41 protein-coding genes are annotated in these 43,249 nt (G+C 65.9%); 15 read left to right on the top strand and 26 right to left on the bottom strand.

Features of this window, described 5'->3' with window-relative positions; all coding sequences use genetic code 11:
* Nucleotides 1-136: 136 nt before the first annotated feature.
* The 3 genes from ABD301_RS29985 to ABD301_RS29975 form a co-directional block, all read right to left on the bottom strand.
* Entirely contained in the window at nucleotides 137-559 is a 423-nt protein-coding gene (locus ABD301_RS29985; RefSeq protein WP_163571826.1) for a hypothetical protein, read from the bottom strand.
* Nucleotides 560-620: 61 nt separating this feature from the next.
* Nucleotides 621-2,081, bottom strand: coding sequence for an MFS transporter (locus tag ABD301_RS29980; protein WP_344313655.1), 1,461 nt, complete (start codon nucleotides 2,079-2,081; stop codon nucleotides 621-623).
* Nucleotides 2,082-2,247: 166 nt separating this feature from the next.
* Nucleotides 2,248-3,735: an NCS2 family permease gene (locus ABD301_RS29975; RefSeq protein ID WP_344313654.1), complete on the bottom strand. Its 1,488-nt coding sequence runs from the start codon at nucleotides 3,733-3,735 to the stop codon at nucleotides 2,248-2,250.
* A gap of 169 nt (nucleotides 3,736-3,904) precedes the next feature.
* Between ABD301_RS29975 and ABD301_RS29970 the strand changes: the two genes are divergently transcribed.
* The 3 genes from ABD301_RS29970 to ABD301_RS29960 all read left to right on the top strand — a co-directional run bounded on the left by ABD301_RS29970 (nucleotide 3,905) and on the right by ABD301_RS29960 (nucleotide 5,487).
* On the top strand, nucleotides 3,905-4,504 hold the full coding sequence (locus ABD301_RS29970) for a hypothetical protein (protein WP_163571823.1): 600 nt from the start codon (nucleotides 3,905-3,907) through the stop codon (nucleotides 4,502-4,504).
* A gap of 124 nt (nucleotides 4,505-4,628) precedes the next feature.
* Nucleotides 4,629-4,973, top strand: a complete 345-nt coding sequence (locus ABD301_RS29965; protein WP_163571822.1) for a DUF2530 domain-containing protein — start codon at nucleotides 4,629-4,631, stop codon at nucleotides 4,971-4,973.
* A gap of 124 nt (nucleotides 4,974-5,097) precedes the next feature.
* A complete protein-coding gene (locus ABD301_RS29960; protein WP_163571821.1) occupies nucleotides 5,098-5,487 on the top strand; it encodes a phage holin family protein in 390 nt (129 codons plus the stop codon).
* Between the two features lie 292 nt (nucleotides 5,488-5,779).
* Here the strand turns inward: ABD301_RS29960 and ABD301_RS29955 are convergent, their stop codons facing one another.
* Both ABD301_RS29955 and ABD301_RS29950 read right to left on the bottom strand, forming a co-directional pair.
* Nucleotides 5,780-8,506 (bottom strand): sacsin N-terminal ATP-binding-like domain-containing protein, encoded by a 2,727-nt coding sequence (locus ABD301_RS29955; RefSeq protein WP_344313653.1) that lies wholly within the window; start codon nucleotides 8,504-8,506, stop codon nucleotides 5,780-5,782.
* Nucleotides 8,503-9,354, bottom strand: a complete 852-nt coding sequence (locus ABD301_RS29950) for a DUF3027 domain-containing protein (RefSeq protein ID WP_344313652.1) — start codon at nucleotides 9,352-9,354, stop codon at nucleotides 8,503-8,505. Before ABD301_RS29950 ends, ABD301_RS29955 begins: the two co-directional genes overlap by 4 nt.
* A gap of 86 nt (nucleotides 9,355-9,440) precedes the next feature.
* Between ABD301_RS29950 and ABD301_RS29945 the strand changes: the two genes are divergently transcribed.
* On the top strand, nucleotides 9,441-9,911 hold the full coding sequence (locus ABD301_RS29945) for a hypothetical protein (RefSeq protein ID WP_163571818.1): 471 nt from the start codon (nucleotides 9,441-9,443) through the stop codon (nucleotides 9,909-9,911).
* Between the two features lie 249 nt (nucleotides 9,912-10,160).
* Here ABD301_RS29945 and ABD301_RS29940 read toward each other — a convergent pair whose 3' ends face one another.
* Nucleotides 10,161-10,547, bottom strand: a complete 387-nt coding sequence (locus tag ABD301_RS29940; protein ID WP_163571817.1) for a cold-shock protein — start codon at nucleotides 10,545-10,547, stop codon at nucleotides 10,161-10,163.
* A 308-nt stretch (nucleotides 10,548-10,855) separates the two neighbouring features.
* Between ABD301_RS29940 and ABD301_RS29935 the strand changes: the two genes are divergently transcribed.
* Nucleotides 10,856-11,140 carry a hypothetical protein gene (locus ABD301_RS29935; RefSeq protein WP_425551996.1) on the top strand — a complete coding sequence of 95 codons (285 nt, stop codon included), beginning with the start codon at nucleotides 10,856-10,858 and terminating at the stop codon, nucleotides 11,138-11,140.
* Here the strand turns inward: ABD301_RS29935 and ABD301_RS29930 are convergent.
* Nucleotides 11,137-12,786, bottom strand: a complete 1,650-nt coding sequence (locus tag ABD301_RS29930) for an AMP-binding protein (protein ID WP_344313650.1) — start codon at nucleotides 12,784-12,786, stop codon at nucleotides 11,137-11,139. The two genes, ABD301_RS29935 and ABD301_RS29930, sit on opposite strands and share 4 nt — an antisense overlap.
* Before the next feature lie 104 nt (nucleotides 12,787-12,890).
* Entirely contained in the window at nucleotides 12,891-13,124 is a 234-nt protein-coding gene (locus ABD301_RS29925) for a hypothetical protein (protein ID WP_163571815.1), read from the bottom strand.
* A gap of 77 nt (nucleotides 13,125-13,201) precedes the next feature.
* On the opposite strand from ABD301_RS29925, the gene ABD301_RS29920 reads away from it, so the two are divergent.
* Entirely contained in the window at nucleotides 13,202-15,514 is a 2,313-nt protein-coding gene (locus ABD301_RS29920) for a helicase-associated domain-containing protein (protein WP_344313649.1), read from the top strand.
* 781 nt (nucleotides 15,515-16,295) lie between these two features.
* On the opposite strand, the gene ABD301_RS29915 is transcribed toward ABD301_RS29920, so the two are convergent.
* The gene (locus ABD301_RS29915) at nucleotides 16,296-17,141 is read right to left on the bottom strand and encodes a L,D-transpeptidase family protein (protein WP_344313648.1); all 846 of its coding nucleotides are present in this window, start codon (nucleotides 17,139-17,141) and stop codon (nucleotides 16,296-16,298) included.
* Between the two features lie 255 nt (nucleotides 17,142-17,396).
* On the opposite strand from ABD301_RS29915, the gene ABD301_RS29910 reads away from it, so the two are divergent.
* Nucleotides 17,397-19,058, top strand: coding sequence for a DNA repair helicase XPB (locus tag ABD301_RS29910; protein ID WP_344313647.1), 1,662 nt, complete (start codon nucleotides 17,397-17,399; stop codon nucleotides 19,056-19,058).
* Nucleotides 19,059-19,539: 481 nt separating this feature from the next.
* Here ABD301_RS29910 and ABD301_RS29905 read toward each other — a convergent pair whose 3' ends face one another.
* The 13 genes from ABD301_RS29905 to ABD301_RS29845 form a co-directional block, all read right to left on the bottom strand.
* Nucleotides 19,540-19,749 carry a ribbon-helix-helix domain-containing protein gene (locus ABD301_RS29905; protein WP_344313646.1) on the bottom strand — a complete coding sequence of 70 codons (210 nt, stop codon included), beginning with the start codon at nucleotides 19,747-19,749 and terminating at the stop codon, nucleotides 19,540-19,542.
* Nucleotides 19,736-21,076, bottom strand: a complete 1,341-nt coding sequence (locus tag ABD301_RS29900) for a hypothetical protein (RefSeq protein ID WP_344313645.1) — start codon at nucleotides 21,074-21,076, stop codon at nucleotides 19,736-19,738. Before ABD301_RS29900 ends, ABD301_RS29905 begins: the two co-directional genes overlap by 14 nt.
* The gene (locus ABD301_RS29895) at nucleotides 21,045-21,290 is read right to left on the bottom strand and encodes a hypothetical protein (RefSeq protein ID WP_344313644.1); all 246 of its coding nucleotides are present in this window, start codon (nucleotides 21,288-21,290) and stop codon (nucleotides 21,045-21,047) included. Before ABD301_RS29895 ends, ABD301_RS29900 begins: the two co-directional genes overlap by 32 nt.
* A 148-nt stretch (nucleotides 21,291-21,438) precedes the next feature.
* The gene (locus ABD301_RS29890) at nucleotides 21,439-21,606 is read right to left on the bottom strand and encodes a hypothetical protein (protein WP_344313643.1); all 168 of its coding nucleotides are present in this window, start codon (nucleotides 21,604-21,606) and stop codon (nucleotides 21,439-21,441) included.
* Between the two features lie 102 nt (nucleotides 21,607-21,708).
* Entirely contained in the window at nucleotides 21,709-22,977 is a 1,269-nt protein-coding gene (locus tag ABD301_RS29885; RefSeq protein WP_344313642.1) for a hypothetical protein, read from the bottom strand.
* Nucleotides 22,978-23,077: 100 nt separating this feature from the next.
* Nucleotides 23,078-23,923 (bottom strand): NYN domain-containing protein, encoded by an 846-nt coding sequence (locus ABD301_RS29880; protein WP_344313641.1) that lies wholly within the window; start codon nucleotides 23,921-23,923, stop codon nucleotides 23,078-23,080.
* Between the two features lie 176 nt (nucleotides 23,924-24,099).
* A complete protein-coding gene (locus ABD301_RS29875; protein ID WP_344313640.1) occupies nucleotides 24,100-25,395 on the bottom strand; it encodes a methyltransferase domain-containing protein in 1,296 nt (431 codons plus the stop codon).
* Nucleotides 25,392-26,456 (bottom strand): MvdC/MvdD family ATP grasp protein, encoded by a 1,065-nt coding sequence (locus ABD301_RS29870; protein ID WP_344313639.1) that lies wholly within the window; start codon nucleotides 26,454-26,456, stop codon nucleotides 25,392-25,394. Before ABD301_RS29870 ends, ABD301_RS29875 begins: the two co-directional genes overlap by 4 nt.
* Nucleotide 26,457: 1 nt before the next feature.
* Nucleotides 26,458-27,000 (bottom strand): hypothetical protein, encoded by a 543-nt coding sequence (locus tag ABD301_RS29865; protein ID WP_344313638.1) that lies wholly within the window; start codon nucleotides 26,998-27,000, stop codon nucleotides 26,458-26,460.
* Nucleotides 27,001-27,075: 75 nt separating this feature from the next.
* A complete protein-coding gene (locus ABD301_RS29860; RefSeq protein ID WP_344313637.1) occupies nucleotides 27,076-28,152 on the bottom strand; it encodes a hypothetical protein in 1,077 nt (358 codons plus the stop codon).
* Between the two features lie 71 nt (nucleotides 28,153-28,223).
* Nucleotides 28,224-28,592, bottom strand: a complete 369-nt coding sequence (locus ABD301_RS29855) for a hypothetical protein (RefSeq protein ID WP_163572519.1) — start codon at nucleotides 28,590-28,592, stop codon at nucleotides 28,224-28,226.
* Nucleotides 28,593-28,812: 220 nt separating this feature from the next.
* Entirely contained in the window at nucleotides 28,813-29,280 is a 468-nt protein-coding gene (locus tag ABD301_RS29850) for a hypothetical protein (RefSeq protein WP_163572518.1), read from the bottom strand.
* A gap of 362 nt (nucleotides 29,281-29,642) precedes the next feature.
* Nucleotides 29,643-29,990: a hypothetical protein gene (locus ABD301_RS29845; RefSeq protein WP_163572517.1), complete on the bottom strand. Its 348-nt coding sequence runs from the start codon at nucleotides 29,988-29,990 to the stop codon at nucleotides 29,643-29,645.
* 444 nt (nucleotides 29,991-30,434) lie between these two features.
* Here ABD301_RS29845 and ABD301_RS29840 point away from each other — a divergent pair, with 444 nt between their 5' ends.
* Both ABD301_RS29840 and ABD301_RS29835 read left to right on the top strand, forming a co-directional pair.
* On the top strand, nucleotides 30,435-31,850 hold the full coding sequence (locus tag ABD301_RS29840) for an NsdA family TPR-like regulatory protein (protein WP_344313636.1): 1,416 nt from the start codon (nucleotides 30,435-30,437) through the stop codon (nucleotides 31,848-31,850).
* Between the two features lie 23 nt (nucleotides 31,851-31,873).
* Complete coding sequence (locus tag ABD301_RS29835; protein WP_344313635.1) at nucleotides 31,874-32,755, top strand: phosphotransferase family protein; 882 nt, start codon at nucleotides 31,874-31,876, stop codon at nucleotides 32,753-32,755.
* Between the two features lie 175 nt (nucleotides 32,756-32,930).
* Here the strand turns inward: ABD301_RS29835 and ABD301_RS29830 are convergent, their stop codons facing one another.
* From ABD301_RS29830 to ABD301_RS29815, 4 genes are all read right to left on the bottom strand, one after another.
* The gene (locus ABD301_RS29830; RefSeq protein ID WP_163572514.1) at nucleotides 32,931-34,811 is read right to left on the bottom strand and encodes a hypothetical protein; all 1,881 of its coding nucleotides are present in this window, start codon (nucleotides 34,809-34,811) and stop codon (nucleotides 32,931-32,933) included.
* Nucleotides 34,812-34,943: 132 nt separating this feature from the next.
* Nucleotides 34,944-35,159 (bottom strand): hypothetical protein, encoded by a 216-nt coding sequence (locus ABD301_RS29825; RefSeq protein ID WP_163572513.1) that lies wholly within the window; start codon nucleotides 35,157-35,159, stop codon nucleotides 34,944-34,946.
* A 127-nt stretch (nucleotides 35,160-35,286) separates the two neighbouring features.
* Nucleotides 35,287-35,934: a hypothetical protein gene (locus tag ABD301_RS29820; protein WP_163572512.1), complete on the bottom strand. Its 648-nt coding sequence runs from the start codon at nucleotides 35,932-35,934 to the stop codon at nucleotides 35,287-35,289.
* 79 nt (nucleotides 35,935-36,013) lie between these two features.
* A complete protein-coding gene (locus ABD301_RS29815; protein ID WP_344313634.1) occupies nucleotides 36,014-36,850 on the bottom strand; it encodes a GntR family transcriptional regulator in 837 nt (278 codons plus the stop codon).
* Between the two features lie 540 nt (nucleotides 36,851-37,390).
* Here ABD301_RS29815 and ABD301_RS29810 point away from each other — a divergent pair.
* From ABD301_RS29810 to ABD301_RS29785, 6 genes are all read left to right on the top strand, one after another.
* Entirely contained in the window at nucleotides 37,391-37,873 is a 483-nt protein-coding gene (locus ABD301_RS29810) for a hypothetical protein (RefSeq protein ID WP_344313633.1), read from the top strand.
* Nucleotides 37,870-38,934: a DUF2637 domain-containing protein gene (locus ABD301_RS29805; protein ID WP_163572507.1), complete on the top strand. Its 1,065-nt coding sequence runs from the start codon at nucleotides 37,870-37,872 to the stop codon at nucleotides 38,932-38,934. Before ABD301_RS29810 ends, ABD301_RS29805 begins: the two co-directional genes overlap by 4 nt.
* A gap of 199 nt (nucleotides 38,935-39,133) precedes the next feature.
* The gene (locus ABD301_RS29800) at nucleotides 39,134-39,325 is read left to right on the top strand and encodes a hypothetical protein (RefSeq protein ID WP_279582487.1); all 192 of its coding nucleotides are present in this window, start codon (nucleotides 39,134-39,136) and stop codon (nucleotides 39,323-39,325) included.
* 297 nt (nucleotides 39,326-39,622) lie between these two features.
* Nucleotides 39,623-39,988, top strand: a complete 366-nt coding sequence (locus ABD301_RS29795; RefSeq protein WP_344313631.1) for a hypothetical protein — start codon at nucleotides 39,623-39,625, stop codon at nucleotides 39,986-39,988.
* Nucleotides 39,988-42,321, top strand: a complete 2,334-nt coding sequence (locus tag ABD301_RS29790) for a hypothetical protein (RefSeq protein WP_344313629.1) — start codon at nucleotides 39,988-39,990, stop codon at nucleotides 42,319-42,321. The genes ABD301_RS29795 and ABD301_RS29790 overlap by 1 nt, the downstream gene beginning before the upstream one ends.
* A 153-nt stretch (nucleotides 42,322-42,474) precedes the next feature.
* Entirely contained in the window at nucleotides 42,475-42,780 is a 306-nt protein-coding gene (locus tag ABD301_RS29785) for a hypothetical protein (protein WP_344313628.1), read from the top strand.
* Nucleotides 42,781-43,249: the final 469 nt, after the last annotated feature.

The raw sequence follows: 43,249 nt of genomic DNA, 5'->3' as shown, positions 1-43,249 counted from the left end.
ACCCAAACACCACAACACAAAACACGCCGAACGATCAGCTAGCAGGGAAACTCAGGCTAGACATACCTAGGAAAAGCCGCCGGGAGCCGCCGCGGCTGGTGATACGAGGATCGGTGAAGCCGCTAAGCCACTGTGCTCAACACGGGTGGTGGTTCTGGGTGGGGTTGGCGAACGAGAATCCGGCGTGTTCTAGTTCGGCTTCGATGCGGACGCGTTCTATGGAGTGGGCGAAGCCGCAGGTGCTGCAGAGGTCCTCGGCGATGCCCAGCGCGGCGCAGGCGTCTGACAGCGTCCGGTCGTACGCCAGCTGGATGCCGTGATAGCGGGTGGCGGACAGGTGCTGCGGGGAGTCGATCATGGTCCGCAGCCGGCGCAGGGTCGCGGCCGTACGCTCCAGTGGCGGCCCCGCCGGGGCCGGGCCGCATCGCCAGTCATGCCAGTGCTCACTGAGCCAGGAGGCAGCGCGGCCGGCGTTGAGGAACATCCGCACCAACAACGCGGGCACCGTGCACATCACCAACAACAGGGCCACGTCCGCCGCCACCAGGAGGCCGTTCATGTGTTCTCACGGTATTCCTGTCCGCCGACCCGAACAAGGTAATTAGCGGACCAACCGTGGCTTACGAACGATCGGCCCGGCGGGCGGACACCGGCTCGCTGCGGTGGCTGTCGTCCAGGTGATCTTCGGTGGACCTGGCCAGCAGCCGCGACTGCGCCGGCGGCGGCGCAGGGGCGGGCGCGGGTTTGATGCCTGGCACGGCTTCCAGTGGTCCTTCGACCTCGGTAGCGGTAACCAGATCCTCGGTGCTGCGACCGGGCGCGGTGCTGACCGCGCCGGCGGCGACCAGCCGGATGCGGGGCAGTCGGCCGCTTTCCCACCGCATCCGGGTGCCGTGCCGGTACGCGCGTACGGCCGCGAGCACACCCACGGCCAGCAGCACCGAGACACCGCCGATGACGAATCCGGCCCGTACCCCGAAAACCTGGCAGATCATGCTCACGAAGATGGCCCCGATCGGGGTGCCACCGAAGAACACCACCATGTAGAGCGCCATCACCCGGCCGCGCAGCTGTGGCGAGGCGCCGAGCTGGACCCGGGCGTTGGCGGCCGTGTTGCAGGCGATCAGGAAACCGCCGGTGGGGACGAGCACGACGCCCGCCAACCAGAACCACGGCGTCGCCGCGACCGCGATCTCCAGCGCCGCGAAAACCGCCGCGTACGCGAGCAACGCGGTGGCCGGTGGCCGGGTCCGTCGGCGGCTGCCGACCAACGCTCCACCCAGTGCGCCGACCGCGAAACATGTCGACAGCAGGCCAAAACTCGCCGCACCGACGCCGAAATCGGCACGGGCCAGCAGCGGAATGGTGAAGTTGAAGTTCATCCCAAGGGTGCCGACCACCATCATCAGCGCGAAAACCATCATCAGGTCCGGCCGGGACCGTACGTATTGCACCACTTCTCGCAGTTGGCCGCTGGCCCGGGCCACTCGCTCGGTCCGGAACAGCTCGGTCGGGCGCACCTGGAAAAAGGCCCACAGGACCGCGATATACGTCAGCGAGTTGAGCAGGAAAGCCGGGCCGACTCCGACCGCGGCGATCACCAGGCCGCCGACCGCCGGGCCGAGAATGCGCGCGCTGTTGAAGGTCGCCGAATTCAGCGACACCGCGTTGGGCAGCAACTCACCGCCGACCAGCTCGGACACGAACGCCTGCCGGGCCGGGTTGTCGAATGCCTGCGCCATTCCCAACGCGGCCGCGAAAAGGAACACGTGCCACACCCGCACCTGCCCGGAAACCACCAAAATTCCCATACCGGCGGCCAAAAACCCGAGAACAGTCTGGGTGATCATCAGCATCCGGCGCTTGTCGAACCGGTCAGCGATCAGGCCGCCGTACAGGGTCAGCACCATGATGGGCGCGAACTGCAGCGCGGTGACGATCCCGATCGCGGTGGCCGAGTTGTGGGTGAGCTGCAGGACCAGCCAGTCCTGGGCGGTGCTCTGCATCCACGAGCCGGTCAGCGAAATAATCTGACCGGAGGCGAACAACCGATAGTTGCGTACCCGTAGTGACCGGGTCATGTCCCGGATGGCGTTTAGTCGGCCCGGGCTCACAGCATCTGGGTGGTTGTCGGCATGATAGTTAGCTTAGCTCAACAATCCGCCCTGTGACTTTTCGGACATGCGTGAGCTAGGACACGGTGGCCCGTTTGGGCCACATTGTTGAAAAATTCGCAGCATCGGGAAATCAGCCGAGGCCGAGCAGTTTCTCAATAGGTGAGATGGCGAAATAGATGACGAACAGCGCGGCGATTCCCCACAGCAGCGGATGCACTTCGCGGCCACGGCCCTGCGCGCCGCGGATCACCGCGTACGACACCAGCCCGGCACCAATGCCCACCGTGATGCTGTACGTGAAAGGCATCAGGACCACGGTGAGAAAAGCCGGGATAGCCACCCCGTAGTCGGACCAGTTGATGTCCCGGATCTGCGTCATCATCAGGAATCCGACCACCACCAGCGCCGGGGTGGCCGCTTCGAAAGGCACCACCGCGACCAGCGGGGTGAGGAACATCGCGACCAGGAAAAGCAGGCCGGTGACCACACTGGCGAAGCCGGTACGCGCGCCTTCGCCCACTCCGGCGGCGGATTCCACGTAAACGGTCGTACTGGAAACACTGCCGACGCCACCGGCCGCGGCGGCGGCCGCGTCGACCAGCAGCACCCGGTCGAAGCCGGGCAGGTCACCCTTCGCGTCCAGCAGGTTGCCTTCCTTGCTGATCCCGACAATGGTGCCCATCGAGTCGAAGAAATCGCTCAGCGCCAAGGTGAAGACAAACAGCAGCGCGGTTACCACGCCGACCCGCGACCACGAACCGAGCAGGTTGAACTGGCCGATCAACGACAAGTTCGGCACCTGCAGAAACTGCTCCGGGAGTTTTGGTACGACCAAATGCCAACCGATCGGGTTCACCGTCTTCCCGCTGACCGTCGGCCCCACCTTGGCGACCGCCTCAATGACGATCGCGAGGACCGTGCTCGTGACGATGCCAATCAGGATGCCGCCCTTGACCTTGCGGACCACCAGGATCGCGGTGAGTATCAGGCCCACCACGAAAACCAGCGTCGGCCAGCCGCTCAGGTTGCCGGCGACACCCAGCTCGATCGGCGTGCCGCCGGCGGACTTGCGAACGAAACCAGCGTCGACGAACCCGATCAAAGCGATGAACAGGCCGATGCCGACGGCGATGGCGGTCTTCAAATCCCCTGGTAAGGCGTTGAAAATCGCCCTTCGGAGCCCGACCAGCACCAGGATGACGATGACAATTCCTTCGATGACCACCAAACCCATCGCGTCGGCCCAGGTCATCTTCGCGGCGATCCCGAAAGCGACAAAGGCGTTCAGGCCGAGCCCGGTGGCGAGAGCGAACGGATATTTCCCGATCACTCCCATCGCGATGGTGACGATCCCGGCGATCAGCGCGGTCGCGGCGGCGACCAGCGGGATCGCGTCGGCCGCCGAAGCGACACCGCCGATGAACTTCTTGTCCGCATCCATCGCGGTACCGATGATCAGCGGGTTCAGCACGACTATGTAGGACATGGTGAAAAAGGTGACGAAACCGCCGCGTACTTCCTGCCACCAGCTCGAACCGCGGGCGGAGATCGCGAAATAGCGGTCCAGGCCGCCCATCGCACCCTTTGCCGTTTTTGTCGAGCTGGCCTTGGATGTCATCGCGGCTTCCTCCGGTCGGGCTGCTGAGGTCGTCGACGAGCAGCCTGCCAGATGGGGCCGTCGATGCGTACGGCCAGATCGCGACACGCCCAACGCGCGGCGCGCCGATCTGGATCGAACCCGAGACCGCTCAAGTGGCAGGCGTGGGCGGGGGCACATAACGTCCGCCATGACCGACACCAACTGGAGGGGGTACGACGTGTCGTACAACGACGAGCGTGACGGCGGATCCGGCGGCTACGGCGGCGGAGACGACAACAGCGGTGGTTATGGCGGCGGCGGGGACTCTGGCGGCGGCGACCGTCGCGGGTCCGATTCCGGCGGCGGGTACGGCAACGACTCGAACGACTCCGGCAACTCCGGCCGCGACTCAGGTGGCTCCGGCGGCTCTTACGGCAATGACTCCGGCGGCTCCAGCGGCGGCGGCTACGGCAACGACTCCGGCGGCTCTTACGGCAACGACTCCGGCGGTTCCAGCGGTGGCGGGTACGGCAACGACTCCGGTGGTAATGACTCGGGCAGCTCCGGCGGCTCGTACGGCAACGATTCCGGCGGCTCCGGCGGCGGGTTCGGCGGCGGGGACGACAGTCGCGGCGGATCAGGCGGCGGCTACGGCGACAGTGACCGCGGAAATGACCGCGGCGGCGACTCTGGCGGCGGTGGCCGGCAGGGTGACTCCGGCGGCGGCCGCGATGACGACCGCGGTGGCGACTCCGGTGGATTCGGTGGCAACAACGACAGCGGCGGCTACCGCGACAACGACCGCTGATCTGCGCGCTTAGAACCGGGCCGCTCTCCCCGCACACGGGAGGGCGGCCCGCTTTTTTTCGCGATCGAGCGTACGAGCTGGGTGACGATCCGCCGACTGACCACGTCGGGGTAGCCTGCAAAGTATGCCGCCGGTCCCTGCTGAGCGGGCCAAGTATCCGGCTCGCCCCACCCCCGAGCCGCTCGCCGTCGACGCGGTGAAAGTGGTCGCGATCGGCATCGGCCTGTGGTTCGTCGCGACCGCCGGCGTGCTGGTGTCACTGCCATGGCTGACCGCCAACGGGCACGGCTCGTGGCTGTGGACCTGTGTCTCCGGCATCGTGGTCGGCTTCCTCGGCCTCGCCCTCTGCTGGCGCCGCCGCTCCCGATTGGGCGTACGCATCGCCGCCCGAGACGATGGCGGGGAGATGATGCCGCGGCTGCCTCGCGAGGATCTCGAGGCACCCGACCGCGCCGAACCCATGCCGTGAGTTCCTCGCGGGGGCGCACGTACCCGCGGCCCTGACAGGCCGGCGCCCAACGGGGTCAGGTTGGGGCTGGTTGTGCCGCATGCGGCCGTGCGGGTCGGCGGTGGGCATGGCAGCATCAGGGCGCATGAGAATCATCGCCAAGATCGTGGTCACAGCCCTCGCGCTGTGGGCCACCACGTTCCTGCCGGGGATCACCCTCGGCGGGAGTTCGATCTGGGTCAAGGTCGGCACTTTGCTGGTCGTCGCGATCATCTTCGGAGTGATCAACGCGATCATCAAGCCGGTGATCAAGACCCTTGGATGCGCCTTCTACGTGCTCACCCTCGGGCTGATCGCGCTGGTCGTGAACGCGCTGCTGTTCCTGCTGACCGGCTGGCTCGCAGGCCTGCTGCACCTGCCATTCACAGTGACCGGCTTCTGGCCCGCCCTCTGGGGCGCCATCGTGGTGGCCATCGTCAGCTTCATCCTGCACCTGATCATCCCCGACAGCATCGACGAGGGCGCCAAGAGCTAGTCCCAAAAGGGTCCTGCCGCTGAGCGGCAGGACCCCTTTGACCAAGCTGAACCGGTGTGGCAAGGATCGCCTCGCGGCGAGTGGCGCAACGCGGCTCCAGCCGAACGGTAGTCCGCGAAGGCTTTTTTAAATGCGGCCCGGGGATACCGAGCCACACCGGCTGTTCCATAGTAACTCGCCGTCGGCCGAGATCATTCCGGCTGGAGGCCTCGATCGCAGAACCTCCGCGAGGGTGACGTTCTGAGGGGTCAAATCCCTACAAACTCCCTCCAGAACGTCACCCTCGCGAGGGTCAGAGTTCTGAAGCCAGCGGGATGTCCAGGAGTTCGGCGACGGTTTCCGGGTCGGCGCCGCCGAGGATGGGGTGCCGGCCGGGGAACTCCGCGAGCCGCCACGGCTGGTCGAGGACGACGGCCTGCTCCGCTGGCACGACAACGTCCGGCGCGACGCGTACGTGATCCGGTGGCGGCACGTCGACACCGGCGAGGGCCTCGGCCAGGCGGGCGTAGAGCAGCGGGAGAACGGCCGCGTGTACGGACCGGTCCGGGTCGCCCAGGCGCCGCAACAGATCGGTGGCCGACGCCGTGTCCTCCAAGACGTCAAGCAGGCCCGTACGACAGCCGAGAGCGGCCAGCAGCTCGTCATCAAGTACGCCACCGACCGAGTCGTCCACATCGAAGAGGCTCGGCGGGCCACCGCTGGGCCGAAGCTCCGGGACCGGGTCATAAAGACCGACCAGCTCGGCAGCGGAGGGCAGCCTGAGCTCGGCTGGGCAACGGCCGGCCAGGACTGGGCGGTGGGCGAACCACCAGCGCAAGTACGGCGTCACCGGGACGATCCGGCCGTCCATAAGCTCGCCCGTACAACTGGCCATAAGAGCGTCCCGGGCAGGCGGCGCGGCAAGCAGCCGGAGAGCTTGCGGCCAGGCGTCCGGGCGGATCAGCTCCAAGTCGCGTACGGCCGCGAAGCGAGTCAGTTGGACCGGCTCACCGTCCAGGGCGTCAGCGACCTCGTCGGCCCAGTCGGACGCCCCGTCCAGCGCCAGGTCGTCCACGTCGGACAGATCCAGGTCCGGCTGGTCGACCACCGCGAAAGTGGCGAGAGTGCCGACGGCGGCCAACACGTCCGCGCCGTAGTCCTCGACCAACTGCCGGTCGGCGGTCCCGAAAGGCACGTCCGCGCCGATCAGCCAGGCCAGCGGCGCGCCCGGCAGCAGCAGCTCACCAGCGGGTCGCCAGTCGCCCTCGGCGTCCGGCAGGGCCAGATCGGCCAGCCACGGCAGCTCCCCCGGGCCGATGCCGGTGGCCGCGACCAGCGCCAACACCGCTTCGGCGACCGGCGCCGGGTCATCCAGCTCGTACGACTGCTCGACCTCTGCTCGGACCCGATCATCGGCCAGCACGGACGCTGGCGACGCCTCTCGCGCGCCCAGCCGAGCCAACAGCGGGTGGGCGGCGTCCGGGTGCGCGATGCGCAGGCCCAGCGCGGCGACCGCCTCCGCCGGCAGGTCGTCCACCGGCAACAACACCTCGCGGGCGCCGGTGACCGTACGCCCGTCGACCAGCGGCACCCGGATGGCGGCCACCTCGCCGATCTCAGTGCTCGGATCGTGCCGCAACGCGATGTCAATCGCGTCGTAGAAGTCGTGCCACCAGGAGGGTTCGCCATCGGCACCGGCGAATGCCTCGACCACCTCGGCGAGGCCCAACCGCCGGACGCCCAGCGCCCGCAATGCTGGCGCGGTCGCCGAGGTCCACCAGCCAGCCGGGAGGATGCCGTCGAGTACGTCCGCGGCGATCTCCACCAACGGGTCGTCAACAACCAAAGCGCGACTCGGCGGCAGCCACTGGCCATGCGTGTCAGGCAACCAAACGGCCGTACGCAACTGGGCGTCGACGGCCGCTCGTACCAATGAGTCCACAGTGGACAGTGGGAGGTCCGGCCCAGGCAACAGCCGGAGCACCGCCGGGTGCTCGGAGCAGCCCGCGATCAGATCGGCGACCGCCTCGGCGGCCTGCTCGGCAAGGAACCGGGTGACCGCCGAATCCGGCACCCGGCGCCGGTCCGGCGAAGTCGGGAAAGTGCCGATCAGCCGTACGGGCAACGAAATCCGCTCATCGGTGGGCGTCGGCGCGTAAAGCACCTGCGCCGCGTCCAGCGCTGCCGGCTCCCCGGCCTCGGTGAGTGGCACGGCCGCGGTGACCCGCCATGCCTGCCGGATCCGCTCTTCCACCGGCCGGTCGGCGAGCAACTCCACCGGCAGGTCACCGGCCGTCGTCACATATCGCCAGTGCCGGGTTTTCTCGCCGTCCGCAAGGGCAACCGTCTGCTCGTCGACCTCGGTCCGGCGCAGCACCCGGCCGTTGACGTCCACTGTGGACAGTGTCGGCAATGCCAGCAAGAGGCTCGCGGGCACGCTGTCTAGCGCTGCTCTTACGGCTGCCAGGGCGGCATCGTCGCGCAGCGGGAGCCGAACTTCGGTGGCATAGCCGTCCATCGGCGCTCCCGGTGCCGGCCAGGCCAGCCGCAGCACCGGCGCGCGGCCATCCCGACGGTCCAGCTCAGCCGCCGCGGCACCGCCCAGCTCTCGCACGGCTTTGTCCGTGTCGGCAAGGGAAAACCTGATCCCACCGGTGGTGGACCGGATCTCCGGTTCGTCGCTGACCGCGAGAGTGGCCGCGAAACCAATGCCAAACCGACCCGTACTGCTCTGCTCGTCGCGTTTTCCGGACGCCCGCAGCGAAGTAAGGCCATCGACGCCCTCGGCGTCCAGCGCGGCGCCGGTGTTGGCCGCGGACAGCACCCGGTCGACCAGCGTCAGCCGCAGCTCGCCGGCGATGCCGGCACGGACCGCCGCGTCACTCGCGTTCTGCGCGAGCTCGACGATCAGCCGGTCCGCGTACCCACCCAGGACCAGGTCTTCCTCGGCGTTAGCGTCCTCTCGGAACCGGGTCGGCGACGACCGCCAGGCCGCCAGCACGGCCTCCCGGCGTGCCGCGGTGTCGTACCGGTCGCTCACCCGTGGCCGAACGGCTCTGCGTCGTCGCCCACCGAGCCATCGCCGGCAGGGGTCTTGACCAGATCGACGGCATTGTCATCGAACGCGATCGGCGGTGCGCTGATCGGCGTGGTCGCCTGCACCAGCGCCTCCGAGTGCGCGCCGCAGCCGTGGTCGATCGCCACCGCCCGGCCGTCGTCGGGCGCGAACATGTTGCCGCAGACGCCGAACATCGACCGCAGCGAGCCGGCCAGCGGCAGAAAGAAACCGCAGGTCCCGCAGCTCGCCGGCGCGTGCTCGGCGAGCGGAGTGTGCGGTCCGGTCTCGCCGGAGTGCCAGCGGTCGGCGGCCTCGTCACGGCCCAGCCGGGACATCACTCGTACCCGACCGACGCCCAGCTCGAAAGCATTCGGCTCGTCGACGAAGTCCTCGACCTCTGGCTCATAGCCGGCGTAGGTCGGGACCAACCGGTCGTCATCGGGATCGGTCGGCACGATGTCGCCGACACCCAGGTCGCCCGGCCGGATCCGCTCACTCCAGGGCAGCCATTCCGGCGCCAGCACGGAGGCGTCGCCGGGCACCAGGACGACCTCGCACACGGTGGCCACCCGGGCCCGCGGCGGGCGGGCGACCGTCACCGACCACTCCCACCCGACATAGCCGCGCTCCAGCGCGGCGAACCGGTGCGACACCAACCGCTCGCCGTCGGCCCGCACACCCAGATGTTCGCCGACCTTGCCACCCTGCGCGGCATCGGCGGCGGCGGCCCGCGCGGCGTCCACCGCGTCCGCGCACACCTTGTCGACTTTCTTGTCGACCTTCTTCGGAACCAGCCGCAAAGTAGCCATCGTGGTCCCATTCAACACCACCGCCGGCCACCCCGGACCGGCAAGGGTTTCCTTTCCCGCCGGCCTCTGGGGGTCCCTGCGGTCGTACAGCGGAGGCGGTGGGTAGCGTGACGGCCGTGCGTACGATCCGGGTTTTGGCGCTGGTGGTGGTCCTCGCCGCGGTGGCGCTGGTGGCCGGCTGCGCGAAGCCGCTGCCGCTGGCCCGGTTGGTCAGTGGCGGGCAGTTCGCGAGCAGCCCAGCAAACGCCTTCTGTTTCGACCTGAACACCACCAAAACGGCGTGTCGTACGACTGATGCCCTGCCCGGCCGGCTGACCGTCAAGGCCGGCGCGCCGGTCGGCATCGAGGTGCCGGGTGAGCTGTCCGGGGTGCCGTGGCTGGTCCGGGTGGTGGCGGCGACCGGCACGGGAAAGACGCAGGCCCAGACCACCCCACCGCAGCTCGGCGCGTCCTACCTGTCGCTGACGCCCGACTTCGGGGACAACCAGGCACTGCTGCTGGAGGTCATCGGCCTCTCCGCCGCCGGCAACCAAACCGTCGTCGTCAGCCGCTGGTCCTTCCTCCTCATCCGCAGCTAACACGTACCTGCTCGTACGCAGCTAGCACGTACCTGCTCGTACGCGGCCAGGACGCCATCAGCCCCCTGCCCAGCCAACCGCAACCCGCCGAACCCCAACCCCGCCACCCCACGCCCCGCCACCCCACGCGCCAGGGGCGCACCGTTCGCGGCGGTAGGCCCACCCCACGCTTTTCGGGGCGGGCCTACCGCCGCGAACGGTGCGTGGCCAGCGGCAGGAACTGCCGCCAGAAACTCAGCCGCCGGAAACTCAGACCTCTAGTTCGCGGGCGACGGCGTGCACCATTTCGGCGACGGTTTTGGCGGCCTTGCGGTCCGGGTATCGGCCGCGCCGCAGGTCCGGCTGCACCTTCATCTCCAGCAGCTTGATCATGTCCTCGACCATGCCGTGCAGCTCTTCCGCCGGACGGCGGCTGGCTGCGGCCAGTGACGGCGCCTGGGCGAGGATGCGTACGGACAGCGCCTGCTCACCGCGGCGTCCCTCGGCGACCCCGAACTCCACTCGGGTGCCGGGTTTCAGGTCGGTCGTCCCGGCTGGCAGCGCACCCTTGTGCACGAAGACGTCGCCGCCATCGTCACGGGACAGGAAACCGAATCCCTTTTCGACGTCAAACCACTTCACCCTGCCGGTGGGCACCGCTTACCTCGCTGACCTCGGGCCGCGTTCGGCCCCGACTCATCGCACTGTTGGACGGTTGCATCGCCTCGGTTTCGCCGCACTGGCGGCGATCCCAGGAGCGGGCGCCCGAATGGGCGCCCGGCCTATCAGGCTAGCGGTGCGGGCCGACAGAGCAAGCGGGTAACCGTCCGACTCTTTCCGACAAAAGGGCAGGATTAACAAAACTCCCCCGAAAAACTGCCCGCTTTGCGGCAATTATGGCGATCAACTGGCCGGCGAGATCGCCGCCGCTCCGGTGCCGGTGACGACCCGTACCGGCGCTACGGCTGGCCGGGCTGAGTGGCTCGGCGCTGCTGGACGCGCACCGGACCTGGGGCAGCTATGTGCTGGGCTACATCGTGGTCGAGCAACAGGACCGCAGCCCCGCCGCCGAGCGGGCCTGGCGACCGCCGGTGCGTACGGACTTCCCCCTCACCGCCGAGATCGACCCGTACCAAGGCGCCCGCGGCTGGGACGAACAGTTCGACATCGGCCTGGAAATGATCTTCGACGGCATCGCCGCCCTCGCCGCCCACTCCCGAGTGCGGGACGGGGCGGCAACTGACGGTTAGGCGTGGCGGGTGGTTGCGGCTGACTCCAGGCCCAGCTCCTGGATGGAGACCTCGCGCATCTCGACCTTGCGGACCTTGCCGCTGACCGTCATCGGAAAATCTTCGACGACACGTACATAACGCGGGATCTTGTAGTGGGCGAGCTTGCCGGTGCAGTACGAGCGCACCTGCTCGGCGGTGAGGTCCGAAACGCCGGGGCGCAGCTTCACCCAGGCCATCAGCTCCTCGCCGTACTTCTCGTCCGGCAGCCCGATGACCTGCACGTCGACGATGTCCGGGTGGCTGTAGAGGAACTCCTCGATCTCCCGCGGATAGATGTTCTCGCCGCCGCGGATCACCATGTCCTTGATCCGGCCGACGATGTTCAGGTAGCCGTTGCCGTCCATCACCGCGAGGTCGCCGGTGTGCATCCAGCGGGCCGCGTCAATCGATTCGGCGGTCTTCTCCGGTTCGTTCCAATAGCCCAGCATCACCGAATATCCGCGCGTACACAGCTCACCGGCGGTGCCCTGCGGCACGGTCAGGCCGGTCGCCGGGTCGACGACCTTGACCTCGACATGCGGATGTACGGACCCCACCGTCGACACCCGCGTCTCGATGTCGTCGTTCGCGCCGGTCTGGGTCGACACCGGCGAGGTCTCGGTCATCCCATAGCAGATGGTGACCTCGTTCATGCCCATGTCGCTGATGACCCGTTTCATCACCTCGACCGGGCACGGCGAGCCGGCCATGATTCCGGTGCGCAGACTCGAAAGGTCATAGTCGGCGAAATCCGGCAGCGCCAGCTCGGCGATGAACATCGTTGGCACGCCGTACAAAGACGTGCACTTCTCATCCTGCACGGCCTTGAGCGTGGCGGCCGGATCGAAGCCCGGGGCGGGCAACACCATGCAGGCGCCGTGACTGGTGGCCGCGAGATTTCCCATCGTCATGCCGAAACAGTGATAGTACGGGACCGGAATGCAGATCCGGTCCTCCTCGGTGTAGCGGCAGCCTTCTCCGACGAAATAGCCGTTGTTGAGGATGTTGTGATGCGAAAGCGTGGCACCTTTGGGAAACCCGGTCGTACCGGAGGTGTACTGGATATTAATCGCATCGTCACACGAAAGATTTGCCTGCGCGGCGGCCAAATCCGCTGGATCGCCGTGACTGCCCCGCGCCAGCAGCGAATCCCATTCGGCCGAGCCGAGCAGGACGACCTGCCGCAGATCCGCACAGTCGCCCCGAACTTCCTCGATCATCGCCGCGTAATCGCTCGTCTTGAACTTCGGCGCGGCGACCAGCATCGTGATGCCGGCCTGCTTCAGCACGTACGCGAGCTCATGCGTGCGGTACGCCGGGTTGATGTTGACCATGATCGCGCCGATTTTCGCGGTCGCGTACTGCACGAAGGCCCACTCGGCACAGTTCGGCGCCCAGATCCCGACCCGGTCGCCCTTGCCCATGTCGGCGTCCAGCAAGCCCAGCGCCAGCTGGTTGACGACCTCGACGAACTGCCCGTACGTCCATCTCTTCCCGGCCGCTCGATCCACCAGCGCCTCGCGCTCGGCGAACCGCGCGGCGGTGCGGTCGAGGTTGTCGCCAATGGTGTCGCCCAGCAGCGGGATCGTCGAGATCCCGGACGAATACGACGGCTGGCTGGTCACAGGCCACCCCCACGGATCGGGTACGCGATCACTGCATCATGTCGCGCCCCGCGCCGCCGCGAAACCCGACAACCGAGCAGGTCCACCACCAGCTGGTTGCCGACTCAGTCCGTCGGCGGGAGTTCCAGAGCGGGGTGTTTGTAAGGCAGCTGATCGAGCGGCAGCGGGAACACCGTGTCCTCACCGAACGGCGAGGCTGGGCCTTGCCGCTCGAAGAGCAGCTCGTTCACCGGGAGGTGGCCGGGCTTGGGCACATTGCGCGGCGCGGCGGCTGTGGCGCCCTCAGCCGGCACGGGCTCGCCCTCCTCGGCCGACGAATTAGTCTCGTCCACGGTCATCGCGGGATCAGCCTCCGGAAAGCTCGGAACCCCCCAGGCAGGGCGGTCGCGGTCACCAGCAGGCTAGCGTTGATCCAATGGGCGACGAAAGCCAGCACCCGAGCCGACAGCGCGGGCTCGCCGACCACCTGCGTGCGCTCGACGACAGCGCACTGGTGGAGTTGCTGCGTGCCCGCCCGGATCTGGCCACTCCGCTGCCGCCGGATCTGTCCGTGCTGGCCAGCCGGGTGCACTCGCGAATGTCGGTGGCCCGCGCCTTGGAGCAGCTGGACCGCTTCAGCATCGAGGTGCTGGACGCGGTGCGGCTCTGCGAGCCGCCAGCGACGACCGCGGACGTGCGAGCGCTAGTCGGCGAAGTCGTGCCGGTGGCCCGGGTGACGGCGGCCATCGAGCGGCTCCGGACGATCGGCCTGGTATGGGGTTCGGACGAGTCGGTACGAGTGGTGGCCGGCGTCGCCGAGGCCGCCGGCGGCTATCCGGCCGGCCTCGGCCGACCGGCCACCGAACTGACCGGCGGCGCGAAGGTGCCCAGCCGGGCCGAGCTGGCCGCCCAGGTGGCGGCCGCCCCGATCCCAGCCACCGAGGTGCTGCAACGGCTCGCCGCCGGCCCGCCGGTCGGCACGATCCGGGGCGCCCGCCGGCCAGCCGCGCCAGGCGACGAGTCACCGGTCCGCTGGCTGCTCGCGCACGGCCTGCTGATCCCGACCGGCGACGACACGGTCGAACTGCCCCGCGAGGTCGCCCTGCTGCTGCGCGGGTCCAGCCCGCTGGGCGACCTGCATCCGGACCCGCCGGAGCCGGCGTCCCGCAAGTACGCGCCGGACGCCATCGACGAGGCCGGCGCCGGCCAGGCCGCGGAAGCGATCCGGGTGGCCGAGGCGGTCCTGGACACCTGCGCGGTCGAGCCACCGGCCGTCTTGCGTGGTGGAGGCGTCGGCGTACGGGAGCTCCGCCGAATCGCGCGTACGGTCGGCGTCACCGACGAGATCGCCGGCATGCTCCTGGAGACGTGTCACGCCGCTGGCCTGCTGGACGCCACCTCGGACGCGGACCCGCAGTGGCTGCCAACCGCTGAGTACGACGTATGGCTCGGCCGGTCGGCGGCCCAGCGCTGGCAACGCCTCGCCGCCGCCTGGCTGACGATGACCCGGCTGCCGATGCTGATCGGCCAGCGGGACGACCGCGATCGGCTGATCAACGCGCTCTCCACCGAGGTGGTCCGATCCAGCGCGCCGGTGGCCCGGATGGACGCCCTGCAGGCGATCGCCGCGCAACCGCCAGGGAGCGCACCCGAGCCGGCCGGCATCGTCGCGTACGTCGACTGGACCCACCCTCGCCGCGGCGCCAACGGCCGCGACGACGCCGTGGTGGCCGCGCTGGCGGAGGCGGCGGCGCTCGGCATCACCGGCCGCGGCGCGCTCACCCGCTTCGGCCGCGCGCTGCTGGCCGACAAGCCGGTGACGGACCTGCTCGGCGACCTGCTGCCGACCCCCCTCGACCACGTACTCGTCCAGCCCGACCTGAGCGTGGTGGCGCCCGGCCCGCTGGAGCCGGACCTGGCCGGCGCGATGGGCATGGTCGCCGAAGTCGAGTCGGCCGGCGCCGCGACCGTCTACCGGGTGACCGCCGGCAGCCTGCGACACGCCCTGGACGCCGGCTGGTCGGCGGACCGGATCCACCACCTGTTCGCCGACCGTTCTCGTACGCCGATCCCGCAAGCTCTGACGTACCTGATCGACGACACCGCCCGCCGGCATGGCGGCCTGCGCGCCGGCTCCGCCGGTTGCTACCTGCGCAGCGACGACGCGGCCCTGCTCGCCGGCATCCTCGCGGACCGCGCCAACACACCGCTGCGGCTGCGCCGCATCGCGCCGACCGTCCTGGTCAGTCCACTCTCTCGTGAGCGCGTCCTGGACGGCTTACGAGCCGGCGGATACGCGCCGGTGCCGGAGGACACCGACGGCGCGGTGGTGATCAGCAAGCCCCAGTCGCGCCGGTCGACGCTGCGCATGCGGTCCATCCGGCCCGGCGCCGACCTGCCGGTCCTGGACGACGAACGCCTCGCCGGCATGGTCCGGGCGTTGCGAGTCGCCGACGCGGACGCCCGACGGTCCCGGCGTACGACCACCACGATCGACATGACCGAACTGCCCGGCATGACCACCGCGACCACCCTGTCCGTCCTCCAGCGCGCCGCACGACAACGCAGCCGCGTACAACTCGGCTATGTCGACGCACACGGCGGCACCGTCCAACGGACCATTCGCCCGGTCTCTATCGGCGCCGGCTATTTACGCGCCGAAGACGACCGTACGGACGTGCTACACACTTTTGCCCTGCACCGCATCACCGCCGCCACCCCATTGGACCCCCACCCAGAAGAATCCTGACCACCCCGAATGCGGTAAATTCCTCGCGAGAGTTCGACATCGTGGATGTCGAGCGAGTCGTTGGGCCAGGTGGACTGGGGCAGACCGGGAACCTGGCCCTGCGCGTTTTCTGTTCAACATCTGGTTGATACAAATGTCTCGCTGATGTGGCCGTCGAGGATTCGTCGGTATTCCGGGCGCCCCAGGTGCGCCGCTCGAACTGCTCCGGCGACGATGTCAGCGAACCAGAACATCGGCTCGTCCAGGCCATTCCTATGATACACAACGAAAGTCCAGTTTTTGGCATGGAGAAGCGCACGCCCATCACGGTCTGCACATCGCGGCGGTCAAGCACCGGAGTCCGCGACTGGAGATAAAGAGTTTCAATTCCTCGAGACCGCAATTCGAAAGCCACCGCCTCAAGGCAGGCAACTCTCGCGCGCTCCTGTCTTTCGCGCAGGGGCGGCGAACCGATGCTCACAACATACGGAACATCGACATCGCAGATCTCACGGGACTATGTGCGGTCGACTCGATAATGCGCGTACGCGCCGGTCGGGGCAGCACCCTGGACCCTGACAGTCTCTCAGACAGGGCAGACATGTTCATACTGGAGCCGAAACGTGGTTGCGGCGCGCGCGTTCAACTGCCTGGGTATCGCTTTATGGAATCGATTACGGCGGCCACTTCCGAGGCATTCGAGAAGCCCGGTTGTACGGTCGGTTGGCGGCGGACAGTGTTAGCCGGAAGCCGAGTTTGTGGCGCTGCGGTCGAAATACCGCCTTCGCGGACCGCTGGGCGCTCAGGCGTCGACCTTTTTGCCCCAGACGTGTACGGGGGTGCCGATCTTGGTGATGCCGAAGAGCGACTGCGCGTCTCGGAGCAGCATGTTCACGCAGCCGTGCGAGCCGCGTACGTTCGTCGCGTACAACGGGCTGTCCACGTCGGCGGCGTGCAGGCCGAAGTCCTTGTAGAACTGGGTCCAGAACGGCAGCGGCACGTTGTATTCGGTGGAGATCGTGTACGCCTTCTTCTGCCCGACCTCGAACGAACCGATCGGAGTGGCGTCCTCGGCCTTGCCGGTCCGTACTGGCACCGGCCCGAAGGTCACCTTCCCAGCAGTGGCCACCCAGAGGATCTGGTGGGTGAGATCGACGCAGACCGTCGGAGCGTCGGTGGCCTTGCAGGAGCTCAGGTCGGTGGCGGCCAGATCGCGGGCCACTTTCGCGGTGACCGCGTCGGCGACGCCGTTCGTGGTGGGCACCTGGGCCCACTGCTGGAACTTGGTGATCGCCTGGCAGATCGCCGGCTGCGGCGAGCTCGCGGTGACTGGGCCGAACTGCTGCCCGTACGAAGTCGTCAAATATGCCACCACGTCGCTCTGCAACGGCGCCGGGCGGGCACATGGGCCGGTCGGCAGGCCGCGGCTGGAGCGGTCCTGAATGACCCGACTGGCGGCCGGCTGGGCCTGCGTGGTGGACGCGTTCGCGTCGGCGCTCGCAGCCGGCCTGAGCAGCGACGCGATGCCCGCGATGCCGGAGACCGCCAGCACCAGAGCGGCCAGCACGCGGATGTAGCGAGGGGTGGGAGCGGGCCGATGGGCACCCCGGCGCGGGCGCCGGTGTGAGCTCTTCCCATCTCTAGGCATCGAGATCCACTGTAGCCGAGGGTTACCGGCAAACCGGACCAGGGTAAATGACGCCGTTGTGAGTCATCCAACCACTCCCTGCTGTAACGATTCCGACGGCCTGCCCGAACAGGCAGCGCGCTCACAGCTTCATCGCCGTACGCCCGTCCGCTGTTTCACCGCAGCCTCTTCCGGTCAGCGGTAGCGGGACGGCTGCTGACATTCACGGCGTACCGGAGTGCCGTCACGGCTGGCGGCGAGGCACACTTAACGGCTGTGACTGATGGCCCGCTGATCGTCCAATCTGACAAGACACTGCTGCTCGAGATCGACCATCCTGCCGCGCAGGAGTGCCGGCTGGCGGTGGCGCCGTTCGCGGAGCTGGAACGCGCTCCAGAGCACGTCCACACGTACCGCATCACGCCCTTAGGGCTGTGGAACGCGCGCGCAGCGGGCCACGACGCCGAGTCGGTGATCGACGCGCTGGTCCGGTTCTCGCGCTTCCCGGTGCCGCACGCGCTGCTGGTCGACGTGGCCGAGACCATGGACCGGTACGGCCGGTTGCAGCTGTCCGCCGATCCGGTGCACGGCCTCATCCTGCGGGCCACCGACCGGGCCGTGCTGACCGAGATCAGCAGAAACAAGAAGATCGCGCCGATGCTCGGCGCGAGGCTGGACGACGACACGGTGCTGGTGCATCCGTCCGAGCGCGGCCGGTTGAAACAGGCGCTGCTGAAGGTCGGGTGGCCGGCCGAGGACCTGGCCGGCTACGTCGACGGCGAGGCACACGCGATCGCACTGGCCGAGGACGGCTGGGTGCTGCGCGACTATCAGAAACAGGCAGTCGACTCGTTCTGGGCCGGTGGCTCCGGTGTCGTGGTGCTGCCGTGCGGTGCCGGCAAGACGCTGGTCGGTGCGGCCGCGATGGCCCGCGCGTCGGCGACCACCCTGATCCTGGTCACCAACACGGTCGCCGGCCGGCAGTGGAAGCGCGAGCTGGTCGCCCGTACGTCCCTGACCGAGGATGAGATCGGCGAGTATTCCGGCGAGCGTAAGGAAATCCGGCCGGTCACCATCGCCACGTACCAGGTGATGACCACTCGCCGAAAGGGCGAGTATCGGCACCTGGATCTTTTCGACTCCCGTGACTGGGGTCTGGTCGTGTACGACGAGGTGCACCTGCTGCCGGCACCGATCTTCCGGCTGACCGCCGACCTGCAGTCCCGCCGGCGGCTCGGGCTGACCGCCACACTGGTACGTGAAGACGGCCGCGAAGGTGACGTTTTCTCTTTGATCGGCCCGAAACGCTATGACGCGCCATGGAAGGACATCGAGGCACAGGGCTGGATCGCGCCGGCCGAGTGCACCGAGGTGCGGGTGACGCTGACCGAGGCCGAGCGGATGGCGTACGCCGTCGCCGAGCCGGAGGAGCGCTACCGGATGTGCGCCACCGCGCGTACGAAAATACCGGTCGTCAAGAAACTCCTGGAAAAGCACGTCGGCGAGCCGGTGCTCGTGATCGGCGCGTATCTGGACCAGCTCGACCAGCTGTCCGCGGAGCTGGAAGCTCCAGTCATCGAAGGGAAAACGACCAACAAGGAACGCGAACGCCTCTTCGACGCCTTCCGCCGCGGCGAGGTGCCGACGCTGGTCGTCTCCAAGGTCGCGAACTTCTCCATCGACCTGCCCGAAGCGGCGGTAGCGATCCAGGTGTCCGGGACTTTTGGCTCCCGGCAAGAAGAAGCGCAACGACTCGGTCGCGTCCTGCGACCCAAGGCCGACCACCGGCAGGCGCATTTCTACACGGTCGTCTCACGTGACACCCTCGACGCTGATTACGCCGCGCACCGGCAGCGTTTCCTCGCTGAACAGGGTTACGCGTACACCATCGTCGACGCCGACGACCTCCTCGGCCCAGCGATCCCGGACGTCGGCTGAGTCTCTGGCCGCAGTGCTGTGTTGATGGCCGCAGTGCCTGCGGCGGCGCATCCGGATCGCGTCGCCGGGGCACCCAAAAACCGGGCTGCGCCTCTGGCCGCAGTGCCTGCGGCGGCGCATCCGGATCGCGTCGCCGGGGCACCCAAAAACCGGGCACCCCACCGCCACGATCCTGGGCGACCTTCGGTCGCCGCGCGGGCGGGGTTGGGTTAGCGGCGGTGGCTGGCATCGGTGTGGCTGGCATCGGTGTGGCTGGGATTGGTGGGCAAGTAGCTGCTACAACTACTGAGGTACTAACGCACTGTCCTCCCGTCCGTGTGAATGGTGACTTGCTGGAGAGTTTTTCTTTGTCAGCAATAAAAATGTCTAGAGTTGAGGAAGGGAAACAGTGCCCACCGACTGGGACGACGTCGGCGTGTCATGTTCCTAATCTCGGGCGCATGTCCGTTTTGATGGTTTTTGGTTGGTTGATCTGTTGTGGCTAGGTATGGGGTAGTGCCAGTTCGTGTTCGTGGCCTGAGGTGTGGTTCATGACGCGGATGGTGTTGCCTGCGGCGAGTTCGCCTTTGATGAAGTTCCATGTGCCGATGGCTTGGCGGACGGTCTCGGTGATGGTGAGGTTATGGCGCTTGGCGTGTGCGGTGAGCACGGCGGCTGCTTCGTCGTTGATGTTGATCTCAAGGCGTATCACGGGTGGCTGCGTCTTCCTCGGCATGGGTCGGCGTGCTCGCTTGTGGCTGTTCTGGCGCCAAGGTGATCCAACGCGCGGCCTCTTGGTGGGTAAGTTCTCGTACTTGGCTCAGGGTGGGTGTCATACGGTCGAACAAGCGTCCAGTGACCCACGTGTGCGCGTGCGATGACGGGCTGAGGATGACCATCCGGGGACTGTCGATGGTGTTGCTCGTGGTGGGGATGTCGGCGGGCAGGGCGTCATCGGGGAGCGGTACTCCGTGGCAGTCGGTGAGGTCGTAGAACGGTTCCATGCGGGTGCGTTGTCTGCCGCTGCCGTCTGCGGCGGCTACCTGCTCGCGACTGGGTCCGGGACCGGTCAGCAGACCCGAACCTGACATGGTCGCGGCGAGCAGGGTATGCAGTTGCCGGAGGTCGGCGATTCCGGCGATGGTGACCATGAACCCTCGACCGGAGGGCTGGTGGAGCACGATCAGCGGCTCGTCGTCCAGCACCCGCAGCAGCACGGCGACGAAGTGCAGTTCACCGCGCCATGGCCGCACTCGGTCCACGGCGGCTTTCAGGGTGTCACGGTCAGGCAGTGCGCGGCGGACGTTCCGATCTTGCAGCAGAGCTAGGGCCGCGCGCATCCACGAGTCGAGCGTGTACCAGGACGCGGTCATCAGATGCGCGCTGACCTCACGCTGCCGGGGATCATGGTCATCGGGGCAACAGTCAACCCAGCCCGTGGGGTCCTGGATGTCAAGGTCTGCGCCGTAGTCTGCACGCGTCATGGCGGTGGTGCGCTTTTTCCGGTTCGCTGTCAGGGCTGCGGTGAGTTGCTCGGTTACGGTGGCGCGGGTGGTCGCGTCGTCGTCGTGAGGATGGGGAAAATGTGGGCGCTGTCCGGGTGTGCGTGGCCATAGTTGGATGAAGCATGCGCACTCGTTGAGGGCGAAGGTCAGCATTCCGAATACCGGTTCGACTAGTGGTGTCGGATCGGCGCCGAGCTCGACCAGGCGGGCGCATACGGCGGCCAGGTCCGCCGCGACGTCTACGGCCAGTTCTTCGATGGCCTCCGCGAGTTCGGGCATCGCTGCCGCTACTTGCGCTGCGGTGGCGCTTTCGCCAGCGACGGCGACCGCTGTCACGGCCTCCCGGCATGCCCGGTCGTGCCACGCGCCTAACGGGATCGCGCCCGGTGTCAGGTCGTGCTCGCCGGAAAACTCGTCGGCGAACATGCCTACCAGTGCCATCAACCGGGCGACCGCGTCACCCATCGTCCCCACGGTCAGCCCCTCCTGGGCAATGCTGCGGTCAGCGTTCGTCATCGGGCTGGTCACAGTCATCAGGACTGTCATCAGTCAGGAGCGACAGGGGAAATACGGCCAGTTCGAGCAGGTCGGTTTTGTTCAGCAACGCGGCGTACTTTTCCTCTAGCTGCGTCGTTCGCTGCAAGAGGTTCTCAATGATGTCTTGTTGAGTCTCGATGATGTTGATCAGTTGATCTCTGCCGACAACGGCTCGCCGCGCGCGTAAAGAGCGCGTGGTATGCCTGGTCACAGGTCGCGGAGTCACCAATACCTGACCTTTACGAGTAGGCGCGCAGTTGGCGCGGGATAAGACTGCGAATGACAAAGGCAACGGTCTTTCCTTTACAATACAACAACTATTTGACACGGGTTAAGCCGTGTTCTTCTTGTTGCGCGTGTCACCGCTCGTCGTCATCGCCGTCTGTTGATGTGGACAACTGAGGGAATACCGCAAACTCCACCATGTCACTCCTGCTGAGCAGAGCTGTGTTGCTTTCTTCTAGGTAACCGACTCGGTCTAACAGTTGCTCGATGGCATCCTGCTGAATCTCTATCGTGTCGATCATGAGGGAATTCAGGTGTCGTTGCCGGAAGGGCCACATCATTATCGCTAGTTTCGTTGACGACACTTGTATTTCTTCTCTGGTCGGTAGCGTGTGAGTGGTGAGTTACGGGGTGCTGCGTACGTACGCCAGCAGATCGTCAACGGCGGATTCCGGGTATCGCTGGCTCAGATCGTGCAGGATCGCGGACGCGGTCTCGCCTTCTCCCGCGTCGTAGTGCGCCCACATTGCCCGTGCCTGCTGGACGGCGTCCGGATCGAACTGGGAGCCGGTAGGACCGGACCCGGTCAGTTGGACGCTGGCCGGCACGGGAACCGTGGCCGTGACACCGCTGGCGTCTTGGCTCGCATGGTCGCCGCGCTGGGAGTCGTCGGCGTTGCTGTTCGCGGTATTTCGCGTGTCGCGGTCTGACGGGTGGTCTGGCGCTTCGCTGCCGCTGGCTTCCTGGATGTCGTCCTCTCCGGCGATGGTGCGGGTTGCGGGTGCGGCCATGGACCACACGACGATCAGAGCCGCGCCGACGATGGCTGGGCCCCATTGATGCTGGGTCAGCAGCAGTACGGTCACACCGCCGATGGCGGCGGTGACCAGGTGCCCGGCCGGTTGGTAGGTGGCGGTGATCCACTTCGCCTTGGCGCTCTGCTGGGTTGTGCGGGCGACGACCGAGGCATGCAGCACGATGATGTACGCCTGCGGTCCGATGATCGCGGCACCGATGGCGGCGGCGTAGTAGGCGCCGCTCGGGCCGTCCGGAGCGATGCCGTGCAGCGTGATGGCGTACGAGTACAAGACAATCAACGTCACGATCGTCACGACCCAAAACGAGGCCGCCGTTATGGCCGCGTCTCGCGGAGGAGACACCCACACTCGGGGCACCGTTACCGGCTCCGTGCCGGTCTGCGCGGCTTCTGACTCGACCCACTCCCGCGCCCTGCGGACGCTCAAGGCTGCCCCGGCGGCGGCAACGGCGGTCAGGTTCCCGACAATCGCTGTTCCGACGACGGCGAATATCCACCACCACTGACCGGCCCAGATCACGCCCACCAGGGCAAGCAGCAGACATATGTTGATGGGGATCAGGAGCCAGAATCCGGACGCGTCCCGACGTGCATGGACGTACGCCCAATACATGGCCGTGGTCCACGCCAGCGTCAGCACCGCCGACGCGGCGAACATCCACCCGTCCGACAAGCCGAATACCACCGGGAGTATGTGCGCCCACGTGAGGATCCACAGCCCGGTCGTCACAAGGAAGCCAAGCGGGACGATTGCCACCGACTGGATCACCCATTGCCCGTTGGCCTGCGCCACGTCCGGCGGAACCTGTATTGGTGTGTGAGTTTGAGATTGTTGGTTGACCGCTGTTGTCGTCATCGGTGCTGCCCCTTTCTTGACCTTCTGAGGACCACGCCAGTCTAGGCATCAAACGGACATAAGACACTAAAACGGAAGGCCGGTGGGATGCTGGAATCGGTCACCCGTGCGGTGAGTCGAGCAGCGCCACTGTGAGGTCACCGCCCTTGTGGGCGTCGCGGATGTCCAGCAAATAGCGGTGCTGGGTAAGGAATTCGCGGAATGCGCGGCATCCATATGTCGACTCGCGAAAGTAGGGATCGATGCGCAGCATGCGGCTTTTCAGCTCTGAGGCCACTACCGGGCCACTGCTGGCCTTGAGCACGTCCACCAGGACGCGCACGCCGGGCGACCACACCGCGCCCTCACTCGTCGCCGGATCCGAGGTCGGACACGATGGCGGGCTGCTGGGGGTGATGCTCTGCCGGTCGTTGGCTGGTGGGTTTTCAGTGCTGCGGTTGGTATCGCGGTCTGCTGGTGTTTCGGTGGCCGCGAGGATGGACGACCACATGTGATATTGCGAGCAGACTGCTTTGAGGCGGTCGCTGACGGCGGTGCGTACGCCGATGCCGATCACGGTTTTGTTGTATTCACGCAGCCGTACGGCCAGAGGGCAGAAGTCACTGTCTCCGGTGGCCAACACGAATGTCTCTATTTCGGGGTGGGTGAACAGAATTTCGGTCGCATCGACGGCCATCCGAACGTCAGCCGCGTTCTTGCCACGGGGCGTGAGCGCGGGGACGTGGACCATGTCCACGCCGAACCGTGTCAGCCAGTCCTGGTGCTGCCGCATGTCGGCGTTGCCCCAGTCGGCGTAGGCGAACCGGATCGACGCGTTCGCGAATCCGCGACACAAGGCGTGCAACGCCCGCTCGGGCAGAGCCGTGCCGGTGCGGGTCACGTCACCGGCCAGTTGGTCGTGTTTGGCGCTGATGACGAGGTTTTCCAGATCGATGAATACCGCCACCTGGCCGACCGGAAGAGGTAGCGTCTGGCTCCCGCGTTTTCCTGGCATTCCTGGCCAGAATCGATCTGCCAGCCACGTGAACCGCTTCGGCGTAGCCGTGTGCGTGCCGGCAGGGTTGGCGGCACCGTTGGCGACAAAGTGTGTGGCCGGGACTTGGGTTCGCGTGTCGGGTGTGCTCATGTGCCGCTGCCCTGCGTGGTATCGCTGGTGCGGCCGGCCAGGAGCGGGAAGATATGCCGGCTGTCGGGGTCGTCCAGCCAGATTTCCTGGGTGCTGGGGTCGGCTCCGGCGGTCAAGCCGAACCGGGTACGCGCCGGACGGCCTAGCTTGTCGTAGGTGGCGGTGGCGTGCTCGATGGTGTCCCAGAGCCGCCGTGCGCCACGTTGAACGACATTCCAGGTTCCGCCCCTACCCGGCGCCACCGTCGCCTCAGCCATCGCGTCAGCGGTGTATACGACCACGCTCCCGTGGTCGACACTGCCCACCACACGCAAGCCGGGAGCGTGCAGCCAGCAGAACCATGAATAATCGCGGTCGCGAGCCAGCACCGTACGCGGGTCAAGGGCGGTGGTGCCGTACTGCGCCGGGGCGCCGCCAGCAAATCCCATGGTCTGCCCTGGTCCCAGTGGGTCATCGACGCTACGCCGCAACGGCATAAACGCGGCCGGGTACGCGTCCACGCGCCCCACCAATTCCCCGCCGTCGCCGTCGTTTTCGGTTTCACTGCTGGGCTGAGCAGCGGATGCGTCGGTGGGTTTGTCGGCCACCAGCAGCGGTCCGGCGTCCGCGTCCAGTGGGGCAACGATGCGACCGCCGGGCGTCAACTGCTCGATCCAGGCCGGCGGAATGTGCGTGATGGCGCAGGTGGCCAGGATACGGTCAAACGGTCCTTGTTCCGGCCATCCCGACGCACCGTCTCCGGACCTCAACGCTGGGCGCAGGCCAAGACTGGCCAGGCGGCCGCGCGCGGTCTCGACCAGCTCCGGATCGATGTCGACAGACACGACGTTGCTCTCACCAAGGCGGTGCGTCAATAACGCGGTGTTGTATCCGGTGCCGGTGCCGATCTCCAACACCCGGCACCGCTGCTGCCCAATGTCGTCGGCGTCGGCGATGTTGAGGCGGTCCAGCATCACCGCCATGACCGATGGTTGGCTGGACGAGGACGTCGGCAAGTCCTGCCGCGCCGCCCCGGCGCCGGTTGACGCGGTCTGTGTCAGCAACGCGTTGTTGGAGTACACCTCCGCCCACCAGCGCGGCACGCCGATAGGCAACTCGATGAATCCCGCACTGTCCCCGATCAACACGTGCGGGGTGAACAGGTGCCGGGGAATGCTGGCGAATGCGCGTTTCCAAGCCGGATCCGGCACCACTCCCTCAGCGGCCAGCACCGCCGCCAACGCCGCAGCGCGCCCCTTCCACGCATCACCCGCGCCACTGTCGGACGCCGTGTCGGTTTTCGGTGTGCTCATGTTTTGGTGTCACCATTCAAGTTTGTTGCGGTGAGGTGGTCGGCGATAGCGTCCGCGATGGGGAGGCCGCATTCTTCGGCCAACCAGCCCCAGACGCCGTTGGGATTGGCTTCAAGGGTGATCCACTGCCCGTCCGGCCGGATCACGAAATCAAACGCCGAATACGCCAATCCCGCAGACCGCAGATACGCCGCGATACCGGCGCGGACCGGCCCTGGGACCTCGATCGGTTCGTATCGCAAATTGTCGTAGTCCGACCGCCAGTCCACCAGCGCCGCCGGGCTGTCGGCGTGAATCGCCACCGCGAACAATTCGTCACCAACCGCGGTTACCCGGCTCTCACACTTTTTGTCCTGCCAGGCTTGGAAAAGGTGCGCAGTAGCAGCGACGCTGGCCAACTCCTCACACGCAGGTCCGATCTCACCAGCGGACAACCGGCGGGTGTAGACGATGGACTCTCCACCGTCCTCCCACACGATCGGCTCCGCCAGCGGCTTGACGACCAGATCCCCATACGCGGCGGCGAAATCCCGGACCCGCGCCGGGCTGTTAGTGATGATCGTCGGCGGGACGGTCAGGCCGGCGTGCTTGAGCTGGGCGAGTTGGCGGGGCTTGTACTCGGCGTCGGCGATGGCCGCCGGATGCGACAGCCACCGGGCCGGCAGGCTGGCCAGCACGCCGCCCACGCCGATACGTGCCTGGGCGTAGCTGAACCGCCGCTCTGGCTCCGACAACCCCGCCGGAAGGTCGAACGCACCCGGCTTGCGGTAGTACACCGCTGCCACGTCGGCCAGCCGCAACACCTCACCGGCCACCTCCACCTCGCCACCCCAACCAACGCAGTCCGTCAACTCCCGGCCGGCAGGCTCTGCGGACAGCTGACCGGCGGACAGGTCGGCGGACAGGGTCATGCGCTGGGGAAAGTCGGCGGTGTCCAGCACCATCGACCGTGCGCCCCGAGCGTGCAGGCTCGCGCTGACGTGTTCCACCGCCCAATCGTCGGCCTGCCCGAGGATGAGCACCACCGCACCCTCACCGGTTCTGGTCCGGGGAATGGTCATGTCAGCTGTCCGGGACGGTGTAGGAGTCGTCAACTTCCCGGTTGTCCAACCGAGTCCGCTGCGGAATCGTCCGCTGACTCGCGGGCGTACGGTGCTTGCCTCCCGACAGCTCCGGCAGACCGTCCAGCCCACCGTTTCGCCGAACCGGCCGCACCGCCCGAAGCACGAACGGCCGCGCCGCGCTGGGCGGCTCATCGTTAGCCGGCCGCGACCCCAGATCTACCGGGAAACGGTACGGCGCCGGCATCACCGGATCCTGCGCCGCAGATTCCCGCTGCGCCGCACCTGGTGATTGGCCGGTCCCTGCTTCCGCAGATCGAGCCATGACCGGTGCCCCTTCCACTGTTTTGATGTGATGGCATTGGTCTTGCGCCGCCGCGTCCGCGACCGGGACCGGCGGCAGAGTTAACGCGGGAAAGAGGACGTCTACGTCGAACGTGGCCATCATTGCCTTGTGACTGGTGTATTCGTGGACCGCCGCCAGGACGAGTGCCATCCACCCCAATGCCAGGAGTGTCATCTCCGTAAAATCATTCACCGCCATGAAAACCACTCTCCTTCTCGGTCGTCGATACGTTTATTCGTTTGGTTACTGGTCATCAGTCGTCCCTGGTGGTTATCAATCGGTGGGGGCGGGTGCGATGTAACGGAGCCAGCGCCTGGATTCGGCGGGGCCAAGGTGCCGTGTCACGGTGAGCGTGGGGAGCATGTGGGGAAAGCGTCTCCCGATGTCCCAGCGTTCGATATTTGTTTGTTGGTCCAGCACGATGACGCGGTGACCGTGCACCAGCGGAATATCGGCGGGGATGCTGTGATTCCAGATCTGCGCGCCGTGGACGTCTCGGAGCGAGAAAAAACTCGAAAAATAGCCAGCCATCTCGTCTGTATCGATCGGACTGTCCGTGGCAGCAGCGACCTGTAGCGGGTCGGGTCCGATGCCGGCATCCTCAATCAACCCCCACTCGCCTGTCCCGATCAGCCGGGCAGCAAGCAGGGTATGCAACTGGAAAACGTTAGGGATCCCGGACATACGCAACCGGTAACCGCGACCGGAGGCCCGGTGCAACACCATCAGCGGTTCATCATCGAGCACAGCCAACAACACCGACAGGTCCATCACCTCCGGCAGAAACTCAGCACAAGCGTCCACCGCATCCATCCACGCTTGGCGCGTCAAAGGCTGCTCATGCAACTGATCCCGCACCGCTCGCTGTTGCAGCAGCACCGATACCGCGTGTTGCCATCGACTGATGGTGTGCCAACCCATCGCCGCCTCGTACGCTTGCGCGTTGCCGACCACCGCCGTGAGCGCATCCCGAATCGCCCCCACGGACGTGGCCGAATCCGGTAGCTCGACATGCCGCTTTCCGCCCGGCGACGAACCGAGCCAGGCGCGATCGAGCACCACGCATCCGTTCAACGCCCGCAGCGCACACGTGAGCAGTGGTCCCGCAACGGGTGTCGGGTCGGCGCCGCGCTCGACAAACGCCGCGCACCGCAACGAAAGCTCGGCTCCGGCGTCCAAGGGTAGGACCGGGAACAAGTCGGCCAACCCATGCACGACGTCGGACAGTTCGGCTGGGCCAACGGTCGCGGCACGCTGCTCAAGGGCCGCCAACGCGCACCAAAACGCGTTCTCGTCGCTCGTCCAGCCAGCGGCTGTCTCCGCCACTCTCCGGATCTCATTGGCCAGCACTACTATCTCTCTTTCCGTTGCGCATCAACGTTTTTGCCGTCGAAATTCCCCGGCTGGGGGCGCCGCGCGGTTTAGGCGGCCGGCGGCGGTGCCCAGAGTCGGTGAGCCGGGCCGTGGTGGTCGAATGTCCAGTCCAGCTCGACGCACCGGGCCTGGTTGACGATGGTCATCCACACCGATGGCACGCCGGAACCAGGCCGCACGTATGGAAAACACTCCACAATCGCGTGGTCCAACCCGTGATCGGCGAACGCTGCCCGCAGCTGCGCCGCGCCATTGATCGCGGTCCGGTAAGCGGCCATCAACTCCGCCCACTCGCCCGGCGGGACCTTGGCCAGCGCTTCGTCATCGATACCAGCCGTCAGCGACGCGACGACCGAATCAATCACCGCAGCCAGGGCCGGATCCGGCTCCGGCTCCGGTGCTGTGCTCGTTACCACCTTCAACCTCCCCGTCGTGTTCTCGACCGAAAGGCCCCCCAGACCGCGTACAGCACGCGGGCACACCACGGGAACCTCCGGTACCCTCAGGCACCGGAGGTCCCCAGGACCTCCAGCCGGACCACCCGCCCCTTCCACGGATAGTGGGTGGCCCGGCCTTAACCTCTATTCCCTCCGGCACGTCACTGCCGGATTCGCCTCACTGGCAACAAAATCCAGATCACGGCAATGCACCTCGCCACTCCTGCGGAGCCGCTAACCGACCATCGGGTTGTCCCACCCAGCGAACCGAGACCGACGCCGGCAACCGGGACTCGTCCATCACGCGGCCCGCCGTAGCAGCACTGCCGCCGCTCAGCTCGTTTACAGGTGGCTGGTTCGGTTGTTCGTGGCGATGCCGACGACGCTTCGCCGAGCCCTGCTCCAGCTGGCCAGCGACAGCGGCTCGCCGGGTTGGCAGTCGCGGCGGGGGCGGCGGAACGGGATCGTCGAATGCGGCCGGGTTCCGGCCGTAGAACGTGAGCACCTGTTCGGCATGCCGCCGGATCACGCACGGCCAGTCCTGGACACAGCCCGGCGCCCGGCAGATCGGCAGAGCAGCGGCTGCGCCCTTGGGCAGCAACGGCTGGTGCTTACTGCTCTGGTCAATCGCGGTCGCCAGCAGGCCAGGCTGATCTGACAATGGCACGGCTAGCCCTCCCGCCCGATACGGTGGCGCGACCCGGCTCTCATGCAGGAGACAGAGAGCCGGGCCGGCCGTGGCAGGCACGACGTTCGAGGTCTTGGATGGGGTAAGACCGCAAATCGCCGAAGCCCTGCCGGCAGGACCCACAAAGGGGTCAAGAACGTGCCCAGCGCATCCGGACTCATGACCGGACAGCTGGTCAAGCAATGGCGCAACCCGGCGCGCGACGTTCGCGCGTACCCGGCTGGCCCGGCCGCGCGGCCGGCGCTGAGGCAAGCCGGCCTCGCCACGCGTCGTCGGGGTGGTTGGCCGGTCGCCACGGCGCGCATCAGGCAGCAGCAGCGACTGGCCGGCTTCAGGAGGCATCACGCTTGCCCCGTCCCATCACGCACCGGCTCCGTTACCACAGGAGCCGGTCGAGGAGTCTTTCGGGTGCGGCTTCGATTGGCCTTCTCGACATGGACCGGCACCCGCTCGACCACAGCCAGCAGAATGACGATCACGTCGTCACGCGACAGCTCGTCACGCCAGGTCACGGCCTCGTTGATCCCGAACCACCAATCGACGCCCTCACGGCGTGCCTCAGCCCGCAGACTGGACTGATACGCCGCCACCAGCTCCGGCATACGCGAATCGGAAACCACCGCAGCGACCCGCCGAACAACATCACGCCGGGTCAAGCCGTCCACGCCGTTCAGATCCACGGCGATCACCGCCCCCACCACAGCAAACGGCGTAACCAGCGCACTTCCGCCCCCACGGACAACCGCCGCCAAACCGGCCGCATCGACCCGGACAACCCGTCCACGCCAAGCATGTACGCATCGCACGGCCACTCCTGGGCACACATCGGACAGAAACCAGTCCGACGACGGTGATCGTCACAAACCCGCGCGCTCAACTCCCACAAAAGGTCATCGCGCACCCGGTCAGACCGCACATCCAGAGCAGCCGAAATCTCGTCTTCGTCCAGCTCAGACTGCTTTTGCATCGCCTTAGGCATCTGGCGCCCTCCCTCCGCATGCGATCTTGGGAATGTCCGGTGTAGGTGATCCGGTAGGCACCTAGAGTGAACGCATACGGCCCGAACGGCAGGGGGGCACGTAGGGGGCACAGGGGGGCACAATGACCCCTAAGGCCACACGAGCGGGGTAGCGATGACCGAAGGCAGCAAACTGGAGTGGGCGCGCCGCCTGCGCGCGGAGCGAGAACGTCCCGACCGAAACTGGTCACGTCCTGACATGGCACGCGAGATGCGGAAGACAGCTGCTCGTCTACGAATGAGCGAACCCGATCCGCGTCAATTGGCCGACAACATCAAGCGCTGGGAACGCGGCACTGTCGTCAGGGCGCCGGACGCAGTCCATCAGCTACTCATCGCCACGACTCTCGGACTTAGCGTCGCTGAGTTGTTCGGCGATGCGGCCGCTCCGTTGCCTAGCTCTCTTCGCGCTGCGAACGCGGGTAAGGTCAACGACGACCTGCCGTACTACGTGCTAGCCGAGGATGATTCTGTGCAGCGTCGTCGTTTTCTGGCCTGGTTGACATCCTTGTCGGCCGGCTTGGTGCAACTGCCCCAGACAGTTAGAGACACGATCGCAATCGCCGGCCAGCAACCCGACGTTCTGCGACGCATATCCGGCGAGGACGTGCAGAATCTGCGCGCAACTACTGAGATGTTTCAGGCGTGGGATCATCGAGTCGGTGGTGGCCTATCTCGCCACGCGGTCATCAGCCAGCTCGGTTGGGCTGTGCATCAGCTTGATGCTGGGGTTTCGGGTGAGACGGCTGGCCAGATTCGAGATTGGAAAGTGGCTACGGCGCTATTGGCGGCTGTTGCTGGCTGGAAGAGTCACGATGCTGGTTTTGACCAACAGGCTCGCCAGCTTCTGACGCTCGGGGTGCGGCTCGCGGCGGACGCTGATGACCAGCCGGTACAAGCCTATTTGTTGTCGGACCTAGCGGTGCAGGCTGTACACATCGGGCGGCCAAAAATTGGTCTTGATCTGGCGAGACGCGCGCTCGAGGTCGGCGACGATGCAACCCCTCTAACGAAAGGCATGCTGCATGCCTTTAAGGCTCGAGCACATGGCCTAATGGGTAATGAGTCTGGCCTGCGGCGGGAGACCAGTCACGCAGAAGAGGAATACAGTCTCGCGACTCAGGATGACCGCTTGAGGGAACCATGGATGGACTTCTACGATCGTGCCGAATTGTACGGCGATACGGGCACGGCTTGGCGACTGTTTGCCTGGCATTATCCTGATCAACGCTCGGAATCAGGAAGCGTTAGAGAAGCAGGCGAGCGGCTTGCTAAGGCCGCAAATGGGTACGGCGATGAGTTCGCGCGGAGTAGGGCACTCTGTAGTTTGATGGGCGCAAGTCTCTATATGAGAGCTGGTGAGCCGGACGCAGCGATGGCGATTGCTACGCATTCAGCAACGTCAGACTTGGGCATAGTCCAGTCTGCACGCGTGGAGAGCTACGCCCACGACCTTGAGAAAGCCTCTCGTCCATTCAAACGCCGGTCCGACGTGTCGGGAATGATCGAACGCCTTACAACTGCCAGCTAATGTATTGAGGAGCCCATACTTAAGTGCCCGCCCCGGATCACTTTGACGCAATGCTTGCTGCCGCCGAAAAACTCCACATCTCCACCAACGGCGCCGAGCCAATACGCATTGGAGACAATGCAATTTACCGGCTCGCCGGCGGTGTCGTCGCGCGTGTCTCTCGGCCGGGCCGAAGCGCGGCAGCTGCAAAAGAAGTAGCGGTGGCGCGTTGGCTTGAGCGCAATAGTATTCCGACCGTCATAGCCTTGCCGGATATCGAGCAGCCAGTATTCGTCGCTGACCGCGCAGTCACATTCTGGCGCGAACTGCCACCCCACCACGAGGGCACGCTATTGCAAGTAGCGCAGGCGCTAAGGGTCCTCCATTGCCTTCCGCAACCCGAAAATTTTGTACTTCCGGACCTCGATCCATTTGTAGGACTCATCGGCCGGATTGACGCGATGCCAACGATTAGCCCGGATGAGCGGGAATGGCTTGTCGGCCATCTCGACCATTTACGCACCCGCCACGCCGAGGAAATATCGTCGTTGCGGACGTGCGTTGTCCACGGTGACGCTCACAGTGGAAACATCGTAAGCACTGAGGACGGCACCGTGTTGTTTCTCGACTTCGAGCGAGCGGCGATAGGTCCACCCGAATGGGACCTAGTCTCTAGCGCCGTCGAATACGATTCCGCGGGTTGGATTAGCGATTCCGAATACGGAAGTTTTGTCGAGGGATACGGGCAAGATGTTCTGGCCTGGCCCCACTATGACATCTTTCGAGATATTCGGGAAATGCGTATGACCTGCTATGTCGCCCAACTGGCGAGTGACCACAAGGACGCCAAAGGGGAGGCATCTCTTCGAATCGCATGTTTGCAAGGTCGCCGTGGTCCCCGACCGTGGACGTGGGCACCGATGTAATTTCTCGTGGAGCGTCACGTGAGCGCAGGTTCAGGGGTTGCTCAGTATATTGTTCGCGATGGCGGTAATTTCCTCGCGGAGCACACAACCAGAAGGCGGGACGCGTCGTAGACGCTGTCTAGGGCTGCTGCTTCTGGGGCTTGTGCTAAAACGTAGTAGCAGGTGGCGAGCGACGCTATGCATTGGAGGCAACAACATAGAGCTCTGCCCCTGAGCCCACTACGGTTGTTCTGACGGAGTTCAAGAGTGTCTCAAGTAGCTGAAGGCGAAGTCGATCGTCGCTTGGCTTGCCGTCAGCGACATTCCGTAATTCTCTGTACCTACTTTCGACAAGATGCGGTTGTATGACAATGACCTGTGTCTCAGTAATAAGATCTGGATACCCAAGATATTCAATGAGATCCGACCGACTGTCTACTCGAACGCCATCTGTCCATGATGCCTGTCTGCGGAGACTCCCTCGCTCCAGCTTTTCTTTGAGTCTAATAGGGTCGGTGTAGATGGTATTCTTTGACGCTTGGCTTGCAACCACCTCGTAGGCCCCTACGGAGATTCTCCGCAGCGTCGACGCGCTATCAGCTCCTTTTACGTGAATGAGGCTGAGCACCCCGGCTAGGGAGATATGGATAAAATCTGCGATTTCGCCAGAGCCGTCATCGCAGGTCAGCCAGCCGGTCGAATAATGATCCAACACCCAAGCAAATAGCGAGCGATCTCCATCCTTGCCAATTCTTTCGTGAATCGTCTCGAAGTTTTCCGCCTTAACGCCTTTGTCGACTAACGGCTTCTCTCTGTCGATATCGTAGCCGCTAAAGTCCTCAAATCGCCACTGTGGGAAGCGTGCGATTTGCATTTGGCGATGCCAGATTCTTCCCGCAACGTAAGTATGCCCTGAACGATAGTGAACTGAGACGAGATCTCTATAGGCCATTTCAAGACCTCGGCGTATTGCGGACACTGGAGGCTCGTTGCTCGGTTGGCCGTGGATGCCAAAGTGAAGCTTCGTAACCTCACCAATCCGCTCCAGGCGAACGGAGATGGTGCCACCTATGCAACCCTCATATCCAACGTCGATCTTAAACCTCGACGATGCCAAGTCGCCGCGAATTTCAATAATAGCGTCACGAAGAAGTTCAGCTACATCAGCAACCGTTGACTCTCTTTCACGGTTAGAAATCAGCTCCTCCGGAGTCAGAACCGAGATGTCAAATGCGCCACGCACTTCCGTGATGTCGGTCGTCTCATAGGCAAACAAGGGAAACAGTCGCTCAGGAGGCAGATCGACTGATAACACTTCTTCGAGTAGACCGAAGAGCTGCACAGAGACTGCAAGATACTCTTGAAAAGTAGTAGACGGCTTGACCCAGACGGACGATTTATGCATCGTTGTGCCGACAAGTACGGTCGCGCCATCATGTACAGACTGCTCGTCTAGTGCGGCGCGCGCCGAACCTAAGGCGAATGTACTGTCTTCTATGGGGTTGATTGCTTCTTGTAAGCGCAGGCCGCCAATGTTCTTGCTATCAGGTCGAGTTGCGCGTCTCGGATGTGTGCCTCGCAACCAAAAATGCTTCGCTTCACCCCGAAGGAATGCATTCTCAAGGGTAGTCGGTGAGATTCGCCTTACGGGTGGAATTGGTTCTCGATCCAGCCTCAGCTGCAGACGGTGCCTCAATGAGTCAAATGCGTGGATACCGACAAGTCGATTCTTTCGAATGGCGAGCGTCAGGAGATGGCTTGTATCAAGAAATTGAATGTCGTTTTGAATCCAGCCTACCGAGTCGATTGTTCGCGTAACGAAAGTGAAGGCTTGATCTACCTCAACCGCTGATAGTTGCAGTGATATTGGCGATTTGTCGTGAATTTCGGCTCCGTACGCGACGATGTCAACGCCTTGATGTACCCCTTTCACCGCCTCGTTCTGAAGGAAGTTGATCAGCCAATCAAATGCCACTACGGGATCAGGAGTGGTGCATTCCAGCACTACTAGCGAAATGTACGGACGCAGCTCACTCCAAGCCACATTGCCAGGTAAGTTACCAGATGCATCGGCCATGTAACTAACGGTAGCCTCTCGGGCGTCGCGTGAGTCGGGAATGCATGAAAAGGCATCTTTCCCGTTACGCCATCCCGGCAATCGGCGGCGCTGATCACGACTCCGATCATGACGAGGGACACCATGAAGAATCTATTCGACAGGCTCACTGTCTGCCGAAGGGAACGCTGCGAGCCAGTACATGAGCTGCACGTCGTCGGCCGAACGGCGGATCTGCTCCAGCGCCAGGGTCTGACCGCTCATGCTGTCGTACGTGACGCGGACGGTGATCAACATTGGTGTGCTGGAGGGGCTGCGAAGGGCCTGCGCGCCGTCCGGGTCAGCGCTGCCATCCGTCCAGCAGCGCATGCTTGGGACACCAGGCGCGACCTTGGGCCATCCTGGCGTCAAGGTCGCGCTGCCGGCTGTCCGGCCCGGTCATCGGCGCTGGTCGCCGTGAGCTAATCCACCATCGGGCATGTAAGTCGCCTGCCGATCAGCAGTAACTCCGTGGGTTGGTGCCGGTTTTGGTGTTCGTTTTGCCGCTCGTCTTGCCTGTTGTCCCGCTGCCGCCGCGTCCTGTGCTGCCGCTAGTGCCGTGGCCGCTGCCTCCGGTGCCGCCGCCACTTCCGCCGCCTCGTGTGTCTAACTGCTGATAGGCGGCGCAACCGTTGACGCGACGGGTGTTGAGCTGACTGGCTGGTACAGGTTTGTTTGTCTTGTCAACGAAACGTGCGCGGGCTTGCCGCAGAGTGATCAGGGATGAGTACCGGCTGTTGAACGGGCTACTGTATTTCTGGTCGTAGGTGGAGCGGTACGCGCTGGGTACGTAGGTGTCGCGGTAGACGGGCTGGGAGTACCACAGCTGCTGGTAGATCAGGTGCCACAGGAACAGCTGACTGATCAGGTCGGTATTGGTGTCTCGGTATCCGGTTGGCGCGTTGGCGGGGAGTTGGTACCAGTACTGCGGCGGCACGCCGGAGTCCTTGCATTCGTCCCGCGACACGACGTATCCGCAGGTCGGGTGCCCGTCTATGACCGGGCCGGGCGCTGCCGGGTGTAGTGCGTTGTCAGTTTCGCAGCCAGATATCAGCACGGCGGCGATGCTGGCGGCGGCAATCGCGGTGATGATGCGTTTTCCCATGTCTTCCCCCGTTTTTGGTTCAGGTAGGCGTTGGGCGGGTGGTGTACGCCGGTCGGTCCTGGCGTTGCGCCCGTTCGGTTTAGCGGTTTGCGGCGGTGGTGTCTGCGGTGGTGAGGTGGTATCGGAGTTGGGTGTCATCGGCGGACCGCCGGGTTTCTTCGTACGCGAGGACGCGGCCGGTGGTGGCGTCGCTGATGGCGCGGTGGGTGGTGAACATCGGGGTGCCGCCGGGGATGCGTAGTGCGGTCGAGTCGTCGGGTGTGGGCATCCGGGCGCGGATGTCGTCGGTGTAGGCCAGCGTGTGTCCGGCGGCGGCCAGGATGGCGTAGAGCTGCCCGCCAGTGGGGAATCCTTCGCTGTCCAGTGCGGCCTCGAGCGCGGGGATCTCGACGAGGACGGCGAACGGGATCACGGTCTTGTGGCTGAGCCTTCGCCCGGCGCGGTCGGTCAGTAGCCGGGGATATTCCAGTACGGGCGCGTGTTCTGGCTGTCCGAGCGTGAGCGCGATCTCCGCTCGTGCTTCGGTGTGCAGTTTGGGCGGCGGTTCGACCTCACGCCATCCGAACGCGTCGGCGTCGGTATCGATCACCGCGACCGCGCCGGCATCAGAGCCGCCATCTTGGCCGGCGTCGGCGTCGCGCTTGATGGTGACGTCCCGGGTGTGCGTCTGGTTGGGGCGGTCGGTGGGGCGGCGGCGGACGAACGCCCCTTTGCCGTGCAGGACGGTGACGAGTCCTTCGGCGGCGAGCGCCTGGACGGCGTTGCGGGCGGTGGCTCTGCTTTCGCCGTACTCGGCGGTTAGCTGGTTTTCGCTCGGCAGTGGGCTGCCGGGTGGGTATACGCCGTCCTCGATGCGTTCGCGTAGGACGCTGGCCAGTCGCGCGTATTTGGTGGTGTTCTCACTGTTCGTGGCCATGATGCACTCGTTTGCCTCCCCGCGCGGACCGGCCCGTTTTGGTCGCCGTGCTCGTCCGCGCCCTGTTCGCTTGTCACTCTCGTGTGTGTCGTTACGCAGTCGGTGTGTGTTGTGTGGTGATCGTGTCGCTCGTTGTCACGTTGCTTGTCACAGTCATGCCTGCGGTTGTCGCTGCGCCTCAACTGTCAGTGGTCTGCTCTACACTGCGCATCACTGATTGAATCAGTGGAACCATAACCCCTTGACGTTCGTCTTGTCTAGAGGCATAGTGGTGATGGTACTGATTAGATCAGTGACGTAAGGAGTGATGCAAGGTCAACGTTGGTGCTGGTGAGAGGGGGATGACGTGAGCAGTCGCAAGAGTCAGACGGGCCGCTGTCGGCGGGTCAGCTGGGTGCCCAGCGGGCCGGAGGCGGTGCCGTGCATCTGCGGCGCACTACCCGATGCCGGACGCGGTGAGTGCGGTAAGTGCCGCAACGCCGCCCGGTGGAGACGACACCACAGCGGACCCAGAACCCACGCACACAGAGAGGACTACCGATGACCAACAACAACCAGAACGGGCCTGACCGGAACGGGCCTAAGCAGAACGGGAAGGGCCGGAGCACGGCTCAGCCGGTGTGGCCGGTGACGCGGCCGGCGGACTTGGAGGACGTGTCGCCGTTCGAGCTGGCACGTCGTTTCATCTACCGCCGCTGGACGTTGGTACCGGACGGCACGCCACCGGTTCTGGCTGAATTGGAAAAGCTCGCCGTGATGACGGCGTTGGGCCGGTGGATGTGGCGGTGGTCGCCGGTCACGATTCACCGCGCTTTGCTGGCCGGAGCCGCAGTCCACGCGGTCGCCGACAGCGCTGCTCTGACCGTTGTGCAGCTGGCGGCGCACTGGCGGCAGTGGGCGGACGAGCAGCGGCGCCTGCACACCTTTGACTGCCGTTTCGGCATGCCACCGGACGAGTACACCCAGGTGTGCGCTCTGTTCGCCGCGGCCGGCGCCGACCCGCACCTTGGGGCCGCATCATGACCCCAGCCACCACTACCGGTCCGACTCCGGCTCCCCGGCCACCGGCGGACCCTCTACCGGCAGGCCCGCTGCCGGTCCACGAGACGGCAGCGGCAACCGGCACGCGCGGCAGCCATCCCGGCGGCGGTAACACGGCCGAGCGGACGTCCGCGCGGCATGCCGCCGTCACCGGTCCGGTGCCGCAGGACGTGGCAGGACCCCAGGAGCCAACGTCCGTACGGGCGCGGCGTGTCTACCGAGAGTCAGTAACGGCGGGCCGGCCGTTGACCGGTGAGGAGCTGGGCAAAATGTGCGGCCGGTCCGGACGGTGGGGCCGTGCGCAGATCAAGGCCGCAAAAGCCGACCTCACGACCGCGCCAACCGATGTGACCGGTGCCGCCAACCACACCACGACAACGCCGAAGCTGCCGGAGCGGACGTCGCACACCGCGACGGAACCAGCGGGGGCGCCGGAGGTAGCCGGCCCTGCCACTGCCCGTGCCATCGACCGTGCCGTCGACTATGCCGCCGGAACCGGGGTGCCCGGATCTGGTTGGGCGCAGCGTCCGGGAGCGACCGCGTCAGCGGTCGCCGGGTTGACGGCCGGCGTGGTGGTGTCGGTGGCGGCGAACATCGCGCATTCGTTCCTGCCACCAGAGGGACTCGCGGCAACGGCGGCGGCACAGTGGCACCCGGCCCTCGGCGCGGTACTGGCCGCCGCCTGGTGGCCGCTGGCCCTGTTTCTCGCCGTGGAAGTCCTGACCCGCGTTCGGTGGCAGACCGGTCCGTGGTGGGCGACCGCCCGGTACGGCGGCGTGACCGTCGTGGCAGTGGTGGCCGCGATCGTCTCCTACCGGCATATGGCCGGGCTGTTGACCGCGTACGGGGAGGACTGGCTCAGCTCGCATATCGGGCCCTTGGCGGTTGATGGATTGATGGTCGTGGCAGGGCTGGCACTGCTGTCCATCGGCGCCCACCGACACCACCCCACGGCGCCGGACCGGGAGCCGCCGCAGCCGGGCGCAGACGTTGCCCGCAACCCGACCACCGATCCGACAGCAGAAGGGAGCACTCATCGATGACCGCGACCCGTTCGCGCAGTGCTCGTCAACGGCAGGCCCGGATGACTCCACTGATCGCCGCCATCATCCGGTACCGCCAGTGGGCCGCTGCGCAATCGATACGCCGCACCCAGACCTGGCATTGAGAGAACATCACAGGCCGCGCTCGCGGCCAGCGTTTCGCAGGCCCCGCAAGGACAACGAAGGGAGGTGAGAAAAAGTGTTGGTGACTATCCCGATTGTCATCGTGCTGTTGGCCATTGTCGGCGTGCTCTGTTGGAAGGGCGGCCTGAAATGGTGGCACGCCGCTGTCGTGGTGCTGCTCGGATTCGCTATCGCGTCCTGGCCGGCGGTCGCGCCGGTCGTCGGCTCGATCCTGGCCGGGCTCGTCCACGAAATCAACCGACGCTAAGAATTCGACCCGACACCCACCATCGATCCCATTTTTCCGTTTACCGCAAAGGCGAAACATTCACCACGCGCTCCCGTGACACGGGGCAGGAAGGACGAAAGCCATTGGATAGCCACAACTCTTTGGAGGCGATACCCCATTTCCCCGCACGACCACACAAGTATTCCCAGTCCTAGCAACGACAACAGCACGGCATCCATCACCGAGACCGGCAACGGGTCCACGTCCCGTTCCCGGCGAGCCCCGCACCAGGGCGGAAAGGCAGGCGCACTGACCACCAACCGAAAGGAGCACCCCATGACCCCCGACCACACCCACAACAGCCCTCAGGGCACCCATTCCACCGACACAGCACCTGACACCGGAATGCAGGTCGCGTACTGGCTTTTGCGTCAGGCGTACGCAAACCTCGTCGCCGCCGGATACGCCACCATCGGCGCAGATCTGGACCGCGAACCCCACCCACTGGCCTACCTGGTCGACGAACTGCCGCACCCACCCCAGGGACACCCGCTGGCCGACAACTGGCCACCGGCCTACCCGGACACCTATTTCACGGACTACCGCTTCGGCATCGACCCGGACCGCGACGACCCCGACCCAGACGATCACGGACACGACGACCCGTACGGGACCGGAGCTGTTGACGGGGGGTGGTGCTGATGATGGCCAACCGACCGCCTTTTGACGACAACGAACCCCACGACCCGTACGACGACGACACCCACGACAGCCAGCACGGCGACGACCGCGACGAAAACGGCTACCTGCACATCGCCGACCTGGAGGCGGCGTGGTCCGCCAACATGACCAAGGAACCGCCGCGCATCCCCGCGCAGCGCGACCCCGACGACACCGACGATCCCGACGACGATCCCGACCTGGACAGCTCTGATGGTGCGGTGGTGGATCGTGAGTCGGTGCTGGTCGGCCCGGTGGTGTGGGGCGGCCCGGTGGACCCGCCGGACGAGCGCCCGAATCTGGGGTCCCGGTGGGCTGGGTCGCGGTGGCGCGGCCGGTCGTCCGCATCGGCGATGGCGGTGCGGCGGTCGCGTCCGCCGATCATCCCGGCGTGGCTGCGCTCTCGCGCCGATCTGGCGGCGGCGGTGCGGTGGGCGGTCAAGGACACCCTGTACGTGGTGGGATATCACGCGGTCCGGCTCCCCAAATACGTCGCCAAGACCACCGTGTACGCGCCACTGGGCGCGACCCGTGCTCTGGCGCGGTTGCTGCGCTGGGCGAGCGCGCAGGAAGGCAACGCGCCGTTGCGGCAGTGGGCAGCGGACCACAACGACCCGGTCACCTGGCTCAACCTGGACCGGCGGCGGGTGGACCAGTCCCGGTTCCGGTGGATTGTGGTGGTGACCGGCGCGCTGGCGGCGGTGGTCGGCGGGATCGTGTTCCTGTACGTCCCGATCCCGGACCTCGCGCGGTGGGCGTTCTACGCCGTGATGGCCCTCGCGTTCGCCCGTTCTGGGCGTCCGGCGGACAAGCCGATCCTGGACCGCGTCTCGCAGGCACCCAAGTACCGCAAGCTGACCGCCGAACTGGTGCGACGCGGGCTGACCAGTATCCAGCTGGCCGGCATCAACCAGGCGGTGGGCAAGGACCCGGCGGCGATCTCCTTCCCGTTGGAAATCCATCGAGACGGCCCGGGTCACCTGGCGGTGGTGGACCTGCCGTTCGGAGTGGAGGCCGGCGACGTGATCGCCCGGCGGGGCCGGTTGGCGTCCGCGCTGCGGCTGCCGCTGGACCAGGTGTGGCCCGAACCCGACCGGGCACACACCGGCCGGCTCCGGCTATGGGTGGGCGACGAACCCGCGTCCGCGATGGCTCAGCCGGCGTGGCCGCTCGCGCACGGCCCCAAGGTTGACGTGTTTGCGCCGTTCCCGTTCGCCAACGATCCCCGGCTGCGCAACGTGGACGGTCAGCTGATCGCGCGGTCGTGGCTGTTCGGCGGCCGGCCGGGGTCCGGCAAGACCGGCGCGATGCGGGTCCCGGTGTTCGCCGCCGGGCTGGACCCTCGAGTGGAAATCCGTGGGTACGAACTCAAGGGCGTGGGAGATTTCAAGGTCCTGGAACCGATCCTGTCCGAGTACGGGAACGGTTTCGACGACGACACCATCGCCGCCTGCGCGCAGATGCTGGTGTGGCTGTACGCCGAATGCCAGCGCCGGTCCAAGCGGATCGACTTCTACCACGCCAAGGGCATGGCACCTGAGAACAAGGTCACCGCGGAATTGGCCTCCTTGAAGGGATCCGGGCTGCATCCGCTGCTGGTGTTCATCGACGAAATTCAGGAACTCATCACCCACCCCGCACACGGAAAGAAGGCCGGGGAACTCCTGGAAAAGATCATCAAGCTGTGCCGCGCGCTGGGCGTGACGCTGCTGATCGGCACCCAGATCCCGGACAAGGGCAGCCTGCCGCCGGGCATCACCCGCAACGTCAACACCCGGTTCTGTCTCGCGGTCGGTGACCAGATAGCCAACGACATGATCCTGGGAACGTCGATGTACCGGCAGGGGTACCGGGCTACCGCGTTCGAGCCGGACAAGGACGCCGGGTGGGGTATCACAGTCGGGTTCGGCAAGCCCGGCACCGCCCACGCCTACGAAATCAACGCGGCGCTCCAGGCGCAGATCGTGGCCCGCGCGATCGCCTACCGCCGGGCCGCCGGCACCCTGCCGGCCACGCCCATCGAACGGGACACGACGCCCGCGTTCGATCTGCTGCACGACCTGGCCGCCGTCTGGCCAGCCGGTGAGGACCGGGTCTGGAACGAAACCCTCATCCCGCTGCTGACCGACCTTCGGCCCGACATCTACACCGGGTGGAAGCCCGAACAGCTCACCACCATGCTCAAGCCCCTCGGGGTGCCGGTCGGGCAGATCGGCCGGCAGGTGGACGGGAAGTTCATCAACCGGCGCGGCCCCTCCTACCAGGACATCATCCAGGCCGCCATCACCCGCCGTGACCAGAACAAGAACCAGTAAACCCCACGACAACACGGAATCGGGCGCTATGCCTAGCAGCCCCCACTGCTAGGCATAGCACCACCCTTAGCACCCAACACCGCCACTGACCTGCCCTATCACAGCTAGCAGCATGTTCAAGCCCAACTCTCGAAACCCCGCCTGGAGGTGAAAATGACCCTACCTCTGTTCCTCGTGCTAACCGCGATCCTCATCCCCACGGTTCTCACGCTCCGTTACGCCCACCTGTGTTGGTCGCGACCGTTCACCCACTGCCGGCGCTGCGCCGGCACCGGCCGCGTCCGCTCGGCGTTCGGACTCAGCACCCGCGAATGCCGGCCCTGCCAGGGCATCGGCTACCGGCTCCGCACCGGACGGCACGTCCTGAACTACGTACGCCGCCTGCACCACGACGCACGCACCGCCGCCGCCCGCGACCAGGCCAACCAGAACACCCACCGGACCAACCACAGGAGGTGACACCACGCCCCACCGATCCCGACCCACCCAGGAGGCACCGGAGACCACTACCAACGACGATCCCGATCCTGCCACCCCCAGCAGCACCGAACCCAGTAGCAGCGAACCCGATGGCCCCGACACCATGGACGGGCCGACCCAGCGAACCCAGCGCCCGGCACCGCGTATACCCCGCCAGCGAACACGCACCCGCCCCGCACGAACGCCAACACCCCATCCACCGCCACGGCCCCTGCTGACACCGCAGGAATGGGCCGAGGAACAAGTCAAAAACGCCCCACCGCGCTCCGTGGAATGGGCCCGCCGGGTCGCCCGTATCTACGGCCTCACCCTCGACGAGGACACCGACAGTGAGACGGGAACTAAGAACGACATCAGCGGGCCTTGACGCCTGACTGACTCCGGCGGCTCCGCGAGCGCATCCCCCGCTCGCGGAGCCACCCCGGTACTACGCTGGCTCGTGCTGGTG

Origin of the sequence: Fodinicola feengrottensis (assembly GCF_039530045.1) — a bacterium.
Lineage (GTDB): Bacteria > Actinomycetota > Actinomycetes > Mycobacteriales > HKI-0501 > Fodinicola > Fodinicola feengrottensis.
This window is presented reverse-complemented; position numbering and strand designations above follow the sequence as displayed.

Bases quoted from the DNA above. Each gene is read 5' to 3' on its own strand.
- ABD301_RS29980 (WP_344313655.1), bottom strand. From the start codon at position 2,081: ATGACCCGGTCACTACGGGTACGCAACTATCGGTTGTTCGCCTCCGGT.
- ABD301_RS29865 (WP_344313638.1), bottom strand. From the start codon at position 27,000: ATGGCGGTGAATGATTTTACGGAGATGACACTCCTGGCATTGGGGTGG.
- ABD301_RS29805 (WP_163572507.1), top strand. From the start codon at position 37,870: ATGACCCCAGCCACCACTACCGGTCCGACTCCGGCTCCCCGGCCACCG.
- ABD301_RS29885 (WP_344313642.1), bottom strand. From the start codon at position 22,977: ATGACGACAACAGCGGTCAACCAACAATCTCAAACTCACACACCAATA.
- ABD301_RS29875 (WP_344313640.1), bottom strand. From the start codon at position 25,395: ATGAGCACACCGAAAACCGACACGGCGTCCGACAGTGGCGCGGGTGAT.
- ABD301_RS29985 (WP_163571826.1), bottom strand. From the start codon at position 559: ATGAACGGCCTCCTGGTGGCGGCGGACGTGGCCCTGTTGTTGGTGATG.
- ABD301_RS29785 (WP_344313628.1), top strand. From the start codon at position 42,475: ATGACCCTACCTCTGTTCCTCGTGCTAACCGCGATCCTCATCCCCACG.
- ABD301_RS29965 (WP_163571822.1), top strand. From the start codon at position 4,629: ATGCCGCCGGTCCCTGCTGAGCGGGCCAAGTATCCGGCTCGCCCCACC.
- ABD301_RS29825 (WP_163572513.1), bottom strand. From the start codon at position 35,159: ATGCGCTGCTGGACGGATGGCAGCGCTGACCCGGACGGCGCGCAGGCC.
- ABD301_RS29890 (WP_344313643.1), bottom strand. From the start codon at position 21,606: ATGATCGACACGATAGAGATTCAGCAGGATGCCATCGAGCAACTGTTA.
- ABD301_RS29975 (WP_344313654.1), bottom strand. From the start codon at position 3,735: ATGACATCCAAGGCCAGCTCGACAAAAACGGCAAAGGGTGCGATGGGC.
- ABD301_RS29925 (WP_163571815.1), bottom strand. From the start codon at position 13,124: ATGACCGTGGACGAGACTAATTCGTCGGCCGAGGAGGGCGAGCCCGTG.
- ABD301_RS29960 (WP_163571821.1), top strand. From the start codon at position 5,098: ATGAGAATCATCGCCAAGATCGTGGTCACAGCCCTCGCGCTGTGGGCC.
- ABD301_RS29870 (WP_344313639.1), bottom strand. From the start codon at position 26,456: ATGACCATTCCCCGGACCAGAACCGGTGAGGGTGCGGTGGTGCTCATC.
- ABD301_RS29810 (WP_344313633.1), top strand. From the start codon at position 37,391: ATGACCAACAACAACCAGAACGGGCCTGACCGGAACGGGCCTAAGCAG.
- ABD301_RS29900 (WP_344313645.1), bottom strand. From the start codon at position 21,076: ATGACTGTGACCAGCCCGATGACGAACGCTGACCGCAGCATTGCCCAG.
- ABD301_RS29815 (WP_344313634.1), bottom strand. From the start codon at position 36,850: ATGGCCACGAACAGTGAGAACACCACCAAATACGCGCGACTGGCCAGC.
- ABD301_RS29840 (WP_344313636.1), top strand. From the start codon at position 30,435: ATGACCGAAGGCAGCAAACTGGAGTGGGCGCGCCGCCTGCGCGCGGAG.
- ABD301_RS29970 (WP_163571823.1), top strand. From the start codon at position 3,905: ATGACCGACACCAACTGGAGGGGGTACGACGTGTCGTACAACGACGAG.
- ABD301_RS29795 (WP_344313631.1), top strand. From the start codon at position 39,623: ATGACCCCCGACCACACCCACAACAGCCCTCAGGGCACCCATTCCACC.
- ABD301_RS29915 (WP_344313648.1), bottom strand. From the start codon at position 17,141: ATGCCTAGAGATGGGAAGAGCTCACACCGGCGCCCGCGCCGGGGTGCC.
- ABD301_RS29830 (WP_163572514.1), bottom strand. From the start codon at position 34,811: ATGGCCGATGCATCTGGTAACTTACCTGGCAATGTGGCTTGGAGTGAG.
- ABD301_RS29820 (WP_163572512.1), bottom strand. From the start codon at position 35,934: ATGGGAAAACGCATCATCACCGCGATTGCCGCCGCCAGCATCGCCGCC.
- ABD301_RS29790 (WP_344313629.1), top strand. From the start codon at position 39,988: ATGATGGCCAACCGACCGCCTTTTGACGACAACGAACCCCACGACCCG.
- ABD301_RS29920 (WP_344313649.1), top strand. From the start codon at position 13,202: ATGGGCGACGAAAGCCAGCACCCGAGCCGACAGCGCGGGCTCGCCGAC.